This is a genomic window from Bacterioplanes sanyensis (assembly GCF_014652515.1).
In the GTDB taxonomy this organism is placed as follows: Bacteria; Pseudomonadota; Gammaproteobacteria; order Pseudomonadales; family Oceanobacteraceae; genus Bacterioplanes; species Bacterioplanes sanyensis.
Window position 1 is genome coordinate 59,323 of record NZ_BMYY01000011.1, and the last position, 57,671, is coordinate 116,993.

A 57,671-nucleotide genomic window follows, 5' to 3' on the forward strand; every position below is an offset into this window, starting at 1 on the left:
CAAAGACACCAAAGTTATCTGTCAGGGTTTCACTGGCGGTCAGGGTACTTTCCACTCTGAGCAAGCCATTGCTTACGGCACGCAAATGGTTGGCGGTGTAACGCCAGGCAAAGGCGGCACTGAGCACTTGGGTCTGCCAGTGTTTAATACCGTTGCCGAAGCAGTAGAAGCGACTGGCGCAGAAGCGTCTGTTATCTACGTACCAGCACCTTTCTGTAAGGATTCTATCCTGGAAGCCGCTCACGCTGGCATTAAGCTGATCGTCTGCATCACTGAGCACATTCCAGTGATGGACATGCTGGAATGTAAGGTCAAGTGTGATGAGCTGGGTGTTCGTCTGATCGGCCCTAATTGCCCAGGCGTGATCACTCCAGGTGAATGCAAAATCGGCATTATGCCAGGCCACATTCATTTGCCAGGTAAAGTCGGTATCGTATCTCGCTCCGGCACCCTGACCTATGAAGCCGTTAAGCAAACCACAGACGCGGGCTTCGGTCAGTCGACCTGTGTTGGTATCGGTGGTGATCCGATTCCAGGTTCTAACTTCATCGACATTCTGGAAATGTTCCAGAACGACCCACAGACGGAAGCCATCGTGATGATCGGTGAGATCGGTGGTACTGCAGAAGATGAAGCAGCGGCTTACATCAAAGAAAACGTGACCAAGCCGGTTGTGTCTTACATCGCTGGTGTGACTGCACCCAAAGGTAAGCGCATGGGCCATGCGGGCGCGATCATTTCAGGTGGTAAAGGTACCGCTGATGAAAAATTTGCTGCTTTGGAAGATGCCGGTGTTAAAACCGTGCGCTCTTTGGCGCAAATCGGCGACGCATTGAAAGAAGTCACTGGCTGGTAATACCGCTAGTTGATTGAAAAAACCGGGGCATGCCCCGGTTTTTTTATGCCCGCAGCCAATCCCTAGCTAAGCTGAAGTAAACCAAGAAGGTGGTCGATAACCAGATATAGCTGTCGCTACCAAGGGAGGAAGCAACTGTGTGGTTTAAAGCAAGTCAGCCGAAGACGTCGGCAGAGGTCGAGGGGTTAAAAGAACGCGTACAGCGTTTGGAGCGTGACAACGAGTTGTTACGCAAGGTTAAGCAGGTGGCAGATATGCGCACCGAATACAGCCTAGCGCAACTGACGGAACTCGAGAGTCTGCGCGATTTGTGGTTTTCATCATCGACTGCGTTGGATGATATTCGCAACACCATGGCAGGTAGTGCTGAGATGATGGAAGAAAAAAACAAAGAAGTGGTAGGGGCGATCAACGAAGTGGCCGGTATTGGCACGACATTGGATCATTTAATGGCCCAGTTGCGCAGTATTGGCGAAGACACCGCAACGGCATCGGAGGCGGTGTCTGGCCTCAAGCAAGTCGCCAGTGGCATCCAAAATTTTGTGGGGCTGATTCAAGGCATTTCAGAGCAAACCAACCTGTTGGCGCTGAATGCGGCCATTGAAGCAGCGCGGGCAGGGGAGCAGGGTCGAGGTTTTGCCGTGGTGGCCGATGAGGTGCGCACCTTGGCCCAGCGCACGGCCGACGCCACAGCAGAAATCGGTTCGTTAATTTCGACGATTGGCGGTGAAGTGGATTTGGTCGCCAATGGCATTAGCACCGTCGGCAGCCGCAGCGGCGAGCTGGCTGAAAATGTACAACAAGTGGCGGCTCAGGTGGTTTCCGTTGGCAGTGTTTCTGAGCATGTATCCAGAAGTTTTACCACCACGGCCAACAGCAGCTTTATTGAGACCGTGAAGCTCGATCATGTGGTGTGGAAGTCCAAGGTATATCAGGCGATTTGGAGTCAGGATGAGGACGCCGCAGCAGGCCTGGCCGATGATACCAGTTGTCGCTTGGGGCGCTGGTATCACGAGGGTTTAGGTTTTCAGCGTTACCGTCATCTAACTGCTTATGCGCGCTTAGAAGAACCCCACTCGGCGGTACATCGCCAAGGCTTTAAAGCGTTGGAAGCGCATCGCAGTGGCAATTCACCGCAAGCCATTAACCATTTGGAGCAAATGGAGAAGGCCAGCGAGCGGGTGGTCGCCATTCTCAGTGATATGGAGGCGGAGATAGAACAAGACGGCGGGGCTGGTGCGTGATGGCAGCGATTTCTCTATAATCGCCGCCTTATCCAACCCTATCCGAAAAGGACCGTTATGACTGTTCGCACTCGTGTCGCTCCGTCGCCCACCGGCGACCCTCATGTAGGCACCGCTTACATCGCCTTGTTTAATTTGGCCTTTGCGCGCCAGCATGGTGGCCAGTTTATTTTGCGTATTGAAGATACAGATCAGGCTCGCAGTACGGCGGATTCCGAAAAAACCATTTTGGACAGTCTGCGTTGGCTAGGGCTGGAGTGGGACGAAGGTCCAGATGTTGGCGGACAGCACGGACCTTATCGCCAGAGTGAGCGCAAAGACGTTTATATCGAGCATGTTGAAAAACTGCTGGCTTCTGGCCATGCGTTTAAGTGTTATCGCACGCCGGAAGAACTGGAGGCGTTGCGCACTCAACGTCAGGAGCAAGGCCAGCACACAGCCTTAAAACCTTCCGATCTAGAGCTGCCGGCAGAGGAGCAAGCACGCCGTGAAGCCGAAGGTGCGCCCTTTGTGGTACGTATGCGGGTCCCAGAGGATGGCGTTTGTGTTGTCACGGATATGCTGCGCGGCCCAATAGAACTCGACTGGGCGCAAGTCGATGCACAGATTCTATTAAAGTCCGATGGCATGCCGACCTATCACCTGGCCAATGTCGTCGACGACCATTTAATGCAAATCACCCACGTGATTCGGGGTGAAGAGTGGATCAGCTCAGCGCCAAAACATGCCTTGCTGTATCAATACTTTGGCTGGGAAATGCCGGTACTTTGCCACATGCCGCTGCTGCGCAACCCAGATAAAAGCAAGCTCAGTAAGCGTAAAAACCCGACGTCTATTTTGTATTATGAGCGCATGGGCTTTATGCCAGAGGCGCTGTTGAACTATTTGGCGCGCATGGGTTGGTCTATGCCGGATGAAGCAGAAAAGTTTTCTCGCCAGCAAATGTTCGAGCATTTCGATATTTCTCGCGTATCACTGGGTGGCCCAGTGTTTGATGTTGAAAAATTACGCTGGTTAAACAGTTTGTGGTTGCGTGAGTTGGATGCCGAGCAATTTGTGCAGCGCTTTACAAGCTGGGGTTTTGATCAGCAACGTGTAGAAGCATTAATTCCTCATTTATTGCCACGGGTAGAGGTGTTCTCTGATGTGACGCCTTTGGCTGGGCATTTTTTGTCTGGCATGCCGGTATTAACTGCCGCGGATTTTGAGCACAAGGCGTTTGATGAAGAAAGCCTGCTGGAAACACTGCAGTTTGGTCTGTGGCAGTTGGAAGCCATTCGTCACTGGGACAAACCAGAAATCGAAGCACGGTTATTTGCGCTGGCCAAATTGCAGGAGCTGAAAGTCAGAGATTTTCTGTTTCCATTCTTTATGGCGATTGCTGGAACGTCGCAAACCATCTCTGTGCTCGATACCATGGCGTTGCTGGGGCCAGACATTAGCCGCGCGCGTATTCGCCATGCCATTGATGTACTCGGTGGCGTCGGCAAGAAACGGCTGAAGAAGATGGAGCGCAAATATCGCGAGCTGGATGCCGCCGTCACCGCCGAACTGCACGCGAACTAGGGCGTCATCGCGCTCTGGTGGGGTAAGTCATTGTTTTAGAGAATTTTTTTAAAAAAAGTTGTTGACACCCACCAGGGCGCTACGTATTATACGCCCACGTTTTGAGACGGGGCCTTAGCTCAGCTGGGAGAGCGCAACACTGGCAGTGTTGAGGTCAGCGGTTCGATCCCGCTAGGCTCCACCAAAACCTTTTCTTAGCGTCCCCATCGTCTAGAGGCCTAGGACACCGCCCTTTCACGGCGGTAACAGGGGTTCGAATCCCCTTGGGGATGCCATCTTTTCCCGATTAATTCCATAACGCGGTACAATGCAATTATGGAGATTAATAACGGGAATTATCATGGTTCATCTTCCTGACGCAATCAAAGAAAAAGCTCGCGCAATCAAATTGGTGGTATTTGATGTCGACGGTGTGTTGACTGATGGCACGCTGAGTTATTCTGCCGATGGCGAGCAAGTTAAGCACTTCAATGTAAAAGACGGTGTTGGTATTAAACTGCTGGGTCAGTTTGATATTTTAACCGCTGTTATTTCTGCCAAAACATCTGCACCTCTGAGCCGTCGAATAAAAGATCTTGGCATCGCTCATTTTTACCCCGCCTGCCATGACAAATGGCAACAGTTATCTTTACTCCTAGATGAGCTATGGCTATCGCCCGAGCAGGTTTGCTATGTCGGTGATGATGTCATTGATTTAAAGGTCATGAAAAAAGTAGGGCTGAGTATTGCCCCTGCCGATGGTTACTGGCTGGTACGAGAGCACGCCGATCTGATTACCGACAGTCTGGGTGGCCGGGGCGTGGCAAGGGAGGTCGCAGATGTTATTCTGGGCAGCCGCATGCCATTGGCAGAGGCTTATATCAAAGCCATGCTGCCAGAATTTGAGCAGTCTTCTGAGGAACGCAGTTCGTGAAATACCTGATTACTGGCGCCGCTGGATTTATTGGCGCATTTACCGCTCGCTCGCTGTTAGAGCAGGGTCACGAGGTCATCGGCGTAGACAATCTGAATGATTATTATGATGTCTCCCTAAAACATGGACGGCTGGAATGGCTAGCTCACTACCCAGCTTTTCAGTTTGTAACGCTTGAGCTGTCTGATCGCCAAGCCGTTAATCAGGTTTTTTCGCAGCACGAGTTTGACCGCGTTATTCATTTGGCTGCGCAAGCGGGCGTGCGCTATTCCATTGAAAACCCTCACGCCTATGTCGACAGCAACCTGGTTGGTTTTGTTAATATTTTGGAAGCCTGTCGCCATCAACAAACGCCGCACCTGGTGTTTGCATCGTCCAGTTCTGTTTACGGCTTGAATGATCGCATCCCGTATCAAACCAGTGATCGAGTGGATCATCCGGTTTCTCTGTATGCGGCTACCAAGAAGTCGAATGAGCTGATGGCTCATACCTATGCGCATTTATACCGTTTACCCGTTACCGGGTTGCGCTTTTTTACGGTGTACGGCCCTTGGGGTCGGCCGGATATGGCTTATTTTAGTTTTACCCGCAAAATTCTCGCCGAAGAAACCATTGATGTTTTTAACCACGGCAAGATGCAACGCGACTTTACCTACGTCGATGACATTGTCGAGGGGGTGTGTCGTGTGGCAGAAAAAATACCGCAGCCACAGTCTGACTGGACGGTCAGCACTGGCGATGCCAGTCGCAGCAGTGCACCTTACAAAATTTACAATATTGGTAACCACAACAGCGTAGAGCTAGGTACCTTTATTGACACCATTGAGCAGGTGCTGGGTAAAAAAGCCAAGAAAAATTACGTCGATATGCAGCCCGGAGATGTGCTGGCCACTTATGCCGACGTCGATGATTTAATGGCCGATGTGGGGTTTGCACCGAATACATCGCTGGCCACGGGGTTGGAAAATTTTGCCCGTTGGTATCGTGATTATTATAAGGTATGAGTATGTCTGATTATAAAATTGTGATTCCGGCGCGCTACAGCTCCAGTCGGTTGCCAGGCAAGCCGTTGTTGGAGTTGGCGGGTAAGCCGATGATTCAGCACGTTTACGAACGTGCTTTGAGCACGGGTGTGCGTGACATCGTGGTGGCTACTGATGACGTGCGTATCGAGACCGTGGCGCGTAATTTCGGTGCGGACGTCGTAATGACGGCACCAGATCACGAAAATGGCACCGAGCGAATCGCCGAGGTGGCCAAACTACGGGGTTGGCAATCCGATGATGTCATCGTGAATTTACAAGGCGATGAGCCCTTGATTCCCAAAGCCTTGGTGGAAGCGACGGCGGCTGGATTATTAAATAATCCTGAGGCTGGCATGAGCTCGCTGTGTACACCCTTGACGCAAGCACGTGAAGTATTTGATCCGAATATTGTAAAAGTGGTGCTCGATCGCCAGCATTTTGCCCTGTATTTTTCTCGTGCGCCGATTCCCTGGGATCGGGATCAGTACGCTGATGGCGCTGCCATCACCAATAAAATGCCGGTGTTCCGTCATATTGGCATGTACGGTTATCGCGTTTCTTTTTTACAGCACTATCAGTCCATGGAGGCCTGTGCATTGGAACAAACCGAGTCGCTCGAGCAATTGCGGGCATTGTGGTACGGCACACGGATTCATATGACGGTAATCGATCAGGCACCTGGACACGGGGTTGATACCCAAGCGGATGCGGAGCGCGTCGCAGAATTATTGCGCACATCACAGTGATGTTGGCGCAGTTATATATAGGAGAGCATTTATGCAGCAATGGCTGGCACAACTAAATCTGACCGAGCGTCTTGGCTATGCTGGGTTGCTGCCCTTCGTTTTAACCGCGATGGGTGTGTTGCTCGGTATTGAGGGCAGTGAGGCATTATTTAAGCTTTATTCGGTGGTGATTCTGGCGTTTATGGCGGGGGCTTGCTGGGGGGCGTTGCAATCCATGGGAGAAAAAGCCGCTTCCATTGATTTGTTTTTGTCGATTGGCACGTCGCTGTGGGCGTTGATGATTTATTTTATTCCTTTTGCGGTGGCGATTCCGCTGTTGGTGATTGGTTATGGCTTGCTGTTGTGGCTGGACACTGACAGCAATGTTGCCAGCCACTATAACGCCCGTTATTCCTATCTGCGCAAAGTGCTGACGGGCGTGGTGATCAGTCTGCACGTGCTGGTGTTTTTATTTAGCTGAGGGTGCTAAAACGCTCAGGTCGGCAGCCGCTAGAGCCGTAAGCGCTTGGCCTCGCGTAACGGTTGGCTGCTGCGCCATTGCTCCTCGAACTGTTCACGCGCTTTGCTGGCGGCGGCGCGATCACTGAATGAAGCCAGAGAGCGATCTGCGTCTAATCGCACATGGCACCCCGGCATCAAAATCAGCTCGTTACGTTCGACGCCGCTAAACTGGCGTGCTTCAAAGCGGCTGGTAAGGCGCTGCTGCAATTGCATGAGAGGATGGTCGGCCAACCCGGCATATTCGCCGGGTATTAATAGTTGTAAACGGCGTTGGCGGCCGTGGCGAACAAAATAGCTGATGCTGTCGAGGGTATCGCGGCTGCGCCACAAAGGTTGGTTGATGTCGACAATGCTGAGCATGGCTTGGCGTTGGCCGCCGCGCAATGCCAGCTGCACTAAGCCTGCGGCAGCGGCATCCCCTTCTAACCGATACGCGTGTTCATCTTGGCCAGGCACAAAGCGCTGGCTATCGCTTTCGGTGCGCGCCAACACTTTGCGGATGCTCATATGGGCAATGCCCGCGTCCCAGTAAAACTCTGGCTCTGGGTGATAGCCGTTGCGACGATAAAACTCGTACGCCGAGGTTTGTGCGCTGGCTTTGATTTGGCGCCACTGTCGTTTTTCGCGCGCGTGTTTTTCCAACGCGCGCAGCAGGCGTGAGCCCCAGCCCTGTTGACGATGCTCGGGTAATACCGCTAGGCGACCAAAGGTACCATCGCTCAGCAGCCGGGCGCAGGCCACTGGTCGCTTGCCGTCATAGCAAAGAAAGTGGTTGGCATGAAGATCGTCATCGTCCCACTCGTCTTGTTCGGCAATGCCTTGTTCTTCGATAAAGACGCGGCGACGAATATTTTGCAGGGTTTCACGCTGCTGTTGCCAGCTGACGACGTCGATTTCCATGGTTAGTCCTCCGGTTGCAACAGCTGACGCTGAATCAGTGTATCCAGCACTTGGCGGCTGTCGGTGGTTAACTCAGGCGGATGCAGTCTATCGGCAGTATAGCGCCGCTGTTGACACAGGTAGCGCACCCATTCGAGGTCGTTGGCATCAATGGCATACGCTTCGCCCATGACGTAAAGCCTCAAGCAGGTGTCCTGGCTGTAGGCCATGCGCACAAAACCCGGTCGCTGCCAGTGCTCGGCGTCACTGAGCTGAGCGTCGGGCAAGTCTTCAGGGACCAGCTCCGGATATTTGGCTTCGGTCATCAGTTGGCCCAAGGCAGCTTGCAGCTGATCGATGGGTGCTTGCTGCAAGGCTTTTAGCATGCGCTGGGCGTCACTGGCGGTAATCTCAGCATCGTCCTGGCGTGGTTCGAGGTCAGGGTCTTGGTAGCGCCAGTCTTCGTTTTTGCACATCGACAGCTGATCGGCCAATGTATCGGCTAAATCGCTGGCGGCGGGGGCACGAAAGCCAATGGAATAGGTCATGCACTCGCCGCGGGCGATGCCGTAGTGGGCCAGTTGTGGCGGTAAATACAGCATGTCACCAGGGTTGAGGATCCAGCTGTCGTTTTGCTCAAACTGCTCTAAAACACGAATGGCGGGGCCTTGCAGGCAAGCGGAGTGTGAATCACAGTGTTGGCCAAGGCGCCATTCGCGCTGTCCCTCTGCTTGTAGCAGGAAAACATCGTATTGGTCGTAGTGCGGCCCAACACTGCCACCGTCTGTTGCATAGCTGATCATCAGATCGTCGCGGCGCCAGCCGGGAATAAAACGAAATTGCTCCAAAAGTTCACAGGCTTCGGGCAGCCAATGGTCAACGGCTTGCACCAGCAAGGTCCAGTGGCTGTCGGGCAGCTGACGAAAGTCGTCTTCTGTGAACGGGCCACATTTCAGCTGCCAAGGGCCATCTTCCCCGTGTTCTTGAATAAGGCGGCTTTCGACTTCTTCATCCAGTGATAAGCCTGCCAGTTCCTCAGCGCTTAATAGCGGCTCAAAACCTGGCCAGGCATTGCGAATGAGTAGCGGCTTTTTTTGCCAGTAGTCGCGCAGAAAGGTTTCTACGCTGATATCACCCAATACGTGCATACATAAACTTCTTTGATGGCATGAAAAAGGGCAGCCGAAGCTGCCCAGTCGCGATGATCGATCTTAAATGGCTTTTGCCTGAGCGGCGGCATTGCCGATGTAGCTGGCCGGCGTCATGGCGTTTAGCTCCGCTTTGACCGTGTCTGGCAGCTCCAAGCTGGCGATAAATTCACCCATGGCGTCTTGGGTAATGGCTTTGCCACGGGTAAAGGCTTTGAGCTTCTCGTATGGCTGCTCGATGCCGTAGCGACGCATGACGGTTTGGATCGGCTCGGCCAGTACTTCCCAGGCGTTATCGAGGTCTGCAGCCACGCGCTCGGCGTTGACTTGCAGCTTGCTGATGCCCTTCATGGTGGCCTGGTAGGCGATCATGCTGTAGCCGGCACCAACGCCCATGTTGCGTAATACGGTAGAGTCGGTCAGGTCGCGCTGCCAGCGTGAAATTGGCAGTTTGGCGGCCAAGTGATCGAGCACGGCGTTGGCCAGGCCAAGATTGCCTTCAGAGTTTTCGAAGTCAATTGGGTTGACCTTGTGCGGCATGGTTGATGAACCCACTTCACCGGCAATGGTGCGCTGTTTGAAATAGCCCAGCGAGATGTAGGCCCAAATATCGCGGTCGAAATCGATGACGATGGTGTTGAAGCGGGCGATGGCATCAAACAGTTCGGCCATGTAATCGTGTGGCTCAATCTGAGTGGTGTACGGGTTCCAGCTAAGGCCGAGAGACTCGACAAACTGCTGGGCATTGGCTTGCCAGTCGACGTCCGGGTAGGCCGATAAGTGCGCGTTGTAGTTACCGACGGCGCCGTTGATTTTGCCCAGTAAGCTGACAGCTTCCAGTTGCTGAATCTGGCGCTCTAGGCGCGCGACAACGTTCGCCATCTCTTTGCCCAGGGTTGTGGGGGAGGCGGTCTGGCCATGGGTGCGCGACAGCATTGGCAGTTCGGCGTGCTCGTGGGCCAGGGCGCGAATGGCATTGGCGATGTCGCGCATGGCAGGCAGCAATACTTGGTCGCGGCCTTGGCGCAGCATCAGCGCATGAGACAAGTTGTTGATGTCTTCTGAGGTGCAGGCAAAGTGCACAAACTCGTTAATGGCTTGCAGTTCGTCGTTGCCGGCAAAGCGCTCTTTGATGAAGTATTCCACCGCTTTGACGTCGTGATTGGTGGTGGCTTCGATGGCTTTGATGCGCTCGGCATCGGCGACGGAAAAGTCGTCAACGATGGCGTTCAGCAGCGCATTGGCGCTGTCAGAAAACGCGGGCACTTCAGCAATGCCGGCATGATTGGCCAGCTGTTGTAGCCAGCGGATCTCTACTTCGACCCGGGCGCGGATCAAACCGTATTCAGAAAAGGCGCTACGCAGAGCGCTGGTTTTGCTGCCATAACGGCCGTCGATGGGTGAAATTGCGGTTAACGCAGACAGTTCCAGATTCGCAGTGGACATAGCAGTTCCCGGCTGAGCATAAATGAAAGGCGCGCAGTTTACCGGATTTTACCCGCCAGCGCAGCGCTGGCGGTGGTGGTCAGACCTGCTAAAATGGCCGTCCTTTTTATCGCTTAGGTCTCAGGCATGTTGGAATCGCTGCTGAGCTACTCAAGTCATCCGGCCTGGCTGGTGTTGATCATCATTGTTTCCACCTTTGCCATGGAAGATTTGGCCATTATCGGTGCGGCTTTGCTGGCCGCCAGCGGCAGAATAGCGCCGGAGCTGGCCTTTGCAGCCACCTGTTTCGGTATGTTTGTCGGCGATACTGCGCACTATTTGTTTGGCCGTTTGGCGCTGGTGTGGCCTTGGCTCAATGCGCGCATGCAGCATGATTTGATTCAACGCCAAGTGGTGCCGTTGCAGCAGGCGCCTTGGCATCAGCTGGCGTTAATTCGCTGCATGCCAGGCCTGCGCTCGTTTGGTTACATTGCCTGTGGCTTGGCGCGGGTGCCCGGTTCGACCTTTACCATTGCCAATGTGGTATCGATTCTGGTGTGGGCGGCTGGCTTATTTGGCGTGGCCTATTGGTTGGGTAACCGCTACGCCGAGGATTTGCAGCAGTGGCTGTGGTGGCTGTTGCCGGTGGCGCTGCTGCTGTTTTTCATCGGTCAGCGCCGCTTGCGGCAAAACGTCGAGCAGACTGCTTAAGGGTACCGAATTATTCAGAGGTGTCCTAAGCAGATCGCCAGCCTAAGCGCTGGCGATGGCGCCCTTATTGACTCCTTCAAACGCCTGCACCGTGACTTCGCACTGCGGATGCTCGGCTTTTATCGCCTGGGCAAGGTGCTGGGCGATGAATTCCACCGTGGTGTCGGTATTCATCTGGTAGCAGTGTTGAGCTGGCATGCGCAGCTGAAATTCACCTTGCTGTGCCTGATAGGCGTAATCAATGTATTGATCGTCGCGTGCCACGACGTCTTCGTCGCTGCCTAAATAAATGTCGCTCCAGCGCTTGGCCCAGCGTTGTTCTTCGTTGTGGCTGCGCTGGCCATCTAGCTGAATCACAATGCGCGAACGGTGGCCGTGGGCAATGCGCTGGCAGTTGCCTAGGTGTTTTTTCAAACCATGGCTGTAGTGGTAAAACGCGCCTTCAATTTGCTCGGGTACAAAGCCCAGTTGCAGTTGCTCGACGTTCACCGGAAAAAATGGCTTGAGCTGCTGTCGGCACCAGTGGGCGACGCTGTCGGCATCGATGCGGTCACTGTCGATCAAGGCCACCGCCTGGCGTGGAGCGCGCATGCTGATCACACCTTGCTGGCTTTGCCATTCGAGGCTGATGCCGTCGTCGTGGTGTTGCAAACTCAGCTCGGCGGCTTGGGTCGGCACTAATAGGCGATGATCAACTTCGTCATCCAGCCAGTTGCGTAAGGTTTTTTTGACCTGGCCAAAATCGCAAATCATGCCTTGCTCGTCCAAGGCGCCGTCGAGACGGGCACTGGCCCACCAAGTTTCGCCTACCAAGCCGCGCTGCGCGTCCAAGTAGCTGAAATCGACATTGGTGAGCTGATCAACAAAGAGTTGCATGGGGGTTCTCAATCGTACTAATCGCAGGGGCGCGCATGATAACGGAGTCTGGCGGTGGCTGCATCTGCCAAGCGCAATGTGTGTTGGAAGGTCAGGTGGTGGTTGATGGGCGTCGGCGAGGAAAATCCCTGTTATGATAGCCGCCGCTGGCCAGCAGGCCGCAATGAATGCTGATATCTATGCTCTGGTGGCGCCAGAGCTAACGGTCCGAAGTATAGAGAGATAATTGATGGAGTACCGAAATAAGCTGGCATTAGGTGGGGTGTGTTTAGCCCTGATGCTGAGCGGTTGCAGTGATAACGATTCCAGCCGCAGCAGTGTGTCTGCGGTGGTGAAGGTCGGCCATGAGGATATCGATGCTGCGCTGGTGCGCTCCATCGCCGTGCAAGAGTCGGGCTTGCCCGCGGTCGATGCCGAGGGGCGGTTATCGCCATCGGCGTCCTATGTAACCAACGATGAAGGGCGGGTATCGGTATCGGTGCCGTCGGACGAGATTCAACTGTTTCGGGTGTTAGGCCGAGTCGAAAAAACCGAGTCGGACATCGACCCTACGCGGCGTCTGTGCCAGTGGGTCGCGGGCTGCGGTGAAACGCCTTTTGCCCAGTGGTATCCGGTTACCACAGAGCTGGACTGGCGCAGCGTGGTACGTGATTTAAGTCGCGATGAAACCATTCGTGTGACGCCGCTGACGGATTTGGCCGCCGAGCTGGCGTTTGAACGGCAATATCTGGGCTCGGTTGAAGATGGCACAGGTGCTTGGGTGGCCAGTGGCTACTACACGGATTATTCCGTCGAGCAATCCATTTCTCAGCTGTCGCGCTTGTTCGGCATTCTCAATGTGCAAACCAGTGCGCCCGCGGACCTGACCGATCCAGCGAGCTGGGATGGCAGCGATGCCGTTGCTAACCAAGATAAGCTGCGCTACGGCGCCATTATTGCCGCGTTGCAAGGCATGGCTTTCGACAACCCGAATATTTTGGCTGAGCTGCGCCAACAATTAGTGGAGCACGATGGCCAATTGCGCACCAGCGGCGATGGCGTCACCTTGGTGTCTGTTTATCAGGCCGCCATTGCCAACCTCAATCAATTGAGCGATTTAACCGAACGCGCCGTTCAATATCGCAACGCTGTCGTCACGGCGTTGCAAGAAGACATTGTCGCCTTACAGCAAATGGGCGAGCTGACGGCGGTAAACCCCGCATCTGTTACTGAGTTGTTAGGTGGCGACCTAGAAGACTTTACGCTGGGCTTGGCGCGCACCAAGGCGTTTGTGCAGCGCTTGCAAAACCTAGAAGGCCAGTTCTTTGAAGAAGGCTATCGGCCGCAGTTGGATGCCTATTTAGAGCAGATGAAAGCCCTGGGTGATGAGCACGCCGACAACTTAGATGCGGTGGTGCAGGCCTTTATTCAAACGCAAGAACTGTACGTCGCTTGTCATGCCGATGCCGCTCAGTGCAGCACCGATGGCCGCGACTGGCCATGGCTGCAAAGCGTTGATGGTTTTGACGGTGAGGTCCTGCGGCTCAACGGTGGAGCCATTGAAGTGGCGCAAAAACCGGCCGACATTAACGCCACCGATGACGACGATGAGCCGGCGCAGTCTCAAGCCATTGACGTGCTGATCAAAGGCCAATATCAGCAAGGCGACCTGCGCTTTGTGGTCGATCATTTCTATGAAAATGACGACAGCGATGAGCCGATTGAATCGCCCGCTGGCGTGCGTTTGTATTACAACCAAGCCAGCGCAGGTGTGCAGCCGGGCAATGAAGTCATCGCCTATGAGCTGCGTTGGCCAGATTTCCAGTTGTATGACGTGACCGACCTAGAGACGGCTCAAGAAACCGAAGTCAGTGGCAGCTACATTCTGTTTTTGCGCGGAGTAAAAGATCCGCAAAACCCAGACAGCGAACGTCGCTTTAACATCGACAGCGTCATTTTGAACGGTCGGATTTCCGATGTGGTCAGCGATGACGATGACGACGACGATGAAAAGTCGGTGATCAGTCTGACCGCGTCGGCGGTAAACGCCGATGAGTTCTATCCTGCCAAGCGCTTTGCTTCTTTTAATGGCTTTTTCACGCCGCACGGCGGTGAAGGTTATGAAAAGGGCAGTGTGGTTGCTGACTTGGTTCAATACCAGCTGGGCTCTGAGATCATTGCCGGGCAGGAGGTTGAATACCTCGACTTTATTGTGCGCGGTGGCGATGCCGAGCGTTATCGCTTTTACCCAACCGTTGAACGCACCGACGATAAAGACCGTGATAACGACGACGACCGCAACGAGACCTATTTGACTCACGACCGCGAAGTGTGTGACCTGGTGGAGTCTGACGATGGTTGGCAAGTCGATACCTGTCAGCCGAAAGTGCGTGCGTTGGAGCCTCGGGATCGTGACGACTTACTCAATGATTTATGGAAAGCCGGCGTACTCTCTCGGGTGCAAGTGCCTGGTCGCGGTATCTATTTTATCGACTGGCCAGCCGAACAAGGCGCTGACCAGTGCCTGCAGCTGGCGCCCATTGCTGATAGCGGTGTGATGTCTGGCACCCTGTATGAGCCTATGGTATTGGGCTTGAACTCGCTGCGTTTCTCGACTGAGTTGGACCTTGAATATGGCATCAGTGGTGAGCCGCGCACTTTGCTCTCGGCCTCAGTGACTGCCAATACGCTGGAAGATTACAGTGTGTCTGTGGCCCTGTCACACGACTACAACTCAGTGTCGGGCTCGGATTTGCTGGTCGGTGCTGGCGGCAGCTTAGACCGCATTATTGTGTCCTATGCGACCAATCGCACCTTTGATATTCGTGGCAGTCTGGCGGTGTATCAGGACGGTGTTGATCTCACCTTGGCCGATGGTGAAGTGGATAACATCGACAGCGAGTTGTCTCTGGTCGGTGTGCAAGATCGTGAGCTGACGCCACTGCCGTATCGCTATGTGATTGACGACGACGGCAACTACGACCGCTGTGTGATTGCCAACCAAGCTGAGTTTGACACCACCACCCAGCTGGAGGACATGGTGTTCAACCTTAACTTCCGCGATACCGTTTACGGCCAGGTCCGTAATGAAAACGGTGTGTGGGTGGTGCGCTACATTGATGGCACTTTTGAGACCTTGATGTAGTCACGCCCTACGCCTGTCAGCCAATTTGCTGGCAGGCGTCGCTTTCCGTTTTCCCGCCTTCAATATAACCAGCCGTGTACTGCGGCACGTGCAATCACCGCCAACAAAGCCGCCATCACTGCCGGGCGCACAACGGCCATTACCCGTTTGCCCGCCGACGCCAGAATGGCGACACCGGCAACGTCTAATGGGCATACCAGCAAGCCGGCCAAGCGGTTAATGTCTTGGCTGTTTAATAATCCTGCCTGCATTTGCTCAATGGCTAAGCCCATCATGGCGGTACCGCCAGCCACATATTTGGTAACGATCAGCGTTAAGCTATCGGCCGGATAGCCTAGCCAGTTTAAGGCGGGCTTGAGTGCTTGAGTGAGCCAACCGATGGCACCGCTGTGATCGAACAATTTAACCGCCACCAAGGCGACCACCAGCAGCGGCAGGGCGCTCATGGCTATATCCCAAGCATCGCGGCCACCTTGGCGAATAATCTCCAACAGTGACGCGGGGGATGCTGCTTCTTGTTCAAAGGCGGCAGTTTGATCGTGACTTTGAGCCGACAAGTGCCGGCCAAAGACATAAAAGCTCAATACGGCTGCCAGCAGTCCGCCCAAGGTCGCGATGGCCAACGTGGCCGCCACATTGAGCCCCAGAGTGGCCATGGGAAAGACAATATTGGCTTGGCTCATCGCCAACACCATCGCCAGTGTGGCAGCGATGTGACGGTCGCTGCTGCTGCTACTGGCCATCAGTGCCAAGGTGGCCATGGGGGCGGCAAAACTGACCAGACCCACCTGTAAAAAGGCAAATACACCCAGGCCAGTAAGACCGAACGGCAGCAAAAACGGTGTCAGCAAGCGCACCAGTCGCCCCAGCCAGCCGCGGGCATCGAGCCAGCGCATCAGGCTAAGCATTAAAATCATGATGGGCAGCAGAATAAACAGTGCCAGCTCAACGGCGGCGCGACCGGCATCGAGCACTAAAGCAGCAATGGCTTCCATGAGTAGTCCAGGCAGATGGGGTTAGCGAAGGCGGCACTGTATCAGTTTTCTGACAGATATTGATTTTATACCGTTATCTTTTAGGAGGCAGCTGTACCGTTACGGTATGAGTGGTCGCCTTGAAGGATGATGGCTAACTGGGCTGGCGGCGTGAATGGGGCAGGCATAAAAAAGCCACCGCGCGGCGGTGGCAAAGGGGACGCCTTTAGGCAGGGTCTTTCTAACTCTGGGTCTTTCTATCTCAGATTCATAGCATCACGCCAGGTGCGATGCGTTGGTTCAGTTGTACTTTGGTGGCTGGACGAAAACTGCTCTGTCGTTGCCAGCCAGTCTCACCGCTGACAAACGGGTCGACATGAGTGATGTGCCCGCCCTGTTCAAGGAAGCGCTGCACGTCTGCCGCGATTTGTTGACGCCGTTGTTCGGCGTCTGGCTGTTGCTTCTTGGCCATAACCACCTCCGCACATGAATGCTGTTAGTGACAGGGTTAATGTATAGCTATTGTATAGCTTTAGTCAAATTAATCTTTGCTCTATGTATAAGGGTGCTGGTAGAAATGCGTACGCGTATGGTTCAAGAATACCTGTGCATGTATACTCGCGCGTCACGGAAAGTGCCTGTAGGGAAAATCTTACCCAGGCACATTACACAAAGTGGGCTTGGCTCTGACGGAGCCATCTGAAGATTGAGGCTTAACCATGACAGCATATGTTAAAAAGGGCGGACTCCAGATCGCTCAAGCGCTGTACGACTTCATCAACGATCAAGCGATTCCGGGCACGGGTGTCGATGCTGAGCATTTTTGGGCTCAGTTTGATGCCATTGCCAATGAGCTGGCGCCAGAAAACAAAGCATTGCTGGCCAAACGTGATGAGCTGCAGGCCAAAATTGACGCGTATCACCAGCAGCGCCAGGGCCAGCCTCACAACGCCGAAGAATACAAAGCCTTTTTGCAAGAAATCGGATATTTGCTGGAAGAGGGTGAAGACTTCAGCGCCAGCACCGAAAACGTCGAGCCAGAAATCGCCACCATGGCTGGGCCACAATTGGTGGTGCCGGTGATGAATGCGCGGTTTGCGCTGAATGCTGCCAACGCACGCTGGGGCTCCTTGTACGACGCATTGTATGGCACCAACGTGATCAGCGAAGAGGGCGGTGCGGAGAAAGGCTCAGGCTACAACCCAGTGCGTGGCAACAAGGTGATCGCCTATGCCCGTAACTTCCTTGACCAAGCGGCGCCTCTGGCCAGCGGCAGTCACGTCGACAGCATGGCGTACCGCATTGTCGATGGCCATTTGCAGGTTGCCCTGCAAGACGGCAGCACCGTTGGTCTTAAAAACCCGCAGCAACTGCAAGGCTATCAAGGTGAAGAACTGGCGCCGAGTGCCATTTTGCTGCAACACAACGGCTTGCACTTCGAGATTCAAGTCGATGCCAGCAGCCCGATTGGCTCGACCGATGCGGCCGGCGTTAAAGATGTATTAATGGAAGCTGCGCTGACCACCATCATGGATTGCGAAGATTCTGTCGCCGCCGTCGATGCAGAAGACAAAGTGACTACTTACGGCAACTGGCTGGGCCTGATGAAAGGTGACCTGGCGGAAGAAGTAAGCAAAGGTGGCAAAACCTTTACTCGCGTGATGAACCCAGATCGCGAATACAGCGCCCTCGATGGCAGCAGTTTCAGCCTGAAAGGCCGTTCTATGCTGTTTGTGCGTAATGTGGGTCACTTGATGACCAATCCGGCCATCTTGTTGGCCGATGGCAGCGAAGTGCCGGAAGGCATCATGGACGGCATGATGACGACCTTGATCGCCATGCACGACCTTAACGGCAATGCACCGTTTCGCAACTCAACCACCGGCTCGGTGAACATTGTGAAGCCGAAAATGCACGGCCCTGAAGAAGTCGCCTTTGCCGACAAGCTGTTTGGCCGTATTGAAGACGCTTTGGGTCTGCCGCGCTTTACCGTAAAAATGGGCATCATGGATGAAGAGCGCCGCACCACGGTTAACCTGAAAGAGTGCATTCGCGCTGCCAAAGACCGCGTGGTGTTTATCAACACCGGCTTCCTCGATCGCACCGGTGATGAAATTCATACTTCCATGCTGGCCGGTCCGTTTATCGCCAAAACCCAGATGAAGCAGCAAACCTGGATCAAAGCCTACGAAGATTGGAACGTCGACGTTGGCCTGCGCTGCGGTTTATCGGGGCGTGCGCAAATCGGTAAGGGCATGTGGCCGATCCCGGATGAAATGGGCATGATGATGGAGCAGAAAATTGGTCACCCGCAAGCCGGTGCCAATACCGCTTGGGTGCCATCGCCCACGGCCGCGACATTGCATGCGCTGCATTATCATCAAGTGGATGTGTTTGCCGTGCAGGAAGAACTCAAGCAGCGCCCACATGCCTCGGTTGACGACATCTTGTGTGTGCCGGTGATGAGCGCTGATGACACTGCAGCGCTGACGCCGGAGTTTATCCAGAACGAAATCGACAACAACTGCCAGGGGATTCTGGGTTACGTTGTGCGCTGGGTAGATCAGGGCGTTGGTTGCTCCAAAGTGCCTGACATCAACCATGTCGGCCTGATGGAAGACCGCGCGACCTTGCGCATCTCCTCTCAACATTTGGCCAACTGGCTGGCGCATGGCGTGTGCACCCGTGAGCAGGTAGAAGACAGCCTGAAGCGCATGGCAGCCATTGTCGACGAGCAAAATGCGGGCGATCCGGCCTACATCAACATGGCGCCTGAGTTTAACAGCATTGCCTTCCAGGCGGCTTCTGACCTGATCTTCAAAGGCAAGGAGCAGCCCAGTGGTTATACCGAGCCACTGCTGCATGAGTACCGCTTGAAGTTCAAAGCCGCGCACTAAGCGCAAACAAAGCCCGGCCTTAGCGCCGGGCTTTTTTGTGCCTGATGATACCCTGGCCATTGTGAGTAAGCGGTCAGTAAAGTGCACTCGGGGCTTTAACCCCGTGGTGGAAAGTCATTACAATCGACGAACTCAGCAGGCTCGATGGACACGCATGGACAGGGTCTGCCGTTACCATGAAGAGCTGAGCCAGTTCGCTGTGTTTCGTTAGAAGGATGGCCAGATAACAACCCAACACCAACAACAGGCTTGCTTAATGCGTGTCAGCAGGGCCTCATAACTAGAAGAATAATTATGTTCTCACGTCTATTGCCGGTGGCTGTGGCTACCTTGGTGTCGCTGGCAGGTTGCAGCGGCAACTCCTCTTCCAGTAGTGGCGATTCTACGCCCACTCCAGATGTTGTTAACGGCTATGGCGGCGCGGGCAATATTGCCTCGGCGCAGGTGTTTGCGGTGCCACTCAATGCCCAGGGGCAGTTGAGCCAAGAAACCGACGAAGCCGGCAACCCGCTGTTGTCGGGCTATAAAGCCAGTACTGCGCCGACGGCGTACTATCAGGTGTCCGTCGATGCCAAGCATCGCGGTCGACCGTATATATTGCTGCTGCGCAGTGATGATGACACCCAGCAGCGCTGTGAAGTGGTATCCGGTTGTGGCGACGTGCCCTATTTGGGCCAGGTCAGCTACAACGGTGAAGCGCTGGAGCTGCGTGCCGGGGTGGGCAGCATCGACAATGGTATGCGCATCAATATCAATTGGCTCACGCATTTGGCCAGTGCCGTGGCCTATACCCATTACATTGATGAGGAGTCAGCCGGGCTAGATAACCCAACTGAGCCAACGGCGGGTTTATACAGCCCCTACCGAATGGAGTTCGGTAACTTGTGGGTGTCGCGTTTGTTGGATGTGCCCGACGTTATCGCCACTCAGGCCATTGCGCCGTCGCAATTATTTCAGCCTACCGATATGAACTCGGCGGGCCTGACCCAGGCCATCGCTCAGGGCGCCTTGGTGGCGGCGGCCCAGCAACTGGCAGCCGAGCAACAGCAAAGTGTGCCGGCTTGGCTGAATGCCGTGATCGATCAGGTGTTAAATGCCGGCGGCCAGTTGCCGCAAAAAGACGATCAGGCCGACGTGTTCTCTCGCTTCGATCTTTACCAAGCTGCCCACCAGGTGCTGGCCGCCAATCTTGAGCACTTGCGCTCGATGCAAACCCAGATTCCGGCGGAAGCCGATGTCGCCCTGGCGCTGCTGGCACAAAAGCGTGACGCCCAGCAACTGGGTGCCATGACGCAAGTGGCCGTCTCTTCCGAAGATGTCGGTCTGTGGCTCGACAAACTGGCCAACGCCAAGTTGTTTATTCGTGATCTCAACGACCGCTTGGTCAACTTTAGCGGTGACAATGCCAATACCTGCGGCCGCGCCGGTGCCGGCGCAGATTGCCTGCCCAGCTTTGTCGACCCGCAATACGCCGATCGCGTGCGGGCCTATTATGCTCGCATTGACGAGGTCTATGACGGCTTATCGCCCACCTTTGCCAGTGCACGTGAGCAGTTACTGGACTTAAGCCAAGATTTCATCGCTTGCCTGAATGAGCAGTGCCCAACCCTATCGGCAGGCGCGTCATATAACGCCGATACTCAGCAGCTGCGGTTGCAAGGCAATGGTCACGACCTGACGCTGAGCTTTGCGCCGGCTTTGTTAGATGTCGCGGGTGAAGATGAAGGGCTGTATTACGCCTTTGATATTTTTGTCGATGGCCAACTACAGGCAGCGGGTACCACGCTGCAGTTTGAATCTGTCATGGAAGTGGACGCCAGCGGTGAGGAAGTTGAACAGCTCAATCGCTTGCGCTTGGTATTCAGTGATGAGGAGCCGGCGCGGGCGCTGCCGGCTTATCCGAATTTGGATGGCGCCCTGTGCGCTCAGATCCCCTGCAGCGATGCTCTGGGCTACACCTTCAATTGGCCGCGCGTACGCCTAGGCTATGGCGATCAAAGCCTGCGCTTGGCGTTTGAGGCCTCGCTGATCGGCGTCAAAGACCCACTGCAGCCAGAGCTGCGCTATCACTACAACATCACCACGGCCTCGTTGGCGCTGCGGGTACAAGGTCCAGTGGTGGGCGTGATTACTGAACAAGGCGAAGAAGTGGAGCTGCGCGATCAAATGGAGTTGACCTTTGAGGGCAAAGCCAGCGCCGCCCCCGATTATTATTCAGACTCAGTCTGGCCTGAGCTGGATGATTTTTTTGTCGCCCGCTCCAGTGCAGAGGTGCCGGATTTGCAGCCGGACTTATTTCGCTTGCAAGTGGGCGATGACAGCGCCGAAGTGGACGGTCAGCAAGTGGCGCTGCAATACATGACCGTCACCACCCAAGGCATTGGCGCCAATCGCTTTGAGCTGTTCCAGCTCGACGGTGAGAAGGTGCTGCGCAAGTGCTTGCTGAGCAGTGACAATGAGGTTGTGGCTTGCCCGGATCGTGTGGTGGTGGAAGACGATGTTAGCTTTCAGTCGATCTTAGACGACGGCCAGTTATCCAGTTTTGTAATGCCATCACGCGGAGTGTATCGCATTGACTACCGCCAAGATGAGCACGGTGCTTTGGTCAGTGGCTTTGATCAAACCCTCGATGGCACCTTAGTTGCCTCCATGATTCAGGGCATTGATAGCCTCAGCGTGCAGCTGGCGCATGAGTTTGTTGATGGCACGGGTGCCGATGCTGAACGTGCGCCATTTGGCATCGCGCGTTTGAGCCTGAGTCGTAAGCAGGCCGATGTATGGGAAGCGGCACTGTCCGTTGGCTACGACTACGACTATTTGGTTGATGTCTTGCCGACCGGTGAGCGTGCGCAAAGCCTTTACCTTTCTTACTTAACACGTTTATCCGCTGCCACGCGCGACGACGAGGACATTATTGTCGCCACTGAACTGGGGGCTTTGGTGGTGTTTCGCGGCGGCGTTACCTTGCTGGGTAGCGACAGTGGTGAAAACATCGGTATGCAAATCGCCAGTCGGGTGGAGTATCAGCGTGACAAAGACGCTGACGACGCCAGCGGTGCTTGCGGCTTAATTAACCGCAAGGAAACCGTGGCCAAAGACTGTGATGCGCTGGCTTACATTAATTTCCGTGGCGCCCTGGTGGGCATTATTCGCGAAGAGCAAGACGGCGTGTATGTGGCGCGCTTTGCCGACGGCGAGTTTATGGTGCTGGGGGGCTGATGCGCTTTTTTCTGCCGTTGTTGCTGGCCAGCTCTGTCAGTCAGGCTGAGGGTGTGTTTGCCGAGCTGGACTGGCTGGCCAGTTCAGAGCCGGTGCCGCTGCATTCCATGCTGTACGGTTGGGACAGCAGCTTTCAAGGTGGCGATAACGCCTATGCGGATTTACAGCGGCGGCTGGGCTTTGAGTTTGACGTCGGCGCTTTGCAGGCACACATTGCCTGGCAGCAGCGTGAATATTACGCCTTGCGCTTTAATGCGGCGACGGCGCGCTTTTATCGCGACCTGGAGCAGGGTGATGACCATCAGGGCGAAGGACGTTTGCAGCTGGCGGTGGAGCAGTTTCGCAGTGAAGGACTGCGCTTGGGCGTGGCTTTTGATGTCGATGGCTGGCGTCTTGAGCCGCGGGTGAGCCTGTTTCAAATCAGCGATTTTCAGTTCGGCCAACTGCGCGGTGTGATCCGTGACGGTCAGGCGTCATCGACATTGGATTACGCCTTTAACGACGACAAAATTCTCGATTATCAAGCCGATGTGCCGACCGGGCAGGGCGCGTCGTTGGATTTAGCCGTCAGCAAGGCCTGGCAGCAGTGGCGGCTGGATTTTGAGGTCCGCGATGGCTGGAACCGTCTGTGGCTGCAAGACGCAGCATTTACCGAGGGCTGCATTAATTTTGGTGACGCCGGTACCCGCGTCTGCAACAGCGACGGTCTGGCATCGGGCCGTTCAGGCCAGCGTGATCGAACCGAGCGCATCGCCAGCCGCTATCAACTGGCGCTGGCGTATCAGGACTGGCAGTTGCAGCTGTTGCATCATGACCGCTATCAGCGCTTGGGTGTCCGCAAGCACTGGCGCTGGCCTGGTGCTGGTAAATGGCTAACCGCTTTGTACACCGACAAACAATGGCAGTTGGGGTGGCAAGGCACGGTATGGCAGCAGCGGTTGCAGGTCAGTGTGCTGGCCGATGACATTCGACCGCATTTCGTCCGCCAAACGCAGCTGCAACTGGCTTGGAGCTATCAGTGGTAGTCCTAATGTTGGTCGCAGTGGCTGGTGTAGTGACAGCCGCGCTCTACGCCAGCGTTTGAATCCGGTATCATGGCGCCTTTGTTGTTAGCCTGCGACCTGGCATGTATTTAGAGCACTTTGGCCTCGACCGCTTCCCGTTCACCATTGCCCCTGACCCCAGCTTTTTGTTTCCCTTGCCGGGGCATCAGGAAGGCTTGGCGCATCTGCAATACAGCCTGACGGGCCACGGTGGACTGATTTGCTTAACCGGTGAGGTCGGCACGGGCAAAACTACCTTGTGCCGCGCATTTTTGAATCAAACGCCGGGCCAGGTGCGCACTGCCTATGTGTTTAATCCGCAGTTATCGGCCATCGAGCTGTTGCAAGCCTTGTGTGATGAATTGGGCATTGCTTATAGCGCCGAGGCGTCGCAAAAACAGCTGTATGATCGCCTTAATCAACAGTTGTTGCTTTGGTATGCCAACGGTGAGCGCGTCATTGTGGTCATTGATGAAGCGCAATCGATGCCGCCGAGCTTATTAGAGCAGATACGCTTGCTCACCAATTTAGAAACCGATTCTGCCAAGTTGCTGACCCTGATTTTGGTTGGCCAGCCGGAGCTAAATACCTGGCTGCAACAGCCGCAGTTGCGCCAGCTCAATCAGCGCATTACTGCGCGTTATCATTTGCAGGGTTTGCAGCGCCATCAAGTCATGGCCTACCTCGATCATCGCATGCAGGCGGCGGGCGCTCAGGCGGGTTGTTTTAGTCGCGCCGCCGCCATGCGCATGTGGCGCGCCAGTGGCGGTGTGCCACGGCTGCTGAACGCTTTGGCCGATCGCGCCTTATTGGGCGCCTACGCCCATGGCAAGCTGCAAGTGACACGAGCGCAAGCGATGGGTGCAGAGCGCGAGGTGCTGCCGAGCAAGGCTGCTGCTCGTTCTGCTAGTGCTCAGCCGGTTTGGTCTTGGCGGCCGGTAACCCTGGTTGTATGCGTGGCTGCAACCGTGGCTATGGCAGCGCTGGTGTTGCCGTATTTAGCGCAGTTGCCGAGCTGGCAGAGCATGCAGCCTGACGCCGTAGTTGCTGAAGTGGCTGCTGAAGTGGCTGCTGACGTGGATGCCGAGTTCGACGCTGACAGCGCCGATCCAGTCGCGCGCCTGGCACATCAGCAAGGGCTCGCGGCTCGCTCCTGCGATGAGCTGGCGGCCCTTGGCTGGCAATGCCTCTGGGTGAACTGGCCGTTGGCCGACATTCGCGCCCAGCGCTTTCCGGCACTGGTGCAAGGCGTTGACCGGCGCTGGCGTGGTGCTGAGCAAGCCAGCAACTCTCCGCGCAGCTATCAGGGTCAGGCATTGATCTTATGGCAGCCACCCGCGGGCTATAACGGCTTGCTGCGTCCGGGTGAGCGGAGTGCGCTGGTGCCCTGGCTGCGCCAGCGCCTGGGCATGGAGTGGCAGCAAGGCTGGCAAACCATTGCGCCTTCCGGCCAGGCGGCGAGTTTGCCGCAAGATTTATACGACCCGCTGCTGGCCAATCGGGTGGCTCAGTTTCAGGCGCGGCAAGGCTTGAGTGCTGATCGCATCATTGGCCCTCGCACTGTGATCGCATTGCAAAGTCAGGCGCGCATGGCCGGGGAGGAAGGCTAGTGTCTTATATCCTCGAAGCGCTGAAAAAATCTCAGCAACAGGCGGAGCAGCAATCCGAGCGCTCACCTGAGCAAACCACTGAGGCACCACTGGCGCCTCATCTGCTCACGCAATGGCCTCAACCTGGCTCGCCGCAACGGTCTTTGTGGCCGTGGCTAGCCGTGACATTGCTGGTCACCATCCTGGTGTCGCTGCTGTTGTATCGCTGGACGCTGTCAGAAAATGTGCCGCAGGTATCAGACGATGTGGTGCCTATGGTGTCAGGGAGAGAAGCAGAACAGCGGCTTGCACCCGAAAGGGAGAGCCCTGTAGTCGTGCCTGCGCAGCCGGTGGTTGAGGTGAGTGCTGCCCCGCGCCTCGTACCTGGGACCGCGCCTGAAAGCGACGCGGTTGCTCCAGAGCTGGCAGTACAAGTGCCGACGCAATCTGTGGTAGCCGCCAAAACGGAGGTTTCGCCCTCAGCTCCAACTTCTGTTTCAACCTCTGTGTCATCTACTGCGCCGTCTGCTCGGACTTCCTCGGCTCGCGGTCAGGTCACGCAGCGCACCTTGCCGCCTTTGTCGGAGCTGCGCAAAATTCCAGATTTGATCATCACCGGACACATTTATTCGACCCAGGCCAGTGCTCGGCAAGTCACCATGAATGGCCGAGTGTGGGGCGAGGGGGATCGCATCGCCACAGATGTCACACTGACCACCATTACCCATGATGGCATTGAGCTGGATGTGGCCGGCTGGCCGCTCACGATTCACCGCAACCGCGGCTGGCAAAGCCTTTCGGACTAAACATGCTGAACAACGAGACCAAACAACGCATTCAGGCTTTGTACCGTGAATGCATCGCCGATATGGGCTTAAAGCCGCGCTACGGGCAGCGCGTCATGATTGCAGAAATCGCCAAAACCCTGGGGGCTGTTCAAGAAGACGACAAAGGTCAGCGCAGCAATGACCAAGGCATTGCCGTGGTGGAAGCCGGCACCGGCACGGGTAAAACTCTGGCCTACTTGCTGGCTTCGCTGCCCATTGCCATCGAGCGCGAGAAAAAACTGTTGGTGTCGACGGCGACGGTGGCACTGCAAGAGCAAATTCTCGATAAAGACTTGCCGGCATTGAAGAAAACTCTGTCCATGCCGTTTAACTTTGCCCTTGCCAAGGGGCGGGGGCGTTATTTGTGTTTGCTCAAACTGGATAAAGCGCTGCAACAGTTGTCGGGCATTTTATCGACCACCATCGACTTATTTGAGCAAAGCCCAGAAGAGCAAGATAAAGAACTCTACGAATCCATGCTCACCGCCTACGGCCGTGGTAGCTGGGACGGCGACCGTGATCGCTGGGCCGATGAAATCGAACCGGACCAATGGCAGCATGTGACGGCGACCCATCGCGAGTGCTCCAATCGGCGTTGCCCGCATTTTAATAATTGCGCCTTTTTTAAAGCCCGCGAGGCGATGGAAAACGCCGATGTCATCGTCGCCAACCATGACCTAGTGCTGGCCGATTTATCCTTAGGTGGCGGGGCTGTATTGCCGGCACCGGATAAAACCCTGTACGTGTTTGACGAAGGCCATCATCTGGCCGACAAAGCGCTCAACCATTTTCGCTTGGAAATCGGCGCCCGCGCGCAGCGCCAGTGGCTGCGCCAACTCGAAAAGGGCTTAGAGCAGTTTATTGGCGATGCCGGCATTCCACCGGCTCTGATGCATTCGCTGAGCGAAGCGCCGGGGCAAATTCAGTCGTTGATCCAAAGCCTGAGCTTATTGTGGCCGCTGCTGATGGAGCAGCTCGGTGATCGTGAGCGCTTGCGTTACGAGTTTGGTCGCTTGCCAGATAACCTACGCGATTTGCTGGCCAACTTGCGTGGCCCATTGCAGCCGTTATTGCAGACTCTGGATAAGCTCAATGACAGTTTGCAAACCTCCCTTGACCCTAAAGAAACCGGCGATTTCGCCCGCGACGTCGCCGAAAACTGGCAAACACCCATGGCGATGATGCTGGCGCGCGCTGAGCAATTATCCGAAGCCTTGTCTTGGTTGTGTGCGGAGGAAGAAGAGGGCGCACTGCCGGTGGCACGCTGGCTTAGTCGTGTGCCGATGGGCGATGACTGGGATATTCGCCTCAGCGCCTCGCCCATTGCCATTGCCGATCAGCTCAGGCGCAATCTATGGTCACGTTGTTACGGCGCGGTGGTGACATCGGCCACACTGACGGCATTGAACAGCTTTAGCAAGTTGCAGTGGGAGGCTGGCTTGCCGGATTGGGCATCCTACCATCGCGTTGCCAGCCCATTTGACTATGCCGCGGCGGGCGAGCTGGAGCTGGTGTCATTGGCTTCAGACCCAAAAAGCGAGCAGTTCCAGCAAGACGTAGAAGCCTGGTTGCAGCAGCATGTTGATTTGGCCCGTGGCACTTTGGTGCTGTTTAGCTCGCGTGCTCAGCTTGAGGCGACCCGCGACGCCGTGTTGAGCGATTGGCGTGAAACCTTATTGTGCCAGGGCTTTTTGCCCAAAGCGGAAATCGTGCGCCGGCATAAACAGCGCATTGACGATGGCGGTGGCAATGTCATTTTTGGTTTGGCCAGCTTTGCTGAGGGCATCGACTTACCGGGCGACTATGTCACTCACGTGGTGATTGTGAAAATCCCGTTTGCCGTACCCGATGATCCGATTCAGGCGGCCACCAGTGAGTGGCTAGAAAGTCGTGGTCGCAACGCCTTTATGGATTTAACCCTGCCAGCGGCATCGATTAGGCTGGTGCAAGCCTGTGGTCGCTTAATTCGCAAAGAAAGCGACCGCGGGCGCATCAGCGTGCTCGATAAGCGCTTAACCACAAAGCGCTATGGCCGCTTGCTGGTGGAATCGTTACCGCCGCTGCGGCGCATCTAGCTGCTAGGCCAGTTGGCTGTCCAAAGCGCTAGGCTCAGAGCGAATCATCAAAATGTGCTCTTGCAAGTAAGCCAGCAGCTGGTCAGCTTGCTTGAGCTGACGCTGAATGATCAGGCAACGCAGTTGCTGGCGATCTCTCTCCAAAATACGCACATGGAAGCGACCGCCAGCCTCGGGCAACTCTAGGTAAAGCTGCTGGCAATGCTCATTAAGAGCCAGATCTGGCTGCAGCTGCTGTATCACGCAGCCGGCAAAATTAATGTTGCTGATGCGTACCGTGTGGGTTTTGCCGCTGGCTTCGTCTACTAGCTGATAGGGTTGCTCTAATGGCCGCTGGCGGCTTTGCAGGCGTTGATCTTGGCGTTGGTAGTGGGCGGCATCGTGCAGCGTCACGCCGTCAATGGCATCAATGCTTTGGCCGCACATAAAGCGATGGAACAAGGCACAGGCCGCTTCGCGACGCTCAAACTGAGCTAAGTGATCGGCGTTATGAATGACGGCAAACTGGCCTTGCGCACATTGGCTGGCAAACGCGGCGTTTTCTGATGGCAGTGTGAAGTTGTCAAACTCACCCGTGGCGACCAGTGTCGGTACACTGGGGTACTGCGTAAACCCTTCAAATTCCAGCAAGCGACGGGTGTTTTGCTCATAGCGTGCACGTTCGTTGTTGTCCAAGCGAGCAATTTGCCGGTACAGCAACTTGCGATAGGTGGGGCTCACTTCCGTGCGTTGCAAGCGACTGTGGTTGATCAAGTTGCAGACCGCGGTGGTGGCAAAGGCTTCCATCTGACCGCTGGCCAGCAGCTGCAAGGAGTCTTCCAATAAGGTGATCAGGCTTTGCCGACGAAAACAGGTGATGCCTGACAGCAGCAGTTTTTCTACCCGTAGTGGGTATGCGGCGGTATATAGAGATGCCATGGCTGAGCCGTAACTGATGCCCAGTAAGATGACCTGCTCAAGTTGCTGGCGCTCGATAAAGGCATGCAGCAAGTCGGCGTAATCCGACAAGCCTAGCTCCGGCGCTAACTGCTGGTTATTCCCCTGCGAAGGCAGGTCCAGCAGTATCACTGGGTGGGTCTCTAATACCTGCTCTACTTCATGGCGAAAAGAGCCAAAGCTTTGAAAAGCACCGCCTAGAAAAATCACCGGTGTTTGCTCGCTGTTATGCGGCTGGCTGAAGGACAGGTACTCGAGTTTGTATTGACCGACCCAAACAGTGTCTGGGGCAGCTCGCAGGCTGGCTACGGAGAAGGGTGAGAAATCCATGGCTTGATCGCTCTTATTCTTATAGTGAGACGACCTTACCGAAAAAATAGACAGATCGCCACACTTGTATGTTTTCTTTGCAGAGAGCGATTTTCTGGCTTATGTGTTTGAAAAATATAAAGAAAAATGAAAGTTTCTGGTTTTGAAAAGGCTCCGTTTTAGCGCTTTTGTTAAAAAATGTGTCATGAATGGCGCATTTATGGCCCAGTTTGACTACCGATATCAAGGGTGAACTCAATGCGCTGGTCGGTCACATTGACTTGGTATTCTCCGCCTGGCGTGGTGTAGCTGCGCTCTGGATACTGATTGCTATTGGGAATCGAAATGGTCAGCTGGCTAGGGGTAATCATATAGCCCAAGCCGCCGGTGAGCGGTTGATTGGGGGTCAGGTTGGTAGGAAAACGCAGCTCGTTTAGGTTGATCGGCTCGCCGCCTTGCAGATTGAGGGCGTTGCGCAAATATTGCTCGCTCAGGCCTAGGTTGGGGTTCAGGGCTGGGTTATCGAACTGCTGAGACAGAGTAGTGAGCAATTGCTGCTGGGTCTGTTCGCTCATGTCGGGTGGCAATATCACACCTTGCTTTATGGCGGCGCTGTCGCGGGCGGTTTGAGCGGCTTTATAGCCTGGCTGCGCTGGCGAAACCTTCAGATTCACGGGTTGCTTGGCCGATTGAGGCTGCGCATGCGGCACGATGATTGTGGTGTCGCGAATGTACGCTTCGGTCAGCTCCTCGGCGGGAATTTCTTCGATATCGGCCTGGCTGCATGGGCTTAGGCCAGTCAATACCAGCACGATGGCAAGACGTTGGCTGTGCATACGGTGATTGAGCATAACGGCGCGCTCCTGCGTGAACCCAGCACAAGCCTAGAGCAGTACCCGCGCAGTACAAGCTGCGCTTAGCGTGAATCACGCCAATGTCGCAGCCTGTAGGTTGTACTTAAAGGGTTCAGAGGGCTTAATCGCGAAAGCGCCGTGTGACATCCTGGTAGGCGTCGACGCGCCGATCACGCAAGTAAGGCCAAATACGGCGCACCTGCTCACAGCGTTGTAAGTCGATTTCGGTCATCAGCACGGTTTCTTGTTGATGCTCAGCGTGCAGCAGTAGCTCGCCCTGTGGGCCGCAAACAAAGCTATTGCCCCAGAAATCAATGCCATCCGTCACGCCACTGGGGTCAACTTCGTGGCCGACGCGGTTAATGGCAATCACCGGCAGATTGTTGGCCACGGCGTGGCCGCGCTGTACCAGCATCCAGGCATCGCGCTGACGCTGTTTTTCGGCGTCGTCTTCTGGCGGCTCCCAGCCGATGGCGGTGGGGTAAATCAGCACATCGGCATCGGCCAATGCCATCAGTCGAGCAGCTTCTGGGTACCACTGATCCCAGCATACCAATACGCCCAGCTTGCCGACGGAGGTTTCGATGGGTTCAAAACCCGGCTGGTCGGCGTCGCCTGGGGTGAAGTAGTACTTTTCATAAAAGCCTGGGTCATCTGGGATGTGCATCTTGCGATAAAAGCCAGCCAGCTCAGTGCTGCGGTCAAATACCAGGGCGGTGTTGTGATACAGGCCTTTGGCGCGGCGCTCAAAAATAGAGCCGACGATGACCAGATTCAACTCCGCCGCCAGCTGGCCCAAAAACTGCGCCGTTGGGCCATCCAAGGGCTCGGCCAGATCAAACAGTTCGGCGCTTTGGTGCTGGCAAAAATAGGGCCCTGCGTGTAATTCCTGCAGGCATACCAGCTCAGCCCCTTGGGCGGCAGCGGCGCGAATGTGTTGGCCAGTGCGCTCTAAGGTGGTGTGGCGGTCATCGATAAATGCTTGTTGCACCAAGGCAAGGGTTAGCGCCATGAGGCATCCTCCGGAGTATGAATTTGCATGGTGAGGCAGTGCAGTGAGCCATATTGCTCAATCACCGGGCGACAATTAATGGGCACTATGCGGTGCTGCGGAAATGCCTGTGCCAAGGTGCTGATGGCGGCGTGGTCTTCATCAACGCCGTAAATAGGCGCCAGCACGGCTTGGTTAATGATTAAAAAGTTGGCGTAGGTGGCGGGCAGGCGGTCTCCCTCAGCGCTGTATTGCGGGCTGGGCAGTGGCAAGGGCAGTAAGCGGTAGGGCTCGCCATTGCGTTGTCGCAGTGCTTTGAGCTCCTGCTCCATGGCATTGAGCGAAGCAAAGTGCTCGTCATCGGCTTGGGCTTGGCAATAAAGCAAGGTGTCGGGGCCGGCAAAGCGCACCAAGGTGTCGATATGGGCATCGGTGTCATCGCCTTGCAGATGGCCATGCTGCAGCCACAGAATGCGCTCAAAGCCCAAGGCGTCGCGCAATTGCTGCTCGATTTGCTCACGGTTAAGCGTCGGGTTGCGATTCGGGTTAAGCAGACACTGCTCAGTGGTGAGTAAGGTGCCCTGGCCGTCGCTTTCTAAGCTGCCGCCTTCGAGTACCAGTGCATGCTGAGTCAGGTTGACCTGACCAAAGACACCTTGCTGGTGCAGTTGTTGGCTGATGGCGTTGTCTTGATGGGCGGCGTACTTGCCGCCCCAGCCATTAAATACAAAATCTTGCAGTTGCAGCTGGCCATGGCGATACACGCTGATGGGGCCATGGTCGCGTGCCCAGGTGTCATCGCTGCCAGCCAGTTGGCATTGCACCTGTGGTTGGTGCTGATACCACTTCTGCAAACGAGCCTGCAGCTCGCTGTTGTCACACACAATGATCACGTTTTGCTGGCTGGCGATGGCAGCCACGATGGCGTGAAACACCGGCTCAACACGGTTTAAATGCTCGGCCCAATCGCTGTTGGCGTGTGGCCAGGTCAGCATCACGGCGGTTTGGGGCTCCCATTCTGCGGGCATACGCACAGGAGCATGATTGAAAGCTGGCATGATGGCCTCGCGCTGTTAGAATGCCGCGCATTGTAATCAGGCCGGCGCCATTACGCATCTGTACAAAGCCGGCTATTTTTGCCGTCGCGTTCCAGCCTGGCTGGCGGCATGATGACGGCGACTGACAGCTCCGGGGAACTCATGTCTGCTCAACGCTCATTGCCATTTTGGATTGGCTTACGTTATTTGGCTGCCAAGCGCAGAAATCACTTTATTTCTTTTATTTCAGCCTCCTCCATGGTCGGTATGACCTTGGGCGTAGCGGTGCTGATTTTGGTGTTGTCGGTGATGAATGGCTTTGACCGCGAACTGCGCGAGCGCATTCTCGGCATGGTGCCTCATGGTGTTATTTATGAGCGTGGCGGTATGTCTGACTGGCCAGAACTGGCTCAGCAAATTGAGCAGCACCCAGGCGTGGAGGCGACGGCACCATTGACTCGCCTACAAGGCATGCTGGGCTACGGTGGCCGTGTGCAGGGGGTGATGGTGACGGGCATCGATCCGGAGCAGGAGCCCAAAGTCTCTATTTTGCCGCAGCACATCATCAGCGGCGATTTAAAAAGCCTGACGCCGGGCAGTTATGGCGTGGTGATGGGCGAGTTGGTTGCACGCCAGCTCAATGTGGTGGTGGGCGATAAAGTCACCCTGATGCTGCCCGAAGCGACCTTGTCACCGGCCGGTGTGTTGCCGCGCATTCGCCGCTTAACCGTTACCGGTATCTTTTCTGTGGGAGCTCAGCTAGACAGCAGCCTGGCGGTGATCAACATCGAAGACGCCGGCAAGCTAGCGCGTATGGGCGACAAGGTGCAAGGGCTGCGCATTCGCTTTGATGATTTGTTCGATGCACCTGGGCACATTTGGCAGTTAATAGGCGAGTTAGACGGCCAGTTCAGTGGCAGCGATTGGACGCGCACCCACGGCAACTTATTTCAGGCCATTCGCATGGAAAAAACCATGATTGGCCTGCTGCTGCTGATTATTGTTGCCGTCGCCGCCTTCAACATTATTTCTACCTTGGTGATGGTGGTGACCGATAAGCAAGCCGACATCGCTATTTTGCGCACCATGGGCGCTCGCCCCGGCACCATTATGAAAATCTTTATGGTGCAAGGCTTGGCCATTGGCATTGTCGGCGTCGCCTTGGGCAGTGCGTTGGGGATTTTGGCGGCATTAACCATTTCTGATTTTATCGCCTGGCTGGAGCAGTTTTTTGGCTTTCAGATTTTAAATGGCGATGTGTATTTTATCTCGTACTTGCCATCGCAGCTGCTGTGGCAGGACGTCGCCATTATTACCAGTGCATCGTTATTGCTCAGCTTTTTAGCAACCTTGTACCCATCGTATCGAGCGGCGAAAGTCGATCCGGCGGAGGCGCTGCGCTATGAGTGAGGCGACCCATTTGAAAAAGGATGTAACCATGCAGCCGGTTTTACAGGCGCGCGATTTAAAGAAGGTCTACACCAGTGGGCCACAATCCGTCACTGTGTGGCATGACGTGGATTTAACCGTGGCGGCGGGTGAGTCGGTGGCCATTGTTGGCGCATCGGGCTCGGGTAAAACCACCTTGCTCAATGTGTTGGGCGGGTTGGATCGACAGGATCAGGGCCAAGTGCTGGTGGCAGGGCAAGATCTGTCACAACTGGCCGAGGGGGCGCGTACCGAGCTGCGCAACCGTGAAATCGGTTTCGTTTATCAGTTTCACCACTTATTGCCAGAATTTACCGCACTAGAAAATGTCATGATGCCATTGCTGCTGGCGGGCCAAAATAAGCATTCGGCGCGTGAGCGCGCGCTGCAATGCTTAGAGCAAATGGGCATGGCGCCGCGAGCGGAGCACAAGCCAGCGGAGCTGTCGGGCGGCGAGCGCCAGCGCACCGCCATTGCGCGCGCCATTGTTAATCGGCCGCGGTTGGTATTGCTGGACGAGCCGACGGGCAACCTGGACCAGAACACCGCCGCGCAGGTTGAAGCTGTCATGGTAGAGCTGACGCAAGCACAAGACACAGCGTTTGTGTTGGTGACCCACGACACCGCGCTGGCTAAGCGTATGGATCGCTGCTTGCAGTTAAAGGATTTGCATTTACAAGCGCTGGACTAATCATCGTTTTGGTGCAGTCTTTGTCGTCGGTTAATGCGCCAGTAAGCGTTGGCTTAGTCGTCGTTTTGGTGTAGTCGCTGGCGGTTTAAACGCCGGCGCTGCCAATTGCTGATTACGTGCCAGCGCCAAGCGGCACGCACCAATAAGAAACCGCAGGCTGAGAGTATCAAACCGGCCGTCAGCGACCCCACCCACAAAGGCTGCCATATCTGCCCCAGCTCCGTTAGCAACCAGTCGAGGGACAACTCGATGGAGAAGCCGCGGTCAGGAGCGTCTAACATCCATACTCCCAGCCGATAAGTTGAGTAGAACAACGGTGGTATGGTGATGGGGTTGCTGATCCACACCAAGCCAACAGAAATGGGCACATTGGCGTTGGCATAAAAAGCGATGGCGGCAGCAATGGCCATTTGAAATGGTAGCGGCAAAAAAGCAGCAAACAGCCCGACCATAAAAGCGCGAGCAACAGAGCGGCGGTTTAAGTGCCAAAGATTGGGCTTGCTGAACAAGGGCTTGAGCAAGCGTAATGATTCGTTTTGCTGAATCTGTTCAGGCGATGGGAAGAGTTTTTTTAACAATTTTTTGGGCATGAGAATCGCCTAACTCAGACAGCGCGTGGATTATGCCTCCAATGCACGGCAAAAGCCAAGGATGGCGCGGTGTTGCAGTCAATTCAAACCTTATCTTGCTGGTTTTATCGTGGTTTACCACTGGCGTTGCTGCTCGGCTTTATCATGGGCAGCTCGATCATGGCTGCTTGGCTATTGCCAGCCTTGCTACTGCTGGCCTTGCTATTCCGGCTGTTGGGCAACCGCTGCCGTGTGGCTGCGCCGCTGATCGTTGTTATGACTATGGCCGCGGCTTGGGCGCAGTGGCACGTCGACGAAGGGCTGCAGCATCGCTTGCCCTTGAACCAGGATCAGCAGCAGCGCCAGCTCTCTCTCATCGTCGAGCAACACCGCTCAGCCCAGCGCTCACAGCGCATGGTGCTAACCGTATTGCCAGGCGATAACAATCAAAGCCCTGAGCTTCGGCGCATTCGCGCCAGTTATTATGGCGATCATTCCTTGCAGGTCGGTGACCGGCTAGAGGCAACCGTCAAATTAAGGGCGCCGCGCAATTTGGCGAACGGCTTGGCCTTTGACTACGAAACCTGGATGCTTGCCAAGGGCATTGACGCTGGCGGCTATATTCGCAGCATTGAAGCCTTAAGGCCTGGCCAGCTGCCGCTGCGTGAGCGCCTACGCCGTTATTGGAGTGCGCAACTGCCCGTTGACCTCAGGCCTTGGTTGAATGCCTTGGTGTTTGCTGACAGTGCTGCGCTGGACTCGCATTGGTGGCGTCTCGGGCAGGCGACGGGCACGGTACATTTGTTTGTCGTCAGTGGCTTGCACTTGGGGTTGGTGGCCTTGGCGGGCTGGTCATTGGCAGCGCTGCTGGCACGGCTGTTGGCCCTGCGACAGCCTGCCAGCGTGCAACTCAAGGTCAGGTCGCTGCCGTTAATGTGGCCGCGAGTCGCAGTGGCCGTCTCTGTGGTAGGGGCCTATCTGTGGCTAGCGTCGAACGGCATTGCCGTATGGCGGGCGTCCTTGATGGTGGTATTAACGGCGGTTTGGGCGCTGAGCCAACGTCGCTGGCAGCCCTTACTGCTGGTGTGTTGGGCGGCCGTGCTGTTGCTGCTGGCCAATCCTCTGGCCCATCAGCAGGCGGGGTTTGCCATGTCATTGCTGGTGGTGGCGGCGCTGATGATGTTGTTGTCTGGGCGCAAAACCGGCCCAGTGCAATGGCTGTGGTGGCCGCAGTGGATTGCCTGGTGGGCGCTGGCACCTTTATTGATGGCTTGGTTGCAGCCGCTCAGTGTGGCGCATCTGTTGGCCAATGCGCTGGCCGTGCCGCTGGTGTCGTTACTGCTGCTGCCGGGGCTTCTACTGCGGGCGCTGGTGGCGTTGGCGGGGGCCGATGGCGCACTGATTTGGTGGTTGGATGCGGGCTTGCTGCTGCTCATTGATGGGCTGTGCACGTGGTTGCGCAGTGTTAAAGACATAGCGCCAGCCAGTATTTCTATGTTGCCTGCCTGGGGCTGGCTGCTGTGGTGGGGCTGGGGTTGGCTGTTATGGCGTGGTTTGCCGGCGCTGCTGGCCACGGTTGGCACTTGGCTGTTGCTCAGCTGGTGGCTGCTGCCATCGCCGGCGAAGCACGAACTGCGCTTGTTGGACGTCGGTCAGGGCTTGGCGCTGGTAGCCAGTGGTGAGCAAGCGCTGGTGTATGACGTCGGTGCGCGTTGGTCGCCGCGCTTTAATATGGGTGAGGCGGTGGTAGCGCCGAGCTTGCGACAGTTGGGTGTGCAGCAACTGGCAACCTTGGTGCTGAGCCATTCTGATAATGATCACGCCGGCGGCTTTGAGGGCTTGCGCCATTGGTATCGACCTCAGCGTATCTGGGCTGGGCAGCCAGAAGAAGGCATGGACTCTTGTCATGCGCAGGGCGTGTCGCCTTGGTTCGTGAGTGGCCCTCAGCTGTTTTATCGCTTTTTTGCTGTACCGGCTCACCTTCGCACGAATGACAATAACCATTCTTGCGTGATGCAGTTGCGCTGGCACGATCTGACGCTGTTGCTGCCAGGTGATATTGAACACAGTGTCGAGCAAGCATTGGTGCAGTATTATGGCGAGCAGCTACGCTCAGATGGCTTGGTGGTCGGGCATCATGGCAGCCGCAGCAGCTCTTCTGCTGTCTGGCTGGCAACGGTTGACCCTGACTTTGCCCTGATCAGTGCCGGCTGGAATAACCCCTTTGCGCATCCACATGCTGAGGTGCTGGCGCGGTTGGCACAGCGAGGGGTGCGAGTGTGGCGCACGGACCTGCAAGGCGGTTTGGCGATTACGCCCGCAGGCGAGTGGCAAGCACTGCGTCAGCGGTCGCTAAGAATTTGGCAAAACCGTTGATTTGTCGACACTTTTCATCGTCAGCGAGACCTTATGCCATGTCGGGGCTTGTGCTAGAGTAGCGCCCGTTTTTAACTTGTCTGACGCAGCGTTGGAGTAACGGAATATGCTAGAAATCATCCAAAACGGTGGTTGGATGATGGTCCCCATCATTATTGCCTCAATCCTGGCCCTGGCCATCACGGTCGAGCGTTTTTGGACGCTGCGGCCCTCGCAGGTGGCGCCGGCGGATTTGCTGGCCAAAGTCTGGGGGTGGATGAAGAACAAGCAGCTCGATGCCCAGCGCATGAAAGAGCTGCGTGAGTCCAGCTCGTTGGGTCGCGTGTTGGCAGCGGGTCTGATGAACTCGCGTCATGGCCGCCAAATCATGAAAGAAAGCATCGAAGAAGTGGCCTCCCATGAAATTCATGAAATGGAGCGCTACCTCAATGCTCTGGGCACAGTGGCAGCCGTCGCGCCGTTGATGGGCCTGTTGGGTACTGTGATCGGTATGATTAAGGTCTTTGCGGAAATCATGGTCGCCGGCACTGGCCAAGCCAATGTGTTAGCCGGTGGCATTTCGGAAGCCCTGATTACCACGGCCGCTGGCTTGGTGGTGGCGATCCCGGCGTTGATTTGTCACCGTATTTTGCAGCGTCGCGTGGATGAGCTGGTGGTGTTTATGGAGCAAGAATCACTGAAATTGGTGGATGTGCTGCACGGCGATCGTGAAGTGGCGGACGGCAATGGAGCCAAGCAGTGAACTTCAAGCGCCAGAACCGGGAGCCGGTGGAAGTCAATTTGACGCCACTGATCGACATCGTTTTTCTGCTGCTGATTTTCTTTATGGTGTCGACCACCTTTACCAAAGAAAATCACCTCAAGCTGGATTTGCCTGAAGCCTCGGCTGAGCCGGTCAATCAGCCGGACAGCGTGGTTGAAATCATCATCAACGCTCAGGGCGATTACAGCATCAATGGCCAGGCGCTGTTGAATAAGCAGCTCGAAACATTAAAGCGCGGTTTACAAAAGTCGCTGGCGGGTCGTGATGATGCGCCGGTGGTGATTACCGCCGATGCCAATACACCACACCAAGCCGTGGTGCGGGCCATGGATGCCGCTGGCCAAGTTGGCTTGGTGAATCTGAGTATTACCACACGTCAGCCACGCAGCAGTGAATAACGCATGAGCGAGCTATCGACGGGCCAGGTGTATCGGCGCTTATTGAGCTACGTCTGGCCACAAAAATGGGCATTGTTGGTGTCTGTGTTTGGCTTTGCCCTGTATGCCAGCTCGGCGCCAGCGCTGGCCCATTTGATGGGCTTGGTGGAAAAGACCCTGCGTTTGCCGCACCCAGAAAATGTCGAGCTGTTGGTGATGCTGCTGGTCGGCGTTTTCTTTTACCGCGGTATAGGCACCTTTCTGGGCAAATACTTTGTCGTGGTGGTGGCCCGAGGCGTGGTGCACAACTTGCGCAGCCATTTGTTTGCTCAAATGGTGCGCTTGCCCAGCCATTTTTACGATGGTGAATCCTCCGGGCGTTTGATCTCTCGGGTGATTTTCGACGTTGAGCAAGTAACCGGTGCTTCGACGCGCGCCATTACCACCTTGGTGCAGGAAGGCCTGACCGTGGTCGGCCTGATGGCTTATCTGGTGTGGCTAGATGCCAGTTTGACGCTGATTTTTTTAGCCTTGGTACCGATTATTGGCGTGGTGGTATCGCTGGCCAGTCGCTTTTTTCGTCGCTACAGCCGTCGCATTCAAAACTCCATGGGTGAAGTCACTCAGGTGACCAACGAAAGCGTCAGCGGCTACCGCGAAGTCCGCACTTTTGGCGGTGAGCAGTACGAGCGCGAACGCTTTGAGGCCGCCAGTCGCTATAACCAAAAACAGACGCTGAAATTTGCCCTCACCAACGCCATTAATGTGCCGCTTAATCAGCAGATTGTTGCCCTGGGCCTCGGCGTGATGGTGTATTTGATGTTTCAGCGCGTCGCCAGTGGCACCATGAGTGGGGCCGAGTTTTTGCAGTTTATGACGGCCGCTTCGCTCATCGCCAAGCCGATTCGAGCGCTGACCGACATCAACTCGATTGTGCAAAAAGGCATTGCCGCAGCACAGTCGATTTTTGCCGTGCTTGACGCCGAGCCAGAACCCGCCGGTGGCGATCATGCGCCGGCCAAAGTCGCGGGCGAGTTGCAGTTTAAGCAGGTCAGTTTTCGCTACCCAGGCAGTGAGCAGGACGCCTTAAGCCAGATTGATTTGCATGTGAAGGCTGGCGAAACCATCGCCTTGGTCGGGCCTTCGGGCAGTGGCAAAAGTACGCTGGTCAACTTGATTCCGCGCTTTTATCAGCACAATGGCGGTGAGATTTTGCTCGATGGTCATGCGGTTGACGATTATCAGCTGGCTAATTTGCGTTCGCACATTGCCATTGTCAGCCAGTCCGTCACCCTGTTTAACACCACGGTGCGCGATAACATTGCTTACGGTGAGCTGGCAGGCTGCAGTCAGCAACAAATTGAAGCGGCGGCGCGGGCTGCCAGTGCCCACGAGTTTATCGAGCAACTGCAACATGGCTACGACACCCAAGTGGGTGAAGGTGGCAGCATGTTGTCTGGTGGCCAGCGCCAGCGCATCGCCATGGCGCGGGCACTGCTTAAAGACGCGCCGTTGCTCATTCTGGACGAAGCCACCTCGGCTTTGGATACCGAATCCGAGCGTCACATTCAGCAGGCGCTGGAGCAACTGATGCAAAATCGTACCACTCTGGTCATTGCCCATCGCTTAAGCACCATTGAAAACGCCGATCGCATTGTGGTGGTGGAAAATGGACGCATCGTCGAGCAGGGCAGTCACCGTCAATTGCTGCAGCTGGACGGCGCTTATGCGCGCCTGCACCGTTTGCAGTTCAGTGAAGGCGAGGCATGACTCGGCTGAGTGAGCGCATTAGCAGCAATTGGTATCGGCCTTGGTGGCACAACGTCGCTTTGTTGCCGCTGCAGCCGCTGAGCTGGGCGCTGGTACGTTATCGCTGGCGGCGTTATGGCCAGCAGCGCCGGCAGTCCGACTCGGAAGTGCCGGTGTGGGTGGTCGGTAACTTGACCGTCGGTGGCACCGGCAAAACCCCTTTGATTACTTGGTTGGTCGAGCGCGCCCGCCAGCTTGGGCTGCGCCCTGCGGTGGTCAGTCGCGGCTATGGCGGCAAAGCCCCGTCTTACCCCTTGCAGGTCAGTGCCGAAACGCCGGTTGAGCAGTGCGGCGATGAGCCCATGCTGTTGTTTCAACGCTTGAACTGCCCAGTATGGGTGGACCCAAAGCGTGCCCGAGCGGTGCAGGCGGCGCAGCAGCATGCGGATGTTATTTTCAGTGACGATGGTTTGCAGCACTATGCCATGCGCCGGCATCGAGAAATTCTAGTGATCGACGGTCAGCGCGGCTTTGGCAACGGTTGGTTGTTGCCGGTGGGGCCTTTGCGGGAGCCGCTGTGGCGCCGGCGTGAGGTCGATATTGAGCTGCGCAACGGCATCGATTTTTGTGTGAGGCCGATGGCGTTGGTCAACGCCGCTACCGGCGCCAGGCGCTCAGCGAAAGCCTTAAAAGGCCAGCGCATCCACGCCGTGGCTGGCATTGGCAACCCGCAACGGTTTTTAACCACGCTAGAGCAGCTGGGTGCGCAGGTCGACTCGCACTGGTTTCCAGACCACCATGCCTTCAAGCCGGCTGATCTGGAGTTTGGCGACCCAAGCCCCATCGTTATGACTGAGAAGGATTGGGTTAAGATACGGCCTTTCGCCAGCCGTCGTATGTGGTACTTGCAAGTAGGCACCGTGCTCACCGATGCAGCGCGCGACCGGTTAGAAACCGAATTGCTGAAGCTGGCAGAACAATAGTGTGTTGAGGAGAACACCATGGACAAACATTTACTGACGATGCTGGTCTGCCCAGTGTGCAAGGGCAAGCTGAAGTATCAAAAAGAGCAGCAAGAGCTGGTATGTACCTTTGATGGTTTGGCGTATCCGATCCGTGATGAGGTGCCAGTGATGCTGGAAAACGAAGCCCGGCGCTTGCCCGAAGATGAAAAACTGGCGTTGGCAAAAGAAGCGAAGCAAGAGCCTGCTCCATGACATCTGTATTGTTTGTGTGCTTGGGGAATATTTGCCGCTCGCCCACCGCCCACGGTGTGTTTCAGCATTATGTCGACCAAGCCGGTTTGCGCGATCACATTCGCGTCGATTCTGCCGGCACCGGCGATTGGCACATTGGCAAGACGCCGGATGCTCGCTCGCAACAGGCGGCGAAGCGCCGTGGCTATGACCTTTCTGGTCTGAGAGCGCGTCAGGTCACAGCGCAAGATTTAAACCAGTTTGATTATGTGCTGGCCATGGATCGCTCTAACTTGCAGGTACTGAATTCTTGGTATCGCGGCGAGGCGGGTCAGGCCGAGCCGCAATTGTTTTTGCAGGCCTTTGGCTCAGGCGATGAGTTGGAGGTGCCCGACCCTTATTATGGTGGCGAGCAAGGCTTTGATCATGTGTTGGATTTGATCGAGCACGCCAGTGCTGAGCTGTTACGCGATATTCAGGCCAGGTTGTGACGCCGCAGCAAAACATTTCTTTAACCAGTACGCTGGCATTGCCTGCAACGGCACGCTACTACGGTCGCTATCAGTCTACTTCTGAACTGTTGTCGTGGTTGGGCTGGGCCCAACAGCAAGGCGTTGCTGTGCGCCCATTAGGCGGTGGCAGCAATGTGCTGTTGGCGCCTGAGGTCGATGCGCTGGTGCTGCAGAGTGATATGTGCCAAGTGCAGGTGGTGCATGAAACCGAGTGCCATCGCTGGGTACTGGTTGATGGTGGCTGTGACTGGCACTCATGGGTGGTCGACAGCGCGCACTACGGCCATGGGCTGGAAAACCTGGCGCTGATTCCCGGCACGGTTGGCGCTGCACCGATTCAAAACATCGGTGCTTATGGCGTTGAGCTGGCCGAGTGGGTGGCCTGGGTTGAGGGCGTACAGCTCAGCACGCGCCAGTGGCAACGCTGGAGTGCGCAAGACTGTCGCTTTGCCTATCGCGACTCCATCTTTAAACGTGAGCTGCGTGGTGATGTCATCATTACCCGGGTGTGCTTTCGCTTATCTCGCCGCTTTGAACCTAACTTAAGCTATCAGCCGTTGGCTGAGTGGAGCGCGGGCGCTCAGGTGACACCGCACAGTTTGCGTGAGGCGGTTTGTGCCATTCGCCGCAGCAAACTGCCAGACCCGGCCGAGCTTGCTAATGCCGGCTCTTTTTTTAAAAACCCGGTGGTGGCGCAGCCGCAAGCACAGCTGCTACAGCAGCGTTGGCCTCAAATGCCAACCTACCCGGCACAAGGGGGCGTTAAACTTGCCGCGGGTTGGTTGATCGAGCAAGCGGGGTGGAAGGGACGACGCCTGGGTAAGGTGGGGATGCACCGTCAGCAGGCATTGGTGCTGGTGAATTATGGCGGTGCCAGCCTGGGCGATATCGAAGCCTTGGTGCGCCAGGTGCAAACGGATGTGTGGCAGCGCTTTAAAGTGGCGCTGGAGCCGGAGCCCCAGCGCTTTTAGAAGCTGAACGGTCGCAGTTTAAACTCGCCGTCGGCATCGTCGATGCACCAGCCGTTATTATCCGACCAGTCACCCAACACCCAGCGTTCACGTGCCTCACCTTGATGTTGCCAGTGATGTACGTGTGGCCGATGGGTGTGGCCGTGAATCAGCCAGCGCACGCCGTGCGCTGTCATCACAGCATCCACTTCATCCTGAGTGACGTCCATGATGTCGTCACTTTTCATTTGCTGGCCGCTTTGGCTTTCACTGCGCACCTGGCGGGCAAAGGCGATGCGCTGCTCCAGCGACTGTGCCAAAAACTGCTGCTGCCATTGCGGATTGCGCAGCATCTGTCGCAGCTTCATGTACTCAGTATCGCGGGTGCATAAGCTGTCGCCGTGCATCAGCAATACCGGCTGGCCGGCCAGTTCAATGACCGTAGGCTCGGGCAGCAGTGTGCCACCGGTTTGCTGGCAAAATGCCTCGCCGAGCAAAAAGTCGCGGTTGCCGTGCATCAAAAAAAGCTGCACGCCTTGCTCGGTGCGCTGGCGCAGTTCACCTATAACGGTTTGCGTCAGGGCGTCGCTGTAATCGTCGCCCATCCATACCTCAAAAAAATCCCCCAATATGTACAGCGCATCACCGCTGCGCAGGCGCTGCAGGAAGTCAAGAAAACCGTCCGTCATCGCCGGCCGGCCGGCCTCTAAATGGAGATCTGAGATGAAGTAGTGCGTCATTAGTCGATGATTTCAGCTTTTTCGATGATCACATCTTCCACGGGCACGTCTTGGTGGCCGGCAACCATGGTGGTTTTCACGGCTTTGATGCGGTTCACCACGTCCATGCCGTCGGTCACCTTACCAAATACGCAGTAGCCCCAACCTTGCATGTCTTTGCCGGTGTGGTTTAAGAAAGCATTGTCAGCCACGTTGATGAAAAACTGCGCGCTGGCAGAGTGCGGGTCCATGGTGCGTGCCATGGCGATGGTGCCAACGTCGTTGGTGAGGCCATTATCGGCTTCGTTTTCGATCGGTGCTTTGGTTTCTTTTTGCTTCATGCCAGGCTCCATGCCGCCACCTTGCACCATAAAACCATCGATCACACGGTGAAAAATCACACCGTCGTAAAAGCCATCGCGGACGTAGCTTTCGAAGTTCGCGGCCGTTTTCGGCGCCTTCTCGTGGTCAAGTTCCAGGGTAATGTCGCCAAAATTGGTCTGCAAACGAATCATAACAGGCTTCTCCAGTTGAAATGCGGTATCCCCCAGGCTGGGGGAGGGCGTATAATAGCGTCTTTTTGCCGCTCCCGCAGCGCCGGGACAGAAACCCAGATTAAGACGGATACTATGACTGACACCGCAGCAACCAGTAATAATTTTGTCGCTAAGATCGTCGAGGAAGACCTCGCCAGTGGCAAAATCAGCAAGGTGGTAACGCGTTTCCCACCCGAGCCAAATGGCTACTTACACGTTGGCCACGCTAAATCCATTTGTCTCAACTTTGGTTTGGCACAGCAGTTTGGCGGTGACTGTTTTTTACGCTTTGACGACACCAACCCAGAAAAAGAAAGCCAGGAGTACATCGATGCCATTCAGGACGATGTGCGCTGGCTCGGCTTTGAGTGGGTTGGCGACGTGCGCTACTCGTCGGATTACTTCGACACTCTGTATGATTACGCCGTCGAGCTGATCAAAGCCGGCAAAGCTTATGTGTGCAGCCTGACCGCCGAGCAAGCGGAAGAATATAAGGGGGATTTTAATCGCCCGGGCAAGCCGAGCCCATTCCGTGAGCGCAGCATTGAAGAGAACCTCGATATGTTCGCGCGCATGCGTGCAGGCGAGTTTAATGACGGTGAGCATGTGCTACGTGCCAAAATCGACATGGCGTCGGGCAATATGAACCTGCGTGATCCGATTTTGTATCGCATTCGCCGCATTCATCATCACCAAACCGGCGATAAATGGTGCATTTACCCGACCTACGATTTTACTCACGGTCAGTCCGATGCATTGGAAGGCATTACGCATTCTGTGTGCACGCTGGAATTTGAAGATCACCGTCCTTTATATGAGTGGTTTATCGACAACCTGCCCGTGCCTGCGAAACCGCGTCAGTACGAATTTGGTCGTTTAAACCTGAATTACACAGTGACGTCTAAGCGCAAATTGAAGCGCTTGGTAGACGAAGCCGTCGTAGCCGGTTGGGACGACCCGCGCATGCCGACCATTTCTGGCATGCGTCGCCGTGGTTTTACGCCGCGCTCGGTGCGCAATTTCTGCCACATGATCGGTGTCAGTCGCAGCGACGGCATGGTCGATGTGGCGATGTTGGAGCACGCCTTGCGTGACGATTTAAACAAACATGCGCCGCGTGCCATGGCCGTGCTGAACCCGTTGAAAGTGGTGATTGAAAACCTGCCGGAAGATCATCTGGAAATGCTCAAGGCGGATTACCATCACGAGCTGGAACTGGGTCAGCGTGAAATGCCGTTCAGTCGTGAAATTTTGATCGACCAGGACGATTTCAAAGAAGAATACAGCAAAAAATTCAAGAAAAAATTCACCCCGGGCAAGCGCATTCGCTTGCGTCACAGCTACGTGCTGGAAGCGGTGGATTATGACAAGGACGAGCAAGGCAACGTGACCTTGGTGCGTGCCAAGTTAATTGAAAATACCCTGGGCCAAGACCCTGCTGATGGCGACAAGCCGAAAGGCGTTGTGCATTGGGTGTCTGCCAGCCACGCCGTTGAGGCGGAAGTGCGCTGGTATGAGCGCTTATTTACCAGTCCTACGCCGGATAAAGGCGAGGGCGACTTTATGGATAACGTTAATAAAGACTCGCTCAGTGTGCGCACTGCTTGGGTCGAGCCGGCGCTGGCTAAGGCGCAGGCGGAGCAAGTTTATCAGTTCGAGCGAGAAGGCTATTTTGTGGCGGATCGCTTTGATCACAGCACGGAAAAACCCGTGTTTAATCTCACCATTGGTTTGCGTGAGGACAAATCCTTGTCACAACCAACCCCCGAAAAGGAGTAATGCATGTCACTGACTATCTACAACAGCCTGACCCGACAAAAAGAGGCATTTAAGCCGCTGGTGGCTGGCAAAGTGGGTATGTATGTCTGTGGCATGACGGTGTATGACTACTGTCACCTGGGCCATGCCCGGGTGATGTTGGCCTTTGATGTCATTGCGCGTTATTTGCGTCATCGCGGTTATGAGGTGAATTACATTCGCAACATCACCGATATCGACGACAAAATCATTCAGCGTGCCAACGAAAACGGCGAAGCCTTTGATGCGTTAACCGAGCGGTTTATTGCCGAAATGAACACAGACGCTGAGCGCTTGGGTATTTTGCCGCCCAACGCTGAGCCGCGCGCGACCGCGCACATGGGCGATATCATTACCATGATCGAAGCACTGATCGAGCGTGATTTCGCCTATGCGGCAGACAATGGCGATGTGTATTATTCCGTGCGCAAGTTCGAAGGCTACGGCCAGCTGTCGGGCAAAATTCTGGATGAGTTAGAAGCCGGCTCACGCGTGGATGTTGATGAGCAAAAACGCGATCCGTTGGATTTCGTATTGTGGAAATCGGCCAAGGCCGATGAGCCGCACTGGGATTCGCCTTGGGGCATTGGTCGCCCAGGTTGGCACATTGAGTGCTCGGCCATGTCGACCTGCTGCTTGGGCAACAATTTCGATATTCACGGCGGTGGGCCAGATTTGAAATTCCCGCACCATGAAAACGAAATTGCCCAATCCGAAGCGGCGACCGGTGAGCGCTATGCCAATACTTGGATGCACGCCGGTGCCGTGCGCGTCGACGGTGAAAAAATGTCCAAATCATTGGGTAACTTTTTTACCATTCGCGAGATTCTGGATAAATATCCGGCGGAAGTGGTGCGTTTTTTATTATTGGCAAGCCACTATCGCAGCCCAATTAACTACAGCGAAGACAGCCTAAAAGACGCGCAGCAAAAACTAGAGCGCTTTTATAACGCCTTGGCACAATGCGCCGATGCGCCGGCGGCAAACTTGGACAATCATTTTTCAAAGCAATTTTATGCGGCGATGGATGACGACTTTAATACTGCCGAAGCCATTGCCGTGCTGTTTGAGTTGGTGCGTGAGCTGAACAAGGCTGAAGGCGCCGAGCAGCAAGCCTTGGCCGGTCAGTTGCGTTACTTGGGTAATATTCTCGGCTGCTTGCAAGATGATCCACAGGCCTTTTTACAAGGTGACGATGTGGATGCGGCTTGGGTTGAGGATATGATCCAAAAACGTGCCGATGCCAAAGCCAATAAAGACTTCGCCACCGCCGATCAGGTGCGTGACGAGTTAGCGAATGCTGGCATTGTGCTGCGTGATAGTCCAGAGGGGACAACTTGGTCCAAGGGCAATCTTTAACCCCTTTTTCTCATTATGACTTCGCCTCTGAGGTTTTAAGAGGCCCCTAAGGCCTGGTTTAAGGCCTTAAAAAACCGCTGTGGCTGAGGCCATAGCGGTTTTTTTATACCATAAAATCATTGAGCCGGATGTTGTAGCGCTCTGGGTCTACTGCTTGCACGATTTCATCTTGATTGCTGGGTTTGCTCAGATCTAACAGCTCCACCGGTAAGTATTGACGCTTAGTGGCGTGATAAATGACTTTAACAATGGGGGTGCGCTGATCTTTTTCGCCAGCTTCGACCACCACACCTAAGCGACCGCTGCGCAGTTTTACCAGAGAGCCGACGGGATAAATGCCCATCGAGCGAATAAATCGGTGTACTAGGTGCTCTTCTAGGTGGGTGCCGCTCCATTCCAACAGTTTTTTCATCGCTGCCGTGGGCGGCAAGCCTTTGTGATACACGCGGTCTGCGGTGATGGCATCGTACACATCGGCGATGGCGCACATTTTACCTTCGCGGCAGATATCGCAACCGTGTAAGCCATCTGGGTAGCCGCTGCCATCAATACGCTCATGATGCTGGGCCGCCACTAAAATGGTCAGTTCAGAGATGCCCTGGGTTTGCTTGAGCAGTTCCCGGCTGTGCACCACGTGCTGGCGCATTACGGCAAACTCATCCTCGGTTAATTTACCGGGTTTGTGCAGCACATCGTCAGGAATCATGACTTTGCCGATGTCGTGCAGCATGGCGCCGAGCACGGCCTGTTGCATGGTGTCACGGTCCATGTTGAGCGAGCGGCCAAAAATCCCCATCAATACCGCTAGGTTGACCGAGTGCTCCAGTAGGTAATTGTCTTTTTGGCGGATGCGCCCTAGGCAGGCTAAGGCATTGTGGTTGCGTAAAACGGAATCGACCATGCCACCGGATAGCTCATCAAAGGCATCCAGTTCTAGGGGGCGGCCTAACTTGACATCTTGCAGCACATTGCTGACCAAGCCGAGTGCTTCGTCATGTAACTTGCTCGCTTTGTGTAGCTCTTGTTGGGTGCTGACGCGAGCGCTCTGGTCGGGCTTTAACTCCGCTGCGACTTCCAGTGCGCTTTGGTTGTCACGGTCCACTTCAGTTTCTGGAATACCGTCAACGTCCAAGCCGCGCTCTGGGTCGATATAGACTTCGGTAATGCCACGCTTACGAATACCGGCAATGGTCGCTTCATCTGGGATGCGGCCTTCTTTTTGGTAGTTGTGGTGGGGGATCCAGTCGCAGTTCAAGTCCGCCACATACATGCCAGGGCGGAGCTGATCGACGGATACTTTCTTTTTCATAGCACCAAGTCAGCGGAAAATGTCATCGCTCAGTATAGGCAGGGCATGCTGAGTTGTTGGTTGATTTTTGTTGCTGCCGTCCATCTGTGGTGGCGGGCTTCAGCGCTTTGGCAGCGCTAAAATCAAAGCCAACGTCATCGCTGAGTGCCTCTGGGTCTGGGCGCAGGCCACAGCCTGAGCCTGTGGCGGGCAAGGTGTGGGTGCTGGCAGGGTGCTTCATGGCGAGGGCTCCGCGGCTTTGGGGTTAAGTGGCTGTTGCACCACTAAGCGCGGATCGATGCGCGCATCATTGAGGCTGACCGTCCAATGCAGGTGTGGCCCAGTTACGCGCCCAGTCGCACCGACAGCACCGATGGGCTGGCCGGCTTTGATGACCTCGCCTTCTTGTACGTCAATGCGGCTCATATGGCACAGCATGCTGACTAAACCATGGCCATGGTCGATAAACACGCTGTTGCCGTTGAAATAAAAATCCCCCGTCAACACCACGGTACCCTTTGCGGGGGCAACGATGGGCGTGCCGGTGGGCGCGGCAATGTCGATGCCGCTGTGCGGTTTGCGCGGTTGCTCATTAAAAAAGCGCCTAAGGCCAAAGGGCGAGCTGACCGGCCCGTGCAAGGGCCATTGAAATGTGGGCCAATCGGCACGAGCGGATGCGCCGAAGCTGCGGTAGATCGGCTTCATGCGGGCAAATTCAGTGCGAATGCGCTCTAGGGCTGGCTGCGATGGGTTTACATGCTTGCGCTTGACCGTTAACCGTTGCTCAGCATAAGCGTGTGGCTCAAGCGCTAACTGGCGTGGCTCGCCATTGACCATAACCTCAATGCTGTTGCTGTGCGTAAGGGGTATGCCAATCACGGCTTGCCAGCCCTGTTCAGTGTGCAGAGTCAGTATCGGGCGATCGTCAAAGGTCACCTTGGGCGGCTCATTTGAGTGGCCAAGCTCCAGACGCCAGATGCCACCGGGGATGGGGGCGTGCTCGGGTAGGGCGTGAGCGCCTGCAAAACTCCCCAGTAACAGCAGTAATAAAGCGGCCTTCATGCGCCTGTCTCCCCTTCGATTTCAACCACATCACATACCAAACGACCCTGTTGTAAACGGCTAACGACCCGCTGACCAACCGCAACTTGGTTGGCGTCTTGCAGCACTTCGCCGCCCTCACTTTGAGTGATGGAATAGCCGCGCGTTAATACCTGCAGCGGGCTGAGGGTGTTGAGCACATGGGCTTGGTGGGCCAGTTTTTCTTGCCGCTGCTGCAGTTGCGTGTCGATGGCGCGCTGCAGGCGTTGTTGCCAATCTTGCAGTTGTTGCTGCTGTTGAGCAATGGCGCGTTGGGGATGGCAGTGCTGCAATGCCTGCGACTGTGTTTGCAGTCGTTGTTGACGCTGCTGTTGCTGCCATTGCCAGCTGCGTTGCAGGCGCATTTCCAGCTGATCCAGCTGTTGGTAGCGATCACGCAGAGCTTGCTGTGGGCTGCGCAAGCGCTGCTGCCATTGATTGAGTTGCTGTCGGTAATCGCTCAAACGGCGCTGCTGGTTGTTCCATAGGCGCTGAGCCAAATTCACCAGCCGCTGGCGCAGCTGGCTGCGGTCACTGGAAAGCAGCTCGGCAGCAGCAGAGGGCGTCGGCGCCCGCAGGTCCGCGACTAAATCGGCGATGGTGGTGTCTACTTCATGGCCGATGGCGCTGACTACGGGTAAATGGGAGGCGGCAATGGCGCGGGCAACGCCTTCGTCGTTAAAGCACCATAAATCCTCCAATGAGCCACCGCCGCGGCCAAGGATGATGACGTCCGCTCGTTGGTCACGATTGGCGCGCTGCAAGGCGGCGATGATGCCAGGCGCGGCAGCCTTGCCTTGTACCAGGGTGGGGTAAATGTCCACCTCAAGGCCAGGGTCGCGGCGTCGCAATACGGTCAAAATATCGTGAATGGCGGCACCGCTGGGAGAGGTGATCACCGCGATGCGTTTAATCGCCGGCAACGGACGCTTGCGGCTGGCGTCAAATAAGCCCTCTGTCAAAAGCTTTTTCTTCAGTGCTTCATAGGCCTGTAATAACGCGCCTTCACCGGCGGGTTTCATGCTATCGACAATTAATTGGTAGTCGCCGCGCGGGGCATAAAGGCTCACTCGCGCGCGCAGCTCAATCATGTCGCCGTTACTGGGCTGAAACTTCAGCTGTGCCGTGCGCGAGCGAAACATAGCGCAACGCACCTGGGCCTGATCATCTTTTAAAGTGAAGTACCAGTGCCCGGAACTGGGCCGTGACAGTCCAGATATTTCACCTTCGACCCGTACTTGTGCAAAAGAAACTTCAAGTAATTGGCGGGCGCGGTCGTTGAGTTGGCTGACGGAAAAAACCGCCGATGATTCGGGGTGCTTACTCATGGCAGGTGACTGCTGTGTCAAACGTAACAAGCGTGAATGGTATCAGTTTCACATGACTGGGTCGCGTTTGGGCGTGTCAGGCGGCTGTGTGAATAGCTTTTTGGACAGATGGATGATCTGCAACTAGGTTGAAATCACATCAGCTCAGCTGAGTGCAACCACTAGGAAAGGATGAAACTATGAAACAACTGATTGCAGGTGCAGTATTTGTGGCGGTGGCGCCTTTGGCAATGGCCGATAATGGTGGCCCAGCCGGCTGTGGTGTCGGAACGGCGATCGTGTTCCCAGATGCCAGCGCTTGGCCTGAGCATGTGCTGGCGGCCACGACCAATGGCAGCTCTTTTAATACGTCGAGCATGACGTCTGGCTTGTTGAACTGTAAGAGCGCAGGTGGCCCACTGCAGATGTCGCAGCTGTTTATGGACGACAATATGGACCAGCTGGCGATGGATGCCGCCAAAGGTGAGGGCGAGACCTTGGCGGCATTGGCAGAGTTGATGGGGGTTCAGGCGCAAGACACGGCTGCTTTCAACCGTACGGTACAAGCCAACTTTGACAAAATGTTCCACGCTGAGGCAACCTCAGGTACGGCGCATCAGGCATTGACTGCTGCAATGGCCAATAATGCGCAGTTGCAAAAATACTTGGGTTAAGCAACGTCATGCAACGCGAAACGCGCCGCTGGCGCGTTTTTTTATGCCTGGCTATCGATAAAAAAAGGAGTTTTGCATGCCGTCACTGCGCCGAGCGCTGTGCTTTATGCTGTTGGCGCTACCGTGTTGTGTGCAGGCTGAGCTCGGGGCGCAAGCCCAAGCAAAAGCTGAACTTCAGCGGCTGGCAGGTGATCGCCAATGGCTACACCTGCTGCACTACCGCCGTCATTGGAACGGTGAGGTGTACAGTCAGAACGACTCGGACGCATTCTTCTTGCATCCACATGGCAAGTACGATGCGCTAGCGGAGCTAACGGCAACGGTGCAGGCGTTTACGAAAGTGCCACTTGCTCAAGCGGCAGCAGCTCAATGCCGGTTTCCTGCTCGCTTTCATTGGTTGGCCACTCAATTGCCTAATCATTCATTTAAGCGAGTGCCATGCCCAGCGTTTGAACAGTGGCGTCAACGCTTAGATGCCCACGCTCTGACTCTGATCTTCCCTGCTGCCCATATCAACTCCCCCGCCTCTATGTTTGGCCATACCTTGCTGCGTTTGGATCGTGAGGATGCAACCAGTAGCGAGTTGTTGGCGTACAGTGTGAACTTTGCTGCCAATGCCGACCCTGCGGACAACGAGCTGGTGTACACCTACAAAGGGTTGGCTGGCGGCTACCCTGGCGTAGTGTCAGTGCTGCCTTATTACGCCAAAACCAATGAATATCAGCACATGGAATACCGTGACATCTGGGAATACCAGCTCACCCTAACGCCGGCCGAGGTCGACCAGTTTGTACGCCATATCTGGGAAGTGCGCGGCACTGAGTTTGACTACTTCTTTTTTGATGAAAATTGCTCATATCGCTTATTGGCCTTAATCGACGCCGCCAGCGAGCGTGCCGATTTGGCGAACGAGTTTTTTTTGACCGCCATACCTATCGATACCATTCGTGTCATGCAGCAACAAGGATTGGTGGGGGAGGCGCATTATCGGCCCTCGGCGGCGTCGCAATTGGAGTCGGCGGGCCAGCAGGCGACGCCGCAGGTGCGTCAGGTGTCACGTCAGCTCGTGGTCAGTGAAGCGGACATTGAAACACTGCTGCAGCCGCTAACCGCCGTGCAACAAGTGCAGGCGTTGGAGTTGTCACACTTGTACGCGCGCTACTTGGCGATAAAAAAGAAGCAGGGCAACCCACGCATGCGCCAACGTACTCTCGCGTTGTTGTCAGCGCGGGCGCGTCGTCAAGAAGGCAGCCCGTTTCAACCGCCCATGCAACCTGCAGTACGTGATGATCAAGGCCATTTAACACAACGCCTGAGTGCCATGGCTGGGCATCAGCAAACCGGTTTTGCAGAGCTGCACTGGCGACCGTCTTATCATGATCTGTTGGATTTACCCGCGGGGTATACCCGTGGCTCGCAAATCCAAATGGGTGCCAATGAGTGGCGGTTATGGTCGGATGGCGAGTTACAGTTGCGCCAGTTCAGTGTTGTCGATGTGGTGTCACTGACGCCGCATAGTTTTTATCAGCGGCCAATGTCTTGGGCAGCGGGGTTTGGCTTGCGCCGTTTTATAGGGCGCGAGCAGCAATTACACAGCCAAGTGCATTATGGGTTTGGTTACACCTATGAGCTCGCTGCTGGCCGCCTTTATGGATTGCTGGACAGTGAGCTGTTGGCCGATGACCAATTGGAAAAAGGCTATCAGGTGAGTGCCGGTGCGCGCCTTGGCTGGTTGTTTCAGAGTGATGTTCTGACCGCCAAGCTGCAGGGTCAATGGTTGCCGTCATTGGCAGGCGATGCGCGCTTGCGCCGTGAGCTGCAAGGCCATGTCGGTGTGGCTACGGGCGCACAGTCACAGTTGCGGCTGCGCTGGCACCGTCAGTGGTTTAATGACGACGCTTTGCATGAATGGCGCTTGGGTTGGCAGCTGTATTATTGAGACCTTCATGAAATCTGTTTTCTTATTGTGTTTTTGCTTTGCCATCAGTGGCTGCAGCTCGCTCACAGGCTTGTTTTTTTACCCTCAACAAGTGTGGATTCAAACCCCAGCGAACGTCGGCTTGGCGTATGAAGACATTGAGCTGCATGCCGCTGATGGCACTCGGTTGCACGCATGGTGGCTGCCAGCTGAGCACGCCGGTGAGTGGGTCATGTTGTACTTGCACGGCAATGCCGAAAATATCTCCAGCCATTTTCGCAATGTCGATTGGTTGCCGGCTGAAGGGGTCTCTGTGCTGGCACTGGATTACCGCGGCTTTGGTGCATCGCAGGGGCAGGCAAGGTTGCCTGATGTGTTTATGGACATTGAAGCGGCCCTGCTGTGGCTGCACCAGCATTACCCAGAAAAGCGTTTGGCTATTTTGGGGCAGAGCATTGGCGCCGCACTGACGGTGCCTTTTGTTGCTCAAGCCCAGTCTCAGTACCGCATTGATGCTGTGGTTCTGGACGCTCCACTGGCGAGCTACCAGCAAGTGGCGCGTCATGGTTTGAGCCACAGCGTGGTGGGTTGGCTGTTGTGGCCGGGTACCTGGCTGCTACCAACACGTTGGGACCCGATTGAACACATCCATCAGCTACATCTGCCGGTGCTGATGATGCACAGCCCGCATGACCAAGTGATTCCGTATGAGCAGGGGCGAAAAATGTATGCAAGGTTGACGGTGACAGGGTGTTGGCTGGAGAGTCGTGGCCCTCACATTGCCAGCTTGTATGTCCCTGAGCTGCGCGAGGCGTTGTTGATGTTTTTGCGTGATCAGAGTTGTGCCAGTAAACCGGCGCCAGAATAGCGCCGGCCAAGCTCACTTAGCTGCCGCGAACAACGGTGCAGTAAGTGGTGAACAAGCCTAAGATCGAGTTCACTTCCGAATCAACGGTCGCTACCTTCTTAATGCCGCCAGCAGCTTTTGCGCTATCGATGGTTGCATCGCCCTGAGCGATCAGGCCCAGAATGTTGGTCGCACAAGCGCGGCCTTCTTTGGCTGCGTCAGCATTGCTGTCGTCAGCCATGCCCTGATATTTAACATCGGTGTACAGCAGACCCGCGCCGGCAGGCGTTGGAGCCAGAGCACAGCCGGTAGACATAGCAGCAATGCCAGTAATGACGGCCAGTTTAGCGATTAACTTCATGGTCATTTCCTTTGATTAACAGTGAATAATCTCCCCAGTTGGGGAGAGCTGAGTCTATCGTCGTAATTAGGTGGATGGCTACTGCGTTGGGTCATGGTTGGCGCACATTAACCAGTGCTTTAGCTGAACAGGCCAGGTATGCGGTAGCAGGTTGAGTTGCTTAATGCGCCTCTTGTGACCGTTCGGTCAGGTTTTATGCGGCTTGCGGGCTAGGTCTAGTATCGATTAGTGCTTTCATTTTGAGGTGGCATTCGGCTATAATGCCGCGCCTTCTCCATTCCCGTTCTGGAAGGCACTCTATGTTGCGAATCGCTCAGGAAGCACTCACATTCGATGATGTGCTATTAGTTCCCGGCTACTCTGAAGTCTTGCCCAACCAGGTATCACTGGCCACTCATTTGACCAAAAATATTCGGCTCAATATGCCGCTGATTTCGGCTGCTATGGATACCGTCACCGAGGCGCGCCTAGCGATTGCCATGGCGCAGGAAGGCGGCTTGGGTGTCATCCATAAAAACCTCACCGCTGAGCAACAAGCCGCTGAAGTTCGCAAAGTCAAAAAATACGAAAGTGGCGTGGTGATTGACCCCATCACCGTCAGCAGTGGCACCACCATTCGTGAGCTGTTGGCCATGACTGAGCAGCACAATATTTCTGGTATGCCAGTGGTCGATAACGGCGAGCTGGTGGGCATTGTCACCAGCCGCGATGTGCGTTTTGAAACCAACTTGGACGCCAGTGTCTCCAGCGTCATGACCCAGCGTGATCGCTTGGTCACCGTCAAAGAGGGCACCAGCCCCAGCGAAGTGCAGAAGCTGTTGCACGTAAATCGCATTGAAAAAGTCCTGGTGCTGGATGATCAAGGCAAGCTGACCGGCCTGATGACGGTACAGGACATCGAAAAATCTCGTGCTTACCCCAACGCTGCGAAAGACGACAAAGGCCGTTTGTTAGTGGCCGCAGCCGTGGGCACAGGTGCTGGCACGGAAGAGCGCTGTGAACTGCTGGTCAATGCCGGCGTTGATGTGATCATTGTTGATACGGCCCATGGCCACACCAGCAATGCCTCGGGCACCGGTGTGATTGATCGCGTGCGCTGGTTGAAAGAGACCTACCCACAAGTGCAGGTCATTGGCGGCAATATCGCTACCGCAGCCGCGGCCATTGATCTGGCCAAAGCCGGTGCCGATGCCGTCAAAGTGGGCATCGGCCCAGGTTCTATTTGCACCACCCGTATTGTTGCCGGTGTCGGTGTGCCGCAGATTTCTGCCATCGCTAATGTGGCGACTGCCATGGAAGAGTACGGTGTGCCGGTCATTGCCGACGGTGGTGTGCGCTACTCGGGCGATATTGCCAAGGCCCTAGTCGCTGGCGCTAGCGTGATTATGGTGGGCTCTATGCTGGCGGGTACCGACGAAGCACCGGGCGAAGTTGAGCTGTACCAAGGCCGTGCTTATAAGTCGTATCGTGGCATGGGCTCTTTGGGTGCCATGGGACAAAGCCAAGGCTCATCGGATCGTTATTTCCAAGATAAAAAAGCCGGTGTTGATAAACTCGTGCCAGAAGGCATTGAAGGTCGCATCGCGGTTAAAGGCCCGGCCTCTGCGGTGGTGCACCAATTAATGGGCGGTGTGCGCGCTGCCATGGGTTACACAGGTTGTGCCACGGTCGATGAAATGCGTACCAAGCCTGAGTTTGTCAAAATCTCAGCCGCCGGTATGCGCGAGTCCCACGTGCACGATGTACAGATTACAAAAGAGGCCCCGAATTACCGTCTAGGCTAATTCGGTGCTGCCACCGCTTAAGGCGGTTAATAAACAACTCAGGGGATGATGCGTCATCCCCGTTTTTGCTTCTATTCGATGGAATAATTTATGTCCCAAGACATTCACGCTCAGCGCATTTTGATTCTTGATTTTGGTTCTCAATACACTCAGCTGATCGCCCGTCGCGTGCGTGAAATTGGTGTGTTCTCCGAAATTCGCGCCTTCGATATGAGCGAAGAAGAGATTCGTGAGTACAACCCCAGCGGTATTATTCTGGCCGGTGGCCCAGAGTCGGTGACCGAAGCAGGCTCGCCTCGCGCGCCGCAAGCGGTGTTTGAAATGGGCTTGCCGGTATTGGGTATTTGCTACGGCATGCAAACCATGGCGGAGCAACTGGGCGGTAAAGTAGAAGGCTCCAATATTCGTGAGTTTGGCTACGCCCAGGTGCAGGTCGATGGCGATAGCCGTTTATTGCACGACATTAAAGATCACGTCGATACCGACTCAGGTAAATCCTTGCTCGATGTTTGGATGAGCCACGGCGATAAAGTCGTCGCCATGCCAGAAGGCTTCGAGCTGATGGCCTCCACGCCAAGCTGTGCCATTGCTGGTATGTACCACGCCGAGAAAAACTTCTTTGGCGTGCAGTTCCACCCTGAGGTGACGCACACCTTGCAGGGCAAGCGCCTGTTAGAGCACTTTGTGCTGGAAATTTGTGGCTGCGACGCACTGTGGACGCCGGCGAAAATCATCGAAGACCAAATCGAGCGCGTGCGCGCCCAGGTTGGCAGCAATAAAGTATTGCTGGGTTTGTCTGGCGGCGTGGATTCATCCGTGGTGGCAGCGCTGTTGCACAAAGCCATTGGCGATCAGCTGACCTGTGTGTTTGTTGATAACGGCCTGTTGCGCAAAAACGAAGGCGATATGGTGATGGACATGTTCGCTAAGAACATGGGCGTTAAAGTCATTCGTGCCGATGCCGAAGCGCTGTTTTTAAGCAAGTTGGCCGGCGTTAGCGATCCAGAAGCCAAGCGCAAGGTCATCGGCAATACCTTTATTGAGGTATTCGATGAAGAAGCTTCCAAGTTAAAAGACGTTCCTTTCTTGGCTCAGGGCACCATTTACCCAGACGTGATTGAATCGGCAGCGGCCAAAACTGGCAAAGCCCATGTGATTAAATCGCACCATAATGTCGGCGGTTTGCCTGAAGACATGAAAATGGATCTGGTCGAGCCACTGCGTGAATTGTTTAAAGACGAAGTGCGCAAAATTGGCTTAGAGCTGGGGCTGCCATACGACATGGTGTACCGCCATCCGTTCCCAGGCCCAGGCTTGGGTGTGCGCATCTTGGGTGAGGTGAATAAAGAATACGCCGATATTCTGCGTGAAGCCGATGCCATCTTTATTGAAGAGCTGCACAATGCCGATTGGTACCACAAAACGTCTCAGGCGTTTGCGGTGTTTATTCCACAAAAATCCGTCGGTGTGGTGGGCGATCAGCGTCGCTATGAATGGGTCATTGCCCTGCGCGCGGTGGAAACCATCGACTTTATGACGGCACGCTGGGCGCACTTGCCATACGAGCTGTTAGAAAAAGTCTCTAACCGTATTATTAACGAGATCGAGCATGTCTCCCGTGTGAC

The 57,671-nt window shown here is 55.4% G+C and carries 50 protein-coding genes and 2 tRNA genes (2 of these 52 only partly in view); 34 read left to right on the forward strand and 18 right to left on the reverse strand.

Annotated features, from left to right (window positions below):
- The 9 genes from sucD to IE090_RS14305 form a co-directional block, all read left to right on the forward strand.
- Nucleotides 1–856, forward strand: partial view of a succinate--CoA ligase subunit alpha gene (gene sucD, locus IE090_RS14265; protein WP_189389291.1) — the 3' portion only. 17 nt of this gene lie to the left of the window's left edge; 856 of the gene's 873 nt are visible here — the last part of the coding sequence; the start codon falls outside the window, past its left edge; the stop codon is at nt 854–856.
- A gap of 137 nt (nt 857–993) precedes the next feature.
- Complete coding sequence (locus IE090_RS18015) at nt 994–2,100, forward strand: methyl-accepting chemotaxis protein (RefSeq protein WP_189389294.1); 1,107 nt, start codon at nt 994–996, stop codon at nt 2,098–2,100.
- 57 nt (nt 2,101–2,157) lie between these two features.
- Complete coding sequence (gene gltX, locus IE090_RS14275; protein ID WP_189389297.1) at nt 2,158–3,666, forward strand: glutamate--tRNA ligase; 1,509 nt, start codon at nt 2,158–2,160, stop codon at nt 3,664–3,666.
- Between the two features lie 108 nt (nt 3,667–3,774).
- A tRNA-Ala gene (locus tag IE090_RS14280) sits at nt 3,775–3,850 on the forward strand.
- Between the two features lie 15 nt (nt 3,851–3,865).
- Nucleotides 3,866–3,941 (forward strand) — tRNA-Glu (locus tag IE090_RS14285).
- A gap of 65 nt (nt 3,942–4,006) precedes the next feature.
- Nucleotides 4,007–4,579, forward strand: a complete 573-nt coding sequence (locus IE090_RS14290) for a KdsC family phosphatase (RefSeq protein WP_189389300.1) — start codon at nt 4,007–4,009, stop codon at nt 4,577–4,579.
- The gene (locus IE090_RS14295) at nt 4,576–5,583 is read left to right on the forward strand and encodes an NAD-dependent epimerase (protein ID WP_189389302.1); all 1,008 of its coding nucleotides are present in this window, start codon (nt 4,576–4,578) and stop codon (nt 5,581–5,583) included. Before IE090_RS14290 ends, IE090_RS14295 begins: the two co-directional genes overlap by 4 nt.
- Before the next feature lie 2 nt (nt 5,584–5,585).
- Entirely contained in the window at nt 5,586–6,350 is a 765-nt protein-coding gene (kdsB, locus tag IE090_RS14300; RefSeq protein ID WP_189389305.1) for a 3-deoxy-manno-octulosonate cytidylyltransferase, read from the forward strand.
- A gap of 31 nt (nt 6,351–6,381) precedes the next feature.
- On the forward strand, nt 6,382–6,810 hold the full coding sequence (locus tag IE090_RS14305; protein WP_189389308.1) for a DUF3429 domain-containing protein: 429 nt from the start codon (nt 6,382–6,384) through the stop codon (nt 6,808–6,810).
- 29 nt (nt 6,811–6,839) lie between these two features.
- Here the strand turns inward: IE090_RS14305 and IE090_RS14310 are convergent, their stop codons facing one another.
- The 3 genes from IE090_RS14310 to purB all read right to left on the reverse strand — a co-directional run bounded on the left by IE090_RS14310 (nt 6,840) and on the right by purB (nt 10,309).
- On the reverse strand, nt 6,840–7,751 hold the full coding sequence (locus IE090_RS14310; protein WP_189389311.1) for a GNAT family N-acetyltransferase: 912 nt from the start codon (nt 7,749–7,751) through the stop codon (nt 6,840–6,842).
- 2 nt (nt 7,752–7,753) lie between these two features.
- Nucleotides 7,754–8,878 (reverse strand): cupin domain-containing protein, encoded by a 1,125-nt coding sequence (locus IE090_RS14315; protein ID WP_189389314.1) that lies wholly within the window; start codon nt 8,876–8,878, stop codon nt 7,754–7,756.
- Between the two features lie 63 nt (nt 8,879–8,941).
- The gene (gene purB / locus IE090_RS14320) at nt 8,942–10,309 is read right to left on the reverse strand and encodes an adenylosuccinate lyase (RefSeq protein WP_189389428.1); all 1,368 of its coding nucleotides are present in this window, start codon (nt 10,307–10,309) and stop codon (nt 8,942–8,944) included.
- 141 nt (nt 10,310–10,450) lie between these two features.
- Here purB and IE090_RS14325 point away from each other — a divergent pair, with 141 nt between their 5' ends.
- Entirely contained in the window at nt 10,451–11,014 is a 564-nt protein-coding gene (locus IE090_RS14325; RefSeq protein WP_189389316.1) for a DedA family protein, read from the forward strand.
- A 42-nt stretch (nt 11,015–11,056) separates the two neighbouring features.
- On the opposite strand, the gene IE090_RS14330 is transcribed toward IE090_RS14325, so the two are convergent.
- Complete coding sequence (locus IE090_RS14330) at nt 11,057–11,890, reverse strand: 6-carboxytetrahydropterin synthase (protein WP_189389318.1); 834 nt, start codon at nt 11,888–11,890, stop codon at nt 11,057–11,059.
- Between the two features lie 229 nt (nt 11,891–12,119).
- Here IE090_RS14330 and IE090_RS14335 point away from each other — a divergent pair, with 229 nt between their 5' ends.
- Nucleotides 12,120–15,014, forward strand: coding sequence for a hypothetical protein (locus IE090_RS14335; RefSeq protein ID WP_189389321.1), 2,895 nt, complete (start codon nt 12,120–12,122; stop codon nt 15,012–15,014).
- A gap of 59 nt (nt 15,015–15,073) precedes the next feature.
- Here the strand turns inward: IE090_RS14335 and IE090_RS14340 are convergent, their stop codons facing one another.
- Nucleotides 15,074–16,009: a nucleoside recognition family protein gene (locus IE090_RS14340; protein ID WP_189389323.1), complete on the reverse strand. Its 936-nt coding sequence runs from the start codon at nt 16,007–16,009 to the stop codon at nt 15,074–15,076.
- A gap of 247 nt (nt 16,010–16,256) precedes the next feature.
- Nucleotides 16,257–16,460 (reverse strand): hypothetical protein, encoded by a 204-nt coding sequence (locus tag IE090_RS14345; protein WP_189389326.1) that lies wholly within the window; start codon nt 16,458–16,460, stop codon nt 16,257–16,259.
- Nucleotides 16,461–16,707: 247 nt separating this feature from the next.
- Here IE090_RS14345 and IE090_RS14350 point away from each other — a divergent pair, with 247 nt between their 5' ends.
- The 6 genes from IE090_RS14350 (at nt 16,708) to dinG (ending at nt 27,638) form a co-directional block, all read left to right on the forward strand.
- Nucleotides 16,708–18,885, forward strand: coding sequence for a malate synthase G (locus IE090_RS14350; RefSeq protein WP_189389329.1), 2,178 nt, complete (start codon nt 16,708–16,710; stop codon nt 18,883–18,885).
- A 294-nt stretch (nt 18,886–19,179) separates the two neighbouring features.
- Nucleotides 19,180–22,104, forward strand: a complete 2,925-nt coding sequence (locus tag IE090_RS14355; RefSeq protein ID WP_189389332.1) for a hypothetical protein — start codon at nt 19,180–19,182, stop codon at nt 22,102–22,104.
- Nucleotides 22,104–23,129: a hypothetical protein gene (locus tag IE090_RS14360; protein ID WP_189389335.1), complete on the forward strand. Its 1,026-nt coding sequence runs from the start codon at nt 22,104–22,106 to the stop codon at nt 23,127–23,129. Before IE090_RS14355 ends, IE090_RS14360 begins: the two co-directional genes overlap by 1 nt.
- A gap of 101 nt (nt 23,130–23,230) precedes the next feature.
- A complete protein-coding gene (locus tag IE090_RS14365; protein WP_189389338.1) occupies nt 23,231–24,757 on the forward strand; it encodes an ExeA family protein in 1,527 nt (508 codons plus the stop codon).
- The gene (locus IE090_RS14370) at nt 24,757–25,542 is read left to right on the forward strand and encodes a general secretion pathway protein GspB (RefSeq protein WP_189389341.1); all 786 of its coding nucleotides are present in this window, start codon (nt 24,757–24,759) and stop codon (nt 25,540–25,542) included. The genes IE090_RS14365 and IE090_RS14370 overlap by 1 nt, the downstream gene beginning before the upstream one ends.
- A 2-nt stretch (nt 25,543–25,544) precedes the next feature.
- Nucleotides 25,545–27,638 carry an ATP-dependent DNA helicase DinG gene (gene dinG / locus IE090_RS14375; RefSeq protein ID WP_189389343.1) on the forward strand — a complete coding sequence of 698 codons (2,094 nt, stop codon included), beginning with the start codon at nt 25,545–25,547 and terminating at the stop codon, nt 27,636–27,638.
- Between the two features lie 3 nt (nt 27,639–27,641).
- Here dinG and IE090_RS14380 read toward each other — a convergent pair whose 3' ends face one another.
- From IE090_RS14380 to IE090_RS14395, 4 genes are all read right to left on the reverse strand, one after another.
- Nucleotides 27,642–28,904, reverse strand: coding sequence for an alpha/beta fold hydrolase (locus IE090_RS14380; RefSeq protein ID WP_189389346.1), 1,263 nt, complete (start codon nt 28,902–28,904; stop codon nt 27,642–27,644).
- Nucleotides 28,905–29,101: 197 nt separating this feature from the next.
- Nucleotides 29,102–29,734 carry a hypothetical protein gene (locus IE090_RS14385; protein ID WP_189389349.1) on the reverse strand — a complete coding sequence of 211 codons (633 nt, stop codon included), beginning with the start codon at nt 29,732–29,734 and terminating at the stop codon, nt 29,102–29,104.
- Nucleotides 29,735–29,858: 124 nt separating this feature from the next.
- Nucleotides 29,859–30,749: a carbon-nitrogen hydrolase gene (locus IE090_RS14390; RefSeq protein ID WP_189389352.1), complete on the reverse strand. Its 891-nt coding sequence runs from the start codon at nt 30,747–30,749 to the stop codon at nt 29,859–29,861.
- Entirely contained in the window at nt 30,740–31,786 is a 1,047-nt protein-coding gene (locus IE090_RS14395; RefSeq protein ID WP_189389355.1) for an agmatine deiminase family protein, read from the reverse strand. Before IE090_RS14395 ends, IE090_RS14390 begins: the two co-directional genes overlap by 10 nt.
- Before the next feature lie 141 nt (nt 31,787–31,927).
- On the opposite strand from IE090_RS14395, the gene IE090_RS14400 reads away from it, so the two are divergent.
- Both IE090_RS14400 and IE090_RS14405 read left to right on the forward strand, forming a co-directional pair.
- Nucleotides 31,928–33,175, forward strand: coding sequence for a lipoprotein-releasing ABC transporter permease subunit (locus IE090_RS14400; protein WP_189389358.1), 1,248 nt, complete (start codon nt 31,928–31,930; stop codon nt 33,173–33,175).
- 28 nt (nt 33,176–33,203) lie between these two features.
- Nucleotides 33,204–33,884 (forward strand): ABC transporter ATP-binding protein, encoded by a 681-nt coding sequence (locus IE090_RS14405; RefSeq protein ID WP_229815784.1) that lies wholly within the window; start codon nt 33,204–33,206, stop codon nt 33,882–33,884.
- 53 nt (nt 33,885–33,937) lie between these two features.
- Here IE090_RS14405 and IE090_RS14410 read toward each other — a convergent pair whose 3' ends face one another.
- Entirely contained in the window at nt 33,938–34,474 is a 537-nt protein-coding gene (locus IE090_RS14410) for a DUF2062 domain-containing protein (RefSeq protein WP_189389364.1), read from the reverse strand.
- Nucleotides 34,475–34,543: 69 nt separating this feature from the next.
- Between IE090_RS14410 and IE090_RS14415 the strand changes: the two genes are divergently transcribed.
- The 8 genes from IE090_RS14415 (at nt 34,544) to murB (ending at nt 42,397) form a co-directional block, all read left to right on the forward strand.
- On the forward strand, nt 34,544–36,829 hold the full coding sequence (locus IE090_RS14415; protein ID WP_189389366.1) for a DNA internalization-related competence protein ComEC/Rec2: 2,286 nt from the start codon (nt 34,544–34,546) through the stop codon (nt 36,827–36,829).
- 106 nt (nt 36,830–36,935) lie between these two features.
- Nucleotides 36,936–37,571: a MotA/TolQ/ExbB proton channel family protein gene (locus tag IE090_RS14420; RefSeq protein ID WP_189389368.1), complete on the forward strand. Its 636-nt coding sequence runs from the start codon at nt 36,936–36,938 to the stop codon at nt 37,569–37,571.
- On the forward strand, nt 37,568–37,990 hold the full coding sequence (locus IE090_RS14425) for an ExbD/TolR family protein (RefSeq protein ID WP_189389370.1): 423 nt from the start codon (nt 37,568–37,570) through the stop codon (nt 37,988–37,990). The genes IE090_RS14420 and IE090_RS14425 overlap by 4 nt, the downstream gene beginning before the upstream one ends.
- 3 nt (nt 37,991–37,993) lie before the next feature.
- Nucleotides 37,994–39,739, forward strand: a complete 1,746-nt coding sequence (gene msbA, locus IE090_RS14430; RefSeq protein ID WP_189389372.1) for a lipid A export permease/ATP-binding protein MsbA — start codon at nt 37,994–37,996, stop codon at nt 39,737–39,739.
- Nucleotides 39,736–40,701 carry a tetraacyldisaccharide 4'-kinase gene (lpxK, locus tag IE090_RS14435; RefSeq protein WP_189389374.1) on the forward strand — a complete coding sequence of 322 codons (966 nt, stop codon included), beginning with the start codon at nt 39,736–39,738 and terminating at the stop codon, nt 40,699–40,701. Before msbA ends, lpxK begins: the two co-directional genes overlap by 4 nt.
- A gap of 18 nt (nt 40,702–40,719) precedes the next feature.
- Nucleotides 40,720–40,935: a Trm112 family protein gene (locus IE090_RS14440; RefSeq protein WP_189389376.1), complete on the forward strand. Its 216-nt coding sequence runs from the start codon at nt 40,720–40,722 to the stop codon at nt 40,933–40,935.
- Nucleotides 40,932–41,405, forward strand: coding sequence for a low molecular weight protein-tyrosine-phosphatase (locus tag IE090_RS14445; protein ID WP_189389378.1), 474 nt, complete (start codon nt 40,932–40,934; stop codon nt 41,403–41,405). Before IE090_RS14440 ends, IE090_RS14445 begins: the two co-directional genes overlap by 4 nt.
- Nucleotides 41,402–42,397, forward strand: a complete 996-nt coding sequence (gene murB, locus IE090_RS14450) for a UDP-N-acetylmuramate dehydrogenase (protein ID WP_189389379.1) — start codon at nt 41,402–41,404, stop codon at nt 42,395–42,397. Before IE090_RS14445 ends, murB begins: the two co-directional genes overlap by 4 nt.
- Here the strand turns inward: murB and IE090_RS14455 are convergent.
- Nucleotides 42,394–43,116, reverse strand: coding sequence for a UDP-2,3-diacylglucosamine diphosphatase (locus IE090_RS14455; protein ID WP_189389381.1), 723 nt, complete (start codon nt 43,114–43,116; stop codon nt 42,394–42,396). The two genes, murB and IE090_RS14455, sit on opposite strands and share 4 nt — an antisense overlap.
- A complete protein-coding gene (locus IE090_RS14460) occupies nt 43,116–43,610 on the reverse strand; it encodes a peptidylprolyl isomerase (protein WP_189389383.1) in 495 nt (164 codons plus the stop codon). The genes IE090_RS14455 and IE090_RS14460 overlap by 1 nt, the downstream gene beginning before the upstream one ends.
- Nucleotides 43,611–43,724: 114 nt before the next feature.
- Here IE090_RS14460 and IE090_RS14465 point away from each other — a divergent pair, with 114 nt between their 5' ends.
- Both IE090_RS14465 and cysS read left to right on the forward strand, forming a co-directional pair.
- Nucleotides 43,725–45,410, forward strand: a complete 1,686-nt coding sequence (locus IE090_RS14465) for a glutamine--tRNA ligase/YqeY domain fusion protein (protein ID WP_189389385.1) — start codon at nt 43,725–43,727, stop codon at nt 45,408–45,410.
- Between the two features lie 3 nt (nt 45,411–45,413).
- Nucleotides 45,414–46,787, forward strand: coding sequence for a cysteine--tRNA ligase (gene cysS / locus IE090_RS14470; protein WP_189389387.1), 1,374 nt, complete (start codon nt 45,414–45,416; stop codon nt 46,785–46,787).
- A gap of 103 nt (nt 46,788–46,890) precedes the next feature.
- On the opposite strand, the gene IE090_RS14475 is transcribed toward cysS, so the two are convergent.
- From IE090_RS14475 to xseA, 4 genes are read right to left on the reverse strand one after another with little or no spacing between them, the layout of a single operon-like run.
- Entirely contained in the window at nt 46,891–48,096 is a 1,206-nt protein-coding gene (locus tag IE090_RS14475) for an HD-GYP domain-containing protein (protein ID WP_189389389.1), read from the reverse strand.
- Nucleotides 48,097–48,118: 22 nt separating this feature from the next.
- Nucleotides 48,119–48,316: a hypothetical protein gene (locus IE090_RS14480; protein ID WP_189389392.1), complete on the reverse strand. Its 198-nt coding sequence runs from the start codon at nt 48,314–48,316 to the stop codon at nt 48,119–48,121.
- Entirely contained in the window at nt 48,313–49,137 is an 825-nt protein-coding gene (locus tag IE090_RS14485) for a peptidoglycan DD-metalloendopeptidase family protein (RefSeq protein WP_189389394.1), read from the reverse strand. Before IE090_RS14485 ends, IE090_RS14480 begins: the two co-directional genes overlap by 4 nt.
- Nucleotides 49,134–50,483, reverse strand: coding sequence for an exodeoxyribonuclease VII large subunit (gene xseA / locus IE090_RS14490; RefSeq protein WP_189389396.1), 1,350 nt, complete (start codon nt 50,481–50,483; stop codon nt 49,134–49,136). The genes IE090_RS14485 and xseA overlap by 4 nt, the downstream gene beginning before the upstream one ends.
- 179 nt (nt 50,484–50,662) lie before the next feature.
- On the opposite strand from xseA, the gene IE090_RS14495 reads away from it, so the two are divergent.
- From IE090_RS14495 to IE090_RS14505, 3 genes are all read left to right on the forward strand, one after another.
- The gene (locus IE090_RS14495) at nt 50,663–51,136 is read left to right on the forward strand and encodes a DUF3015 family protein (protein ID WP_189389398.1); all 474 of its coding nucleotides are present in this window, start codon (nt 50,663–50,665) and stop codon (nt 51,134–51,136) included.
- A 76-nt stretch (nt 51,137–51,212) separates the two neighbouring features.
- A complete protein-coding gene (locus IE090_RS14500) occupies nt 51,213–53,075 on the forward strand; it encodes an Lnb N-terminal periplasmic domain-containing protein (protein ID WP_189389400.1) in 1,863 nt (620 codons plus the stop codon).
- A gap of 7 nt (nt 53,076–53,082) precedes the next feature.
- The gene (locus IE090_RS14505) at nt 53,083–53,922 is read left to right on the forward strand and encodes an alpha/beta hydrolase (protein WP_189389402.1); all 840 of its coding nucleotides are present in this window, start codon (nt 53,083–53,085) and stop codon (nt 53,920–53,922) included.
- Between the two features lie 16 nt (nt 53,923–53,938).
- Here IE090_RS14505 and IE090_RS14510 read toward each other — a convergent pair whose 3' ends face one another.
- Complete coding sequence (locus IE090_RS14510; RefSeq protein ID WP_189389404.1) at nt 53,939–54,262, reverse strand: TRL-like family protein; 324 nt, start codon at nt 54,260–54,262, stop codon at nt 53,939–53,941.
- Nucleotides 54,263–54,561: 299 nt separating this feature from the next.
- On the opposite strand from IE090_RS14510, the gene guaB reads away from it, so the two are divergent.
- Together guaB and guaA are read left to right on the forward strand one after the other, a co-directional pair.
- The gene (guaB, locus tag IE090_RS14515; RefSeq protein ID WP_189389405.1) at nt 54,562–56,046 is read left to right on the forward strand and encodes an IMP dehydrogenase; all 1,485 of its coding nucleotides are present in this window, start codon (nt 54,562–54,564) and stop codon (nt 56,044–56,046) included.
- A gap of 90 nt (nt 56,047–56,136) precedes the next feature.
- On the forward strand, nt 56,137–57,671 hold the 5' portion of the coding sequence (guaA, locus tag IE090_RS14520) for a glutamine-hydrolyzing GMP synthase (protein ID WP_189389407.1). The gene runs 46 nt beyond the window's last position; 1,535 of the gene's 1,581 nt are visible here — the first part of the coding sequence; its start codon is at nt 56,137–56,139; the stop codon falls past the right edge of the window.

What these genes read in the sequence shown, in the direction of transcription:
- gltX (WP_189389297.1), top strand. Translation starts at nt 2,158, where the DNA reads ATGACTGTTCGCACTCGTGTCGCTCCGTCGCCCACCGGCGACCCTCAT.
- IE090_RS14290 (WP_189389300.1), top strand. Translation starts at nt 4,007, where the DNA reads ATGGTTCATCTTCCTGACGCAATCAAAGAAAAAGCTCGCGCAATCAAA.
- kdsB (WP_189389305.1), top strand. Translation starts at nt 5,586, where the DNA reads ATGTCTGATTATAAAATTGTGATTCCGGCGCGCTACAGCTCCAGTCGG.
- IE090_RS14305 (WP_189389308.1), top strand. Translation starts at nt 6,382, where the DNA reads ATGCAGCAATGGCTGGCACAACTAAATCTGACCGAGCGTCTTGGCTAT.
- IE090_RS14310 (WP_189389311.1), bottom strand. Translation starts at nt 7,751, where the DNA reads ATGGAAATCGACGTCGTCAGCTGGCAACAGCAGCGTGAAACCCTGCAA.
- IE090_RS14315 (WP_189389314.1), bottom strand. Translation starts at nt 8,878, where the DNA reads ATGCACGTATTGGGTGATATCAGCGTAGAAACCTTTCTGCGCGACTAC.
- IE090_RS14325 (WP_189389316.1), top strand. Translation starts at nt 10,451, where the DNA reads ATGTTGGAATCGCTGCTGAGCTACTCAAGTCATCCGGCCTGGCTGGTG.
- IE090_RS14330 (WP_189389318.1), bottom strand. Translation starts at nt 11,890, where the DNA reads ATGCAACTCTTTGTTGATCAGCTCACCAATGTCGATTTCAGCTACTTG.
- IE090_RS14335 (WP_189389321.1), top strand. Translation starts at nt 12,120, where the DNA reads ATGGAGTACCGAAATAAGCTGGCATTAGGTGGGGTGTGTTTAGCCCTG.
- IE090_RS14340 (WP_189389323.1), bottom strand. Translation starts at nt 16,009, where the DNA reads ATGGAAGCCATTGCTGCTTTAGTGCTCGATGCCGGTCGCGCCGCCGTT.
- IE090_RS14345 (WP_189389326.1), bottom strand. Translation starts at nt 16,460, where the DNA reads ATGGCCAAGAAGCAACAGCCAGACGCCGAACAACGGCGTCAACAAATC.
- IE090_RS14350 (WP_189389329.1), top strand. Translation starts at nt 16,708, where the DNA reads ATGACAGCATATGTTAAAAAGGGCGGACTCCAGATCGCTCAAGCGCTG.
- IE090_RS14355 (WP_189389332.1), top strand. Translation starts at nt 19,180, where the DNA reads ATGTTCTCACGTCTATTGCCGGTGGCTGTGGCTACCTTGGTGTCGCTG.
- IE090_RS14360 (WP_189389335.1), top strand. Translation starts at nt 22,104, where the DNA reads ATGCGCTTTTTTCTGCCGTTGTTGCTGGCCAGCTCTGTCAGTCAGGCT.
- IE090_RS14365 (WP_189389338.1), top strand. Translation starts at nt 23,231, where the DNA reads ATGTATTTAGAGCACTTTGGCCTCGACCGCTTCCCGTTCACCATTGCC.
- dinG (WP_189389343.1), top strand. Translation starts at nt 25,545, where the DNA reads ATGCTGAACAACGAGACCAAACAACGCATTCAGGCTTTGTACCGTGAA.
- IE090_RS14380 (WP_189389346.1), bottom strand. Translation starts at nt 28,904, where the DNA reads ATGGATTTCTCACCCTTCTCCGTAGCCAGCCTGCGAGCTGCCCCAGAC.
- IE090_RS14385 (WP_189389349.1), bottom strand. Translation starts at nt 29,734, where the DNA reads ATGCTCAATCACCGTATGCACAGCCAACGTCTTGCCATCGTGCTGGTA.
- IE090_RS14390 (WP_189389352.1), bottom strand. Translation starts at nt 30,749, where the DNA reads ATGGCGCTAACCCTTGCCTTGGTGCAACAAGCATTTATCGATGACCGC.
- IE090_RS14395 (WP_189389355.1), bottom strand. Translation starts at nt 31,786, where the DNA reads ATGCCAGCTTTCAATCATGCTCCTGTGCGTATGCCCGCAGAATGGGAG.
- IE090_RS14400 (WP_189389358.1), top strand. Translation starts at nt 31,928, where the DNA reads ATGTCTGCTCAACGCTCATTGCCATTTTGGATTGGCTTACGTTATTTG.
- IE090_RS14405 (WP_229815784.1), top strand. Translation starts at nt 33,204, where the DNA reads ATGCAGCCGGTTTTACAGGCGCGCGATTTAAAGAAGGTCTACACCAGT.
- IE090_RS14410 (WP_189389364.1), bottom strand. Translation starts at nt 34,474, where the DNA reads ATGCCCAAAAAATTGTTAAAAAAACTCTTCCCATCGCCTGAACAGATT.
- IE090_RS14420 (WP_189389368.1), top strand. Translation starts at nt 36,936, where the DNA reads ATGCTAGAAATCATCCAAAACGGTGGTTGGATGATGGTCCCCATCATT.
- msbA (WP_189389372.1), top strand. Translation starts at nt 37,994, where the DNA reads ATGAGCGAGCTATCGACGGGCCAGGTGTATCGGCGCTTATTGAGCTAC.
- lpxK (WP_189389374.1), top strand. Translation starts at nt 39,736, where the DNA reads ATGACTCGGCTGAGTGAGCGCATTAGCAGCAATTGGTATCGGCCTTGG.
- IE090_RS14440 (WP_189389376.1), top strand. Translation starts at nt 40,720, where the DNA reads ATGGACAAACATTTACTGACGATGCTGGTCTGCCCAGTGTGCAAGGGC.
- IE090_RS14445 (WP_189389378.1), top strand. Translation starts at nt 40,932, where the DNA reads ATGACATCTGTATTGTTTGTGTGCTTGGGGAATATTTGCCGCTCGCCC.
- IE090_RS14455 (WP_189389381.1), bottom strand. Translation starts at nt 43,116, where the DNA reads ATGACGCACTACTTCATCTCAGATCTCCATTTAGAGGCCGGCCGGCCG.
- IE090_RS14460 (WP_189389383.1), bottom strand. Translation starts at nt 43,610, where the DNA reads ATGATTCGTTTGCAGACCAATTTTGGCGACATTACCCTGGAACTTGAC.
- IE090_RS14465 (WP_189389385.1), top strand. Translation starts at nt 43,725, where the DNA reads ATGACTGACACCGCAGCAACCAGTAATAATTTTGTCGCTAAGATCGTC.
- cysS (WP_189389387.1), top strand. Translation starts at nt 45,414, where the DNA reads ATGTCACTGACTATCTACAACAGCCTGACCCGACAAAAAGAGGCATTT.
- IE090_RS14475 (WP_189389389.1), bottom strand. Translation starts at nt 48,096, where the DNA reads ATGAAAAAGAAAGTATCCGTCGATCAGCTCCGCCCTGGCATGTATGTG.
- IE090_RS14480 (WP_189389392.1), bottom strand. Translation starts at nt 48,316, where the DNA reads ATGAAGCACCCTGCCAGCACCCACACCTTGCCCGCCACAGGCTCAGGC.
- IE090_RS14485 (WP_189389394.1), bottom strand. Translation starts at nt 49,137, where the DNA reads ATGAAGGCCGCTTTATTACTGCTGTTACTGGGGAGTTTTGCAGGCGCT.
- xseA (WP_189389396.1), bottom strand. Translation starts at nt 50,483, where the DNA reads ATGAGTAAGCACCCCGAATCATCGGCGGTTTTTTCCGTCAGCCAACTC.
- IE090_RS14495 (WP_189389398.1), top strand. Translation starts at nt 50,663, where the DNA reads ATGAAACAACTGATTGCAGGTGCAGTATTTGTGGCGGTGGCGCCTTTG.
- IE090_RS14500 (WP_189389400.1), top strand. Translation starts at nt 51,213, where the DNA reads ATGCCGTCACTGCGCCGAGCGCTGTGCTTTATGCTGTTGGCGCTACCG.
- IE090_RS14505 (WP_189389402.1), top strand. Translation starts at nt 53,083, where the DNA reads ATGAAATCTGTTTTCTTATTGTGTTTTTGCTTTGCCATCAGTGGCTGC.
- IE090_RS14510 (WP_189389404.1), bottom strand. Translation starts at nt 54,262, where the DNA reads ATGAAGTTAATCGCTAAACTGGCCGTCATTACTGGCATTGCTGCTATG.
- guaB (WP_189389405.1), top strand. Translation starts at nt 54,562, where the DNA reads ATGTTGCGAATCGCTCAGGAAGCACTCACATTCGATGATGTGCTATTA.